This window comes from Gelidimonas diazotrophica (assembly GCF_055694025.1).
In genome coordinates, this window is sequence record NZ_CM146349.1 from 1495986 (window position 1) to 1553656 (window position 57671).

At 53.3% G+C, this 57671-nt stretch carries 48 protein-coding genes, 2 tRNA genes and 3 pseudogenes (2 of these 53 cut by a window edge); 29 read left to right on the forward strand and 24 right to left on the reverse strand.

Features of this window, described 5'->3' with window-relative positions; translation table 11 throughout:
* The 3 genes in view from KGFNPO_RS06920 to KGFNPO_RS06930 are tightly spaced (at most 26 nt apart) and all read right to left on the reverse strand, a layout consistent with a single transcriptional unit that may run on beyond the window.
* Positions 1–282: the start of an Hsp70 family protein gene (locus KGFNPO_RS06920; RefSeq protein ID WP_472633865.1), read on the reverse strand. 2664 nt of this gene lie to the left of the window's left edge; the window shows 282 of its 2946 coding nt (coding positions 1–282); the start codon lies at positions 280–282; the stop codon falls past the left edge of the window.
* A 26-nt stretch (positions 283–308) separates the two neighbouring features.
* Positions 309–2183: an Hsp70 family protein gene (locus tag KGFNPO_RS06925; protein WP_472633867.1), complete on the reverse strand. Its 1875-nt coding sequence runs from the start codon at positions 2181–2183 to the stop codon at positions 309–311.
* Entirely contained in the window at positions 2180–2779 is a 600-nt protein-coding gene (locus tag KGFNPO_RS06930) for a DUF2760 domain-containing protein (RefSeq protein ID WP_472633869.1), read from the reverse strand. The genes KGFNPO_RS06925 and KGFNPO_RS06930 overlap by 4 nt, the downstream gene beginning before the upstream one ends.
* 1044 nt (positions 2780–3823) lie before the next feature.
* Here KGFNPO_RS06930 and KGFNPO_RS06935 point away from each other — a divergent pair.
* From KGFNPO_RS06935 to KGFNPO_RS06955, 5 genes are all read left to right on the forward strand, one after another.
* Positions 3824–5164 (forward strand): protoporphyrinogen/coproporphyrinogen oxidase, encoded by a 1341-nt coding sequence (locus tag KGFNPO_RS06935; RefSeq protein WP_472633871.1) that lies wholly within the window; start codon positions 3824–3826, stop codon positions 5162–5164.
* A 150-nt stretch (positions 5165–5314) separates the two neighbouring features.
* Positions 5315–5617, forward strand: a complete 303-nt coding sequence (locus tag KGFNPO_RS06940; RefSeq protein WP_472633873.1) for a hypothetical protein — start codon at positions 5315–5317, stop codon at positions 5615–5617.
* 25 nt (positions 5618–5642) lie between these two features.
* Positions 5643–7028, forward strand: coding sequence for a replicative DNA helicase (locus KGFNPO_RS06945; protein WP_472612683.1), 1386 nt, complete (start codon positions 5643–5645; stop codon positions 7026–7028).
* Positions 7029–7119: 91 nt separating this feature from the next.
* Positions 7120–7746, forward strand: coding sequence for a DUF47 domain-containing protein (locus KGFNPO_RS06950; RefSeq protein ID WP_472633875.1), 627 nt, complete (start codon positions 7120–7122; stop codon positions 7744–7746).
* A 151-nt stretch (positions 7747–7897) separates the two neighbouring features.
* Positions 7898–8905, forward strand: coding sequence for an inorganic phosphate transporter (locus tag KGFNPO_RS06955; RefSeq protein WP_472633877.1), 1008 nt, complete (start codon positions 7898–7900; stop codon positions 8903–8905).
* A gap of 64 nt (positions 8906–8969) precedes the next feature.
* Here the strand turns inward: KGFNPO_RS06955 and KGFNPO_RS06960 are convergent, their stop codons facing one another.
* Positions 8970–10721: a PhoH family protein gene (locus KGFNPO_RS06960; RefSeq protein ID WP_472633879.1), complete on the reverse strand. Its 1752-nt coding sequence runs from the start codon at positions 10719–10721 to the stop codon at positions 8970–8972.
* Between the two features lie 18 nt (positions 10722–10739).
* Between KGFNPO_RS06960 and KGFNPO_RS06965 the strand changes: the two genes are divergently transcribed.
* Entirely contained in the window at positions 10740–10919 is a 180-nt protein-coding gene (locus KGFNPO_RS06965; protein ID WP_472633881.1) for a hypothetical protein, read from the forward strand.
* On the opposite strand, the gene KGFNPO_RS06970 is transcribed toward KGFNPO_RS06965, so the two are convergent.
* The 10 genes from KGFNPO_RS06970 to KGFNPO_RS07015 all read right to left on the reverse strand — a co-directional run bounded on the left by KGFNPO_RS06970 (position 10900) and on the right by KGFNPO_RS07015 (position 19476).
* Entirely contained in the window at positions 10900–11355 is a 456-nt protein-coding gene (locus KGFNPO_RS06970; protein WP_472634409.1) for a peroxiredoxin, read from the reverse strand. The two genes, KGFNPO_RS06965 and KGFNPO_RS06970, sit on opposite strands and share 20 nt — an antisense overlap.
* Positions 11356–11503: 148 nt before the next feature.
* Positions 11504–12445, reverse strand: a complete 942-nt coding sequence (locus KGFNPO_RS06975; RefSeq protein ID WP_472633883.1) for a polysaccharide deacetylase family protein — start codon at positions 12443–12445, stop codon at positions 11504–11506.
* Between the two features lie 16 nt (positions 12446–12461).
* A complete protein-coding gene (locus KGFNPO_RS06980) occupies positions 12462–13514 on the reverse strand; it encodes a bifunctional UDP-4-keto-pentose/UDP-xylose synthase (RefSeq protein ID WP_472633885.1) in 1053 nt (350 codons plus the stop codon).
* Positions 13515–13530: 16 nt separating this feature from the next.
* Entirely contained in the window at positions 13531–14433 is a 903-nt protein-coding gene (locus KGFNPO_RS06985; protein ID WP_472633887.1) for a formyltransferase, read from the reverse strand.
* Positions 14430–15419 (reverse strand): glycosyltransferase, encoded by a 990-nt coding sequence (locus KGFNPO_RS06990; RefSeq protein ID WP_472633889.1) that lies wholly within the window; start codon positions 15417–15419, stop codon positions 14430–14432. The genes KGFNPO_RS06985 and KGFNPO_RS06990 overlap by 4 nt, the downstream gene beginning before the upstream one ends.
* A gap of 85 nt (positions 15420–15504) precedes the next feature.
* Positions 15505–16641, reverse strand: coding sequence for a DegT/DnrJ/EryC1/StrS family aminotransferase (locus KGFNPO_RS06995; RefSeq protein ID WP_472633891.1), 1137 nt, complete (start codon positions 16639–16641; stop codon positions 15505–15507).
* A gap of 172 nt (positions 16642–16813) precedes the next feature.
* Positions 16814–17185 carry an EamA family transporter gene (locus KGFNPO_RS07000; protein ID WP_472633893.1) on the reverse strand — a complete coding sequence of 124 codons (372 nt, stop codon included), beginning with the start codon at positions 17183–17185 and terminating at the stop codon, positions 16814–16816.
* Positions 17186–17195: 10 nt separating this feature from the next.
* Positions 17196–18851, reverse strand: coding sequence for a glycosyltransferase family 39 protein (locus KGFNPO_RS07005; protein WP_472634410.1), 1656 nt, complete (start codon positions 18849–18851; stop codon positions 17196–17198).
* Positions 18852–18865: 14 nt separating this feature from the next.
* Positions 18866–19282: an Mth938-like domain-containing protein gene (locus KGFNPO_RS07010; RefSeq protein WP_472633895.1), complete on the reverse strand. Its 417-nt coding sequence runs from the start codon at positions 19280–19282 to the stop codon at positions 18866–18868.
* Between the two features lie 41 nt (positions 19283–19323).
* Positions 19324–19476 (reverse strand): hypothetical protein, encoded by a 153-nt coding sequence (locus KGFNPO_RS07015; RefSeq protein WP_472633897.1) that lies wholly within the window; start codon positions 19474–19476, stop codon positions 19324–19326.
* Between the two features lie 42 nt (positions 19477–19518).
* On the opposite strand from KGFNPO_RS07015, the gene KGFNPO_RS07020 reads away from it, so the two are divergent.
* Positions 19519–20748: a pyridoxal phosphate-dependent aminotransferase gene (locus KGFNPO_RS07020; RefSeq protein WP_472633899.1), complete on the forward strand. Its 1230-nt coding sequence runs from the start codon at positions 19519–19521 to the stop codon at positions 20746–20748.
* A gap of 297 nt (positions 20749–21045) precedes the next feature.
* Complete coding sequence (locus KGFNPO_RS07025; protein WP_472633901.1) at positions 21046–22356, forward strand: homoserine dehydrogenase; 1311 nt, start codon at positions 21046–21048, stop codon at positions 22354–22356.
* Positions 22357–22643: 287 nt separating this feature from the next.
* Here KGFNPO_RS07025 and KGFNPO_RS07030 read toward each other — a convergent pair whose 3' ends face one another.
* The 4 genes and pseudogenes from KGFNPO_RS07030 to KGFNPO_RS07045 form a co-directional block, all read right to left on the reverse strand.
* On the reverse strand, positions 22644–23516 hold the full coding sequence (locus tag KGFNPO_RS07030) for a 3-oxoadipate:acetyl-CoA acetyltransferase (protein ID WP_472633903.1): 873 nt from the start codon (positions 23514–23516) through the stop codon (positions 22644–22646).
* 26 nt (positions 23517–23542) lie between these two features.
* Positions 23543–26371, reverse strand: a complete 2829-nt coding sequence (locus KGFNPO_RS07035; protein ID WP_472633905.1) for an AMP-binding protein — start codon at positions 26369–26371, stop codon at positions 23543–23545.
* A 213-nt stretch (positions 26372–26584) separates the two neighbouring features.
* Positions 26585–26764: pseudogene (locus KGFNPO_RS07040) on the reverse strand (IS5/IS1182 family transposase); the annotation flags it as partial.
* Positions 26765–27165: 401 nt separating this feature from the next.
* A complete protein-coding gene (locus KGFNPO_RS07045; protein ID WP_472633907.1) occupies positions 27166–27480 on the reverse strand; it encodes a cupin domain-containing protein in 315 nt (104 codons plus the stop codon).
* Positions 27481–27583: 103 nt separating this feature from the next.
* On the opposite strand from KGFNPO_RS07045, the gene KGFNPO_RS07050 reads away from it, so the two are divergent.
* Both KGFNPO_RS07050 and rraA read left to right on the forward strand, forming a co-directional pair.
* A complete protein-coding gene (locus KGFNPO_RS07050) occupies positions 27584–28840 on the forward strand; it encodes an MFS transporter (RefSeq protein ID WP_472633909.1) in 1257 nt (418 codons plus the stop codon).
* 70 nt (positions 28841–28910) lie between these two features.
* Positions 28911–29405 carry a ribonuclease E activity regulator RraA gene (gene rraA / locus KGFNPO_RS07055; RefSeq protein ID WP_472633911.1) on the forward strand — a complete coding sequence of 165 codons (495 nt, stop codon included), beginning with the start codon at positions 28911–28913 and terminating at the stop codon, positions 29403–29405.
* Between the two features lie 95 nt (positions 29406–29500).
* Here the strand turns inward: rraA and KGFNPO_RS07060 are convergent, their stop codons facing one another.
* Complete coding sequence (locus KGFNPO_RS07060; protein ID WP_472633913.1) at positions 29501–30112, reverse strand: FMN-dependent NADH-azoreductase; 612 nt, start codon at positions 30110–30112, stop codon at positions 29501–29503.
* Positions 30113–30246: 134 nt separating this feature from the next.
* Between KGFNPO_RS07060 and KGFNPO_RS07065 the strand changes: the two genes are divergently transcribed.
* From KGFNPO_RS07065 to KGFNPO_RS07095, 7 genes and pseudogenes are all read left to right on the forward strand, one after another.
* Positions 30247–31161, forward strand: coding sequence for a LysR substrate-binding domain-containing protein (locus KGFNPO_RS07065; protein WP_472633915.1), 915 nt, complete (start codon positions 30247–30249; stop codon positions 31159–31161).
* A 162-nt stretch (positions 31162–31323) separates the two neighbouring features.
* Complete coding sequence (locus KGFNPO_RS07070) at positions 31324–31689, forward strand: hypothetical protein (RefSeq protein WP_472633917.1); 366 nt, start codon at positions 31324–31326, stop codon at positions 31687–31689.
* Positions 31690–31691: 2 nt separating this feature from the next.
* A complete protein-coding gene (locus tag KGFNPO_RS07075) occupies positions 31692–32123 on the forward strand; it encodes a hypothetical protein (RefSeq protein ID WP_472633919.1) in 432 nt (143 codons plus the stop codon).
* Positions 32123–33094, forward strand: coding sequence for a CapA family protein (locus KGFNPO_RS07080; protein WP_472634411.1), 972 nt, complete (start codon positions 32123–32125; stop codon positions 33092–33094). The genes KGFNPO_RS07075 and KGFNPO_RS07080 overlap by 1 nt, the downstream gene beginning before the upstream one ends.
* 248 nt (positions 33095–33342) lie before the next feature.
* The gene (locus KGFNPO_RS07085; protein WP_472633921.1) at positions 33343–35013 is read left to right on the forward strand and encodes a methyl-accepting chemotaxis protein; all 1671 of its coding nucleotides are present in this window, start codon (positions 33343–33345) and stop codon (positions 35011–35013) included.
* Between the two features lie 268 nt (positions 35014–35281).
* Positions 35282–35560, forward strand: a pseudogene (locus KGFNPO_RS07090) (chemotaxis protein CheW); the annotation flags it as partial.
* 162 nt (positions 35561–35722) lie between these two features.
* A complete protein-coding gene (locus KGFNPO_RS07095) occupies positions 35723–37411 on the forward strand; it encodes a methyl-accepting chemotaxis protein (protein ID WP_472633923.1) in 1689 nt (562 codons plus the stop codon).
* Between the two features lie 156 nt (positions 37412–37567).
* On the opposite strand, the gene KGFNPO_RS07100 is transcribed toward KGFNPO_RS07095, so the two are convergent.
* Positions 37568–38308, reverse strand: coding sequence for a glutathione S-transferase (locus KGFNPO_RS07100; protein WP_472633925.1), 741 nt, complete (start codon positions 38306–38308; stop codon positions 37568–37570).
* A 423-nt stretch (positions 38309–38731) separates the two neighbouring features.
* Between KGFNPO_RS07100 and KGFNPO_RS07105 the strand changes: the two are divergent.
* Both KGFNPO_RS07105 and aroC read left to right on the forward strand, forming a co-directional pair.
* A pseudogene (locus KGFNPO_RS07105) lies at positions 38732–40054 on the forward strand (MFS transporter); the annotation flags it as partial.
* Positions 40055–40157: 103 nt separating this feature from the next.
* A complete protein-coding gene (gene aroC / locus KGFNPO_RS07110) occupies positions 40158–41261 on the forward strand; it encodes a chorismate synthase (RefSeq protein ID WP_472633927.1) in 1104 nt (367 codons plus the stop codon).
* A gap of 106 nt (positions 41262–41367) precedes the next feature.
* On the opposite strand, the gene KGFNPO_RS07115 is transcribed toward aroC, so the two are convergent.
* Positions 41368–41444 (reverse strand) — tRNA-Asp (locus KGFNPO_RS07115).
* A gap of 44 nt (positions 41445–41488) precedes the next feature.
* Positions 41489–41564: transfer RNA gene (locus KGFNPO_RS07120), tRNA-Val, on the reverse strand.
* A gap of 253 nt (positions 41565–41817) precedes the next feature.
* On the opposite strand from KGFNPO_RS07120, the gene KGFNPO_RS07125 reads away from it, so the two are divergent.
* The 3 genes from KGFNPO_RS07125 to KGFNPO_RS07135 all read left to right on the forward strand — a co-directional run bounded on the left by KGFNPO_RS07125 (position 41818) and on the right by KGFNPO_RS07135 (position 45414).
* Positions 41818–42846: a bile acid:sodium symporter family protein gene (locus tag KGFNPO_RS07125; RefSeq protein ID WP_472633929.1), complete on the forward strand. Its 1029-nt coding sequence runs from the start codon at positions 41818–41820 to the stop codon at positions 42844–42846.
* Positions 42847–43003: 157 nt separating this feature from the next.
* Entirely contained in the window at positions 43004–44200 is a 1197-nt protein-coding gene (locus KGFNPO_RS07130) for an acyl-CoA dehydrogenase family protein (RefSeq protein ID WP_472633931.1), read from the forward strand.
* Positions 44201–44265: 65 nt separating this feature from the next.
* Positions 44266–45414: an acyl-CoA dehydrogenase family protein gene (locus KGFNPO_RS07135; RefSeq protein WP_472633933.1), complete on the forward strand. Its 1149-nt coding sequence runs from the start codon at positions 44266–44268 to the stop codon at positions 45412–45414.
* A gap of 299 nt (positions 45415–45713) precedes the next feature.
* Here KGFNPO_RS07135 and fumC read toward each other — a convergent pair whose 3' ends face one another.
* Together fumC and KGFNPO_RS07145 are read right to left on the reverse strand one after the other, a co-directional pair.
* The gene (fumC, locus tag KGFNPO_RS07140; RefSeq protein WP_472633935.1) at positions 45714–47108 is read right to left on the reverse strand and encodes a class II fumarate hydratase; all 1395 of its coding nucleotides are present in this window, start codon (positions 47106–47108) and stop codon (positions 45714–45716) included.
* 112 nt (positions 47109–47220) lie between these two features.
* Positions 47221–47646, reverse strand: coding sequence for a thioredoxin family protein (locus tag KGFNPO_RS07145; protein WP_472633937.1), 426 nt, complete (start codon positions 47644–47646; stop codon positions 47221–47223).
* Between the two features lie 73 nt (positions 47647–47719).
* On the opposite strand from KGFNPO_RS07145, the gene KGFNPO_RS07150 reads away from it, so the two are divergent.
* The 7 genes from KGFNPO_RS07150 to KGFNPO_RS07180 all read left to right on the forward strand — a co-directional run.
* Positions 47720–49033, forward strand: a complete 1314-nt coding sequence (locus KGFNPO_RS07150) for a polysaccharide biosynthesis/export family protein (protein ID WP_472633939.1) — start codon at positions 47720–47722, stop codon at positions 49031–49033.
* On the forward strand, positions 49030–49512 hold the full coding sequence (locus tag KGFNPO_RS07155) for a low molecular weight protein-tyrosine-phosphatase (protein ID WP_472633941.1): 483 nt from the start codon (positions 49030–49032) through the stop codon (positions 49510–49512). The genes KGFNPO_RS07150 and KGFNPO_RS07155 overlap by 4 nt, the downstream gene beginning before the upstream one ends.
* A gap of 185 nt (positions 49513–49697) precedes the next feature.
* A complete protein-coding gene (locus KGFNPO_RS07160) occupies positions 49698–51986 on the forward strand; it encodes a polysaccharide biosynthesis tyrosine autokinase (protein ID WP_472633943.1) in 2289 nt (762 codons plus the stop codon).
* 193 nt (positions 51987–52179) lie between these two features.
* A complete protein-coding gene (locus KGFNPO_RS07165; protein ID WP_472633945.1) occupies positions 52180–53250 on the forward strand; it encodes a GNAT family N-acetyltransferase in 1071 nt (356 codons plus the stop codon).
* Between the two features lie 157 nt (positions 53251–53407).
* Positions 53408–54196 carry a polysaccharide deacetylase family protein gene (locus KGFNPO_RS07170; RefSeq protein WP_472633947.1) on the forward strand — a complete coding sequence of 263 codons (789 nt, stop codon included), beginning with the start codon at positions 53408–53410 and terminating at the stop codon, positions 54194–54196.
* A 513-nt stretch (positions 54197–54709) separates the two neighbouring features.
* Entirely contained in the window at positions 54710–56467 is a 1758-nt protein-coding gene (locus KGFNPO_RS07175; RefSeq protein WP_472633949.1) for an FAD-dependent oxidoreductase, read from the forward strand.
* A gap of 99 nt (positions 56468–56566) precedes the next feature.
* Positions 56567–57671, forward strand: partial view of a hypothetical protein gene (locus tag KGFNPO_RS07180; protein WP_472633951.1) — the 5' portion only. 92 nt of this gene lie beyond the right edge of the window; the window shows 1105 of its 1197 coding nt (coding positions 1–1105); it begins with the start codon at positions 56567–56569; its stop codon lies off the right edge, out of view.

Consider the following 57671-nt stretch of genomic DNA (forward strand, 5'->3'; position numbering starts at 1 on the left):
GATGGGCTGCGTGTGCTGCGTATCAGCCGCATCGCTCGCTGCCGCTTTGGCCCAGGGCAGTTGCAGTTCGCCCGCAGCCAGTTCGCCGGGCGCAGGATGGTAGCGCACCGATGGCAGCATCGCGCATGCCTTGCGTTCACCGGGGGCCACCAGTTGCTCAATCTCAAACAGCCGGATTTTCTCAGAATCAGGTTTAGCGCCCAACTCCGCGTAGGCTACGACCGTATTGGTGGTGCCAAGGTCGATGCCGACGAGGTATTTTTGCGCGACCGATTGCTGCATTAGTTACACACCATCATTACGCGCCATCAGGATGGGTTGTTGCCGCGCACATCGAACTCCATGTTCCAACGCTGGCCGCCGCTAGTGGAAACTGCCGTCAGTTCGAGGGTGCCAGCTTCGGTGGCTTTGGCGTGCAGTATCACTTGGACGATTTCGCCGGGTTGCCGGCCTTCTGTCGGCAGCGTGGCACGGATTTCATCGAGTTCTTGCAGTTCGCCTGGCTGCCAGAAGTCGAGCATGGCGCCGATCTGATCCTGACGCCGTACCGACGAGCCGAAGAACCGTAGAAACACCGGTTCGCCGACCACCAAGCCGAATTCCTGCGTCGACAGTTCTGCTTCCGTTCCTTCTTCCATGCCGAACTGCGCCACGCACAGCGCATGCACCGGTGGCGCCATGCCGGGTACCGCGGGCATGGCCGATTCCACCGCGACATAGTAGGCGCGAGCAGTGCCGCCGCGGATGCGTACGCCGGCTCCGCGCCGGACATAGCCGTAATAAGCCGCGCCAAGCGCCACCGCCAGATCGAGGTCGGCACCTGCCAACATGCGCGCTGCTGGTGCGCCTTCTGCGGCGAGCCAGTCATTAATCGTATTGAGCGTGCGCTCGGCCAGCAAGCTGGATTTGAATACGCCGCCGTTGAACAGCACGGCGGTCGGATGCAGGAAGCTGACGCTGGCATCGTCCGCATCGCCTGTATCTTCGTGGTCGGCAAAGCCTTCCAGATCGGCGGTCGCGGCCACTTGGCGTCCGAGAAATGCTGCCAGATGGGACGTGATGGCAGCATCCTGGGCATACGGCAGGCCGAGGCGGGTGAGGGCGGCACGGGCCCGAACGGTCGGGCGCGCTGCGGCGTCCACTTGCGGGAAAAAGCCTTCCAGAATGGTCGCGGTGACTTCTTGTCTTGTCAGTTCAGAGCGGATTGCGCCTTTGATCAGCTTCGCGCCGCGGCTGGGGACGACTAACGGCAGCGCCTCAAGCTCTGGATCGCTCAACAACGCTTCCTTGGCGGAGCGGCAGGCATAAGTCAGCGCACGCAATTGCCACGGATCAAGGCTGGTGCCATCGTCAGCCAGCTTTCTTGCCACGACATGGGCCAGCGCCAGATCCATATTGTCGCCGCCTAACAGGATATGGTCGCCCACGGCAACCCGGTTCAGCTCCAGATTTCCCTCTTGCGAGGTAACGGCAATCAAGGACAAGTCGCTGGTGCCGCCGCCGACGTCGATGACCAAAATGATATCGCCTGTCTTGACATCTTGGCGCCACTGTCCGGCGCTGGTTTGTATCCAGTTATACAGCGCGGCCTGCGGTTCTTCGAGCAAGGTCATTGCGCCATAACCGGCCGCTTTGGCCGCTTCGGCGGTCAGTTCCCGCGCTGCCGGATCGAATGAAGCGGGAATCGTGACGGTAATATCCTGCTGCTCGAACGGCGCTTCGGGATGGGCCTGATCCCATGCTGCGCGCAAATGCGACAAATAGCGGATGGAGGCTTCGAGCGGCGACACGCGTGCCACTTCCGGCGGCGCATCGTTGGGCAGAATCGCGGCCCGGCGATCCACTCCAGAATGACAAAGCCAGCTTTTTGCGCTCGACACCAGACGTATCGGCGTGGTTGCTCCCCGGCTGCGCGCCATTTCGCCCACCGCGTAGTCGACATCATTATCCGTGTTGCTCCAGGGCAGGCTCAGGTCGCCTGGGGCAAGTTCATCGGCGTGCGGCAAGTAGAGGAAAGAAGGGAGCAAGGACGGCTCTTCGACCGCGCCCGGTGCCGTGAGTTGCGGAATTGCGAGAACGCCGTGGCTGGTTTCTTCGCCGTCACAAGCGGCGATATCGACGAAAGCCAGCGCGCAGTGGGTCGTGCCGAGGTCGATGCCAATGGCAAAACGCGGTTCGCTCATAGTTCCACCTCCGCTTGCGCACAAATGCCTGCGTCGTGACTGTCAGCCAATTTCGGCAGCCGCACGTCGGTGGCGCGCCAGCCTCGATGGCTGATACTGCCGTGAAATGGCGGTTTGCCGACCACATTGCCGGTGAGCCGGATGGCGCGCGCGTCAAACCCTTCGTTCAGAGTGATGCGGCTGCCTTCCGCTTCTGGGCGCACCGGCTCGATGGTGAAATGCTCGCGCAGCACTTTGCGGCAACCTTCATGCACCACGCGGGCGGCGGCACCGATGTCGGCGTCGGAATAGTCGGTCAGGTTTTCTTCGGTGAAATCGATCAGACGCGCATCCCGCTGCAACAACCCTAGCAACTGTAGCGCTGCATCGGTGGGCGCTTCCCGCATTGGACGCGGCGCAGGTTTCGGCGCTTCATGGACTGGGGCCGAAGTTGGCGTGGTAGCCGGAGGCTGCACGCCATTCTGGCGCAAGCCATCGACCCGTGCGGCAAACTTGGCATCGGAAAGAATGGAGAAAAAGGCCCCGAATGCAATAGGAATTCTGCGGAAAAAGGATGGCGTCGGATTCTGCTGCGGTGATGTATTCGAGTTGCTCATTCGTTGCTCCTGAGTGCTTCGGCATTAAGGCCGAATAAAAGGGTGTTTGCCTGTAGCGCAAGCGTTATTTTGGGCTTGATACCAGTTTGGTCTTGCCTGAAGATAAAAACGGGCCGCAAATGCGGCCCGTTAAATCCTACCTTGACATCACTTTCGCTACGGCTTTGCTGGAGGTATTTTTTCTATAGCCTGCGATAACTGGTTCGTGTCTTTGACGGCATGAAATACGATTTGTGCAATGGCGTACTTGGTGCTAATTCATAGTGGTTTGTAACCGGCATTTACATGGCCGATGGCAGATGATCGGTTTCAGCATTGCAACACCTGAATGCGGAATTCTTCCGTACGCCCTATAAATGGTGCGTCGCAATAATTACTATTGTAGCCGAAGATTTAAACAGAATATTTTCTGGGGAAGAGAAACAGGAGTCCTATTGATTTATCTCTATAAGTTGGCTGGATTGGTCATGGCGTGCGGATAAAGCCGCTGCCGGCACTTGATTGACCTGGATGCAGCGTAAATCCCCTTCGTTCAGAGCGCCTCGGATAAATTTTCAACTGCAAATTTTGTCGCGTTGCAACCTTGTGGCTATAAGCTTCAAATTGATAACCGATGTTACGCATCGTCTATGAAAGATCCGAAAACACGAAAAAGGCGCGTACCGCGGATAATATTTTAAAAAATAGGGTGTATTACTATTTTCATGGCACTTTGCGCATATTTATATTGACTATATAAAATATACTCCAATAAATATGCGAAAAATAGATGAATCTGCCAGGACAATTCGCGAACAAACTGTCCGAGTTTTTTAGGTAAATTAGCCAGCAGCCGGGCCAAGACCGCCACGCGATTTTCGAACTGGCTGAACGCGCCAAAGCTGCAGATACCGATATTCGCCTGTCAACAATCAGGCGCAATTGTGATGTGTCCCGCAACAAGTCCGACGCCTTGTCTTCCTGTGTGTTTGGGTACAGCAAGATGGCGTGCTGTGGGCTGTGTAATATTGCAAGCAATTCCTAAACTCTATTCATTAGATTCTTATGTCAAACACGCATTCACCACTGGTAATAGTCATCGGCGCCGGAATTGCCGGTCTTACTGCCGCGCATTATCTTGCTAATGCCGGAATGCGCGTCAAAGTTCTGGAGGCATCCGAACGCGTGGGCGGCCGGATGACGACGGATGCGGTGAACGGTTTTTTGGTAGATCGCGGGGCTCAGTTCCTGTCGAGCGAATACAAGCTTTTGCTGGCTCTCGCTGCTGAATTTGGATTGGAAAACAACATCCGCGAGACTTCGCCCTGGAGCGCGATTGTGCGCAATGGAAAAATACGCCGAATGCGCGCCGACAACCCGTTTCATGCGTTGACAAGTGGCCTATTAGGTATGTCGGCGTGGCTCAAGCTGGGCTGGCGTAGCTGGCAATTGCGCCATTCTCTGAACTCTTTAGCGCTCAACGACTACAGCCAATGGTCATCTTTCGATACTGAATCCGTATCGTCCTGGACTAATCGGGAGATCGCCCAATCTGTAACAGAATATTTGTTCGAGCCAATGTTGCACGGGTTCTACTTCCAGGAGCCAGAAGAAGCTTCCCTGTCCTTGTCGTTAGCGCTGTTGGCGTTTGGGTTCAGGCGTGGACGCACCCTCGCGCTTTCCGGTGGAATCGGGACGTTGCCGGAGGCGATTGCATCGCGATTGGATGTAGTTCTTGACTCTCCCGTCATCTCGATAGAAAGCGGCACCGATTCGGTAACTATCACGACAGGCACTTCACGGATGAAAGCTGATTATGTGATTCTGGCAATCCCCGCTACAGATGCGCAGCGCCTTTATTCCAGTGGCGACCAGATTACCCGTCGTCTTATGGCAACCCGCTACAGCTCGAACATCAATGTTGCGGTCATGACGAATGATCGTTTTCGTTTGCCTGACGGCTTAAGGGCTGTTTATGGTTTGCTTATTCCGCGCATCGAACGCCGGAACATCGTCGCCATTGGCATTGAATCGAACAAGAACCGAGATTGCGTCCCGCAGGGGCAATTATTGAACATCATGCTGTCCGACACAGCATCCAAGTCCATGATGTCAATGACAGATGATGTCATCGCCAACGTCGTGATGCTGGAAGCGGAGAAATTTTTTCCCGGACTATCTACGCAAATTGCCATGACCCGGATATACCGTTGGAAACAGGCTGAACCTTATTCGCACGTAGGCAGAGCAAAGGATTTATTGCACTACAGGAAGAATTGCCATCCGTTCGATCAGCGTGTGCTGTTGGCGGGTGACTATATGAGCATGCCTTTTACCGAAGGCGCAGCTGAATCGGGAAAATGGGCCGCTGAACAAATTGGCAAGGCTGTAAGCCGCACACCGTAAGGCGTCAATAAGCGCAGCGCATTGCGCCCGAATGTTGTGTGCCAAATTCCTAAAATAACGACGGCCAGTTAAGCAATCTTCTGCTGGGCTGGATGACGCAACGCCAGCGAACTGACAGGATAATTTTTTCCGGATTATGACGGAGTTGGCTTGCTAAATTACGTACGCCTTGTTGAAAAATCTCAGTCGGCAATTGAGTTCTGGTTAATGCCAGGTTGGTCAGAACTATTGCAGAAATATGGAAGTAACGGCGTATGGCAAAAAACCAGGAAAGATTTCAATGCCGCGCTTGCACACCTCGAAAAGAGTGGTATACCTTTAGAATTAACTAGGCAATGTCAGGCTTTATCAACGCATGGTTTGGCATTGGAGTGGAGCATGAGGCGGTTTGGCTTCAAGCGTGAGGCAATGAGGATTGCTGCTAAGATCGATAACGACTCAAATCGAACCTGAATGCGAGAGCGGTATAATGCGCGCCATGAATAATCGTTCCGATCCTCAACTAGAATCTCTTCGCGTACCGCCGCACTCCATTGAAGCAGAACAATCAGTATTGGGTGGTTTGCTGCTTGATAATGCGGCCTGGGACAGGATTGCCGACTTTTTACATAATGACGATTTTTACCGCTTTGACCATCGCGTCATTTTTCAGCATATCGTTAAACTGATTAACGGCTCCAGACCAGCCGACGTGATTACCGTTTTTGAAGCCTTGACCAGTGTGGGTAAGGCTGAAGAAGTCGGCGGCTTGTCCTACCTGAATGCGCTGGCCCAAAACACACCGTCTGCCGCCAATATTCGCCGTTATGCAGAAATCGTGCGCGATCGGGGAGTGTTGCGCAAGTTGATTACGGTATCTGATGAAATTTCCGGCCAAGCCTTTAATCCGCAGGGCAAGGAAGTCAAGCAGATGCTGGATGAGGCTGAATCTAAAATCTTCGCAATCGCCGAAGAAGGCTCCCGTGGTGCGCAAGGCTTCCAGGAAATCCAGCCCCTGCTAACCCAGGTGGTCGAGCGTATCGATGAGCTTTACAACCGCGACAACCAGAACGACATCACAGGTGTTCCGACTGGATTTACCGATCTGGATCGAATGACGTCCGGCTTGCAGCCAGGCGACTTGGTTATCGTGGCTGGGCGACCATCCATGGGTAAAACCGCTTTTTCAATCAATATCGGAGAGCATGTCGCCATTGAAAGCGGTCTACCGGTAGCAGTGTTCTCGATGGAAATGGGGGGTACGCAACTGGCCATGCGGATGTTGGGCTCGGTCGGTCGTCTGGATCAGCACCGGTTACGCACCGGACGACTGGCCGATGAGGATTGGCCGCGCCTGACCCACGCGATCCAGAAGATGAATGATGCGCAGCTTTATATCGACGAGACGCCGGCGCTGAATTCGATCGAGCTGCGCGCTCGTTCCCGTCGCTTGTCGCGTCAGTGCGGCAAACTCGGCCTGATCATCGTCGATTACCTGCAATTGATGTCGGCCAATAGTTCAGGTGAAAATCGCGCTACCGAGATTTCAGAAATTTCGCGCAGTCTGAAGGGTTTAGCCAAGGAATTGAATTGCCCTGTGATCGCTTTGTCTCAGCTGAATCGTTCGCTTGAGCAGCGCCCCAACAAGCGGCCGGTGATGTCGGATTTACGGGAGTCCGGCGCGATTGAGCAAGATGCCGACGTAATCCTTTTCATTTATCGCGATGAAGTATACAACCCCGATTCGCCCGACAAAGGGACCGCTGAAATCATCATAGGCAAGCAGCGTAACGGACCGATTGGCAGCGTGCGGCTGACCTTTATGGGGCAATACACCAAATTTGATAACTATACCGGTGGGCAAAATTTCCAGGGCGGCGATTGAGCGACGTTTTATTTTTGAGTTTGTATCGGTAGTAGTGCCGATTTCCCAGTAAATTTTCATTTAGCGCTGCAGAACAAAAGAAAGAATAAATATGTTCGGACGTTTTATGCCTACCGAAGGCAAGTTTTTTGATTTGTTTTGCCAGCATGCCGATCTGTGCGTGCAGGGCGCGCAAGAAATGGTCGCGTTGATGACAAATTTCGATGACATTGATAAGCGTGCACATGCTATCGAGGTCCTTGAAAAACAGGCAGACAAGGTGACCCATGAAACTATTGATCTGCTTCATAAAACTTTCATTACGCCGCTTGATCGTGACGATATTCATCAATTGATCACGCGTATGGACGATATCCTCGACCTGCTCGAGGATGCAGCGCAGACAGTTTCACTGTATGACATCAAGGCCATTACGCCCGAGGCGAAACGGTTGGCAGAGCTATGCCTGGAGTGCACCGAGAAAGTTAAAGTTGCAGTTTCCCTGTTGCATAACATGGATAACTCGGAAAAAATGCTATCAATCTGCGAGGAAATCGATCGTCTGGAATCGGATGCGGATCATGTGATGCGTGCCGCCATGTCGAAACTGTTTCGTGATGAACCTGACGTGCGCAATCTGATCAAGTTAAAAGCTATTTACGAAATTCTCGAAACAGTCACAGACCGTTGTGAGGATGTTGCCAATATTATTGAGGGCATCATTGTAGAGAATGCGTAGCGTTCTTAAGCTAATTCCAAGTATGACAAGTCGGGTTTGGCATCTAGCCTGATTTTGGCGCTTGAGGGCCGCGCGGTGTCACAAATCCCCAACAATTATTTGCTCTCCCGATGCACTCTTTGTGCGTGCATCAAAATGTTAAACGGATTCCATGCATACACTTCAAATCAGCATGTATGTGCTCGCCTTACTGATCGCGCTGGCGTTGTTGTTCGACTTCATGAATGGTTTTCATGATGCTGCAAACGCCATTGCAACGGTCGTATCAACAGGAGTCCTGAAGCCGCAAACTGCGGTGGCAATGGCAGCCTTGTTCAACTTTGTCGCAATTCTCATCTTTCAGCTGAAAGTGGCGTCGACGGTTGGCAAGGGCACCATTGACCCGCAGGTGATTGATCATTATGTGGTTTTCGGCGCCCTGATCGGAGCAATTTGCTGGAATTTTCTGACCTGGTATTACGGCATTCCTTCATCATCGTCCCATGCCTTAATTGGCGGCCTGATTGGTGCCGCAGTGGCAAAATCGGGAACAGACTCGCTGATGATGGCCGGTTTGCTGAAAATCATAGCTTTCATCGTATTGTCACCCTTGCTGGGCTTCATTTTTGGTTCAATCATGATGCTACTGGTTTCATGGTTATTCGTACGATCGACGCCGCGCCGGGTGGATAAATGGTTTCGTCGCATGCAATTGTTTTCGGCATCGATGTACAGCCTAGGGCACGGTGGCAATGATGCGCAAAAAACCATGGGGGTCATCTGGATGCTGCTGATTGCTTCCGGATCTCTTGGAGCGCATGACCCTTTGCCGCTTTGGGTCATCATCTCCTGCTATAGCGCAATTAGTTTCGGTACCCTGTTCGGCGGCTGGCGCATCGTCAAAACGATGGGGCAGCGCATCACGAAACTCAAACCGGTTGGCGGTTTTTGCGCTGAAACCGGCGGCGCGATGACACTGTTCTTGGCAACGGCGCTGGGAGTTCCCGTCTCGACCACACATACCATTACCGGTGCGATTGTCGGGGTTGGTTCGGTGCAAAAAATGTCAGCCGTGCGCTGGGGCGTGGCCGGTAATATTGTGTGGGCATGGATTTTCACGATTCCCGCATCTGCTTTCGTTGCTGCCATTGCCTGGTGGATAGGCACGAAGATTCTATAAATTATTGCGCAAAAAAAACCACCGAATTAATTCGGTGGTTTTTTTTAGTATCCAAAAACGAATGCTATAACACCTCGCTTGCGTGATCTGCCAAACGTGAACGTTCGCCACGCGCCAGCGTTACATGACCGCTGTGGTCCCACCCCTTGAATCGATCAACAACATAGGTCAGACCGCTGGAGCCTTCAGTCAGGTAAGGGGTATCGATTTGCGCGATATTGCCCAGGCAGATGATCTTGGTGCCGGGGCCGGCGCGCGTAATCAGTGTTTTCAATTGCTTGGGCGTCAGATTTTGTGCTTCGTCGATGATCAGAAACTTGTTGACGAAAGTGCGGCCGCGCATGAAATTGAGCGATTTGATCTTGATGCGCGAGCGTATCAAATCCTGCGTCGCTGCCCGGCCCCAGTCGCCGGCATCGGTATCTGATTTGTTCAGGACTTCAAGATTGTCGTCGAATGCGCCCATCCATGGCGACATTTTTTCCTCTTCGGTACCCGGCAAGAATCCTATGTCTTCGCCTACCGGCACGGTCACCCGGGTCACGATGATTTCGTTGTAGAGCTTGGTTTCGAGTACTTGTGCCAATCCGGATGCAAGTGCTAGCAAGGTTTTCCCGGTGCCAGCCTGACCCAGCAGGGTGACGAAATCACATTCCGGGTCCATTAACAGATTGAGTGCAAAGTTCTGCTCGCGATTGCGTGATGTAATTCCCCATACGCTGTTTTTAACGTGCCCATAGTCGCGCAGAGTTTGCAGAACGGCTGTTTTTCCATTGATTTGCCGAACATGGGCATACAAAGGCGTTTCACCGTTTTGGGGTTCCAGATAAACAAATTGATTGAGAAGAAATGACGGCACTATTGGCCCGGTGATGCGGTAGAAAGTGGTGCCTGTGCCGTTCTTGTTCTCTTGCCATGACTCCATGTTCTTGCTGTGCTTGTCCCAAAAATCGTCGGGCAGCTGCAATATCCCTGAGTAGAGCAGGTCGGTATCTTCCATGACATGGTCATTGAAGTAGTCTTCTGCCGGCAACCCCATCGCACGCGCCTTGATACGCATGTTGATGTCTTTCGAGACCAGCACAATGGCGCGGCCAGGCTGTTGCGCTTCCAGCGCACGCACCACAGCGAGAATCTGGTTATCCGCCTTGCCGACCGGCAGTCCTTCCGGCAAGGTTGCGATTTGCAGTTTGGTCTGGAAGAACAGGCGACCTTTAGCTTCCTTGTTGCCAAGTTTGGCCAGTGGAATGCCATCTTCAATCGCATTGTCAGGAGTGTTCGCTACCAGCGCATCGAGTGAACGTGACACTTGGCGCGCGTTGCGGGCGACTTCTGACATGCCCTTTTTATGATCGTCCAGTTCTTCCAGCGTCATCATCGGCAGATAGACGTCATGTTCCTCGAAACGGAACAACGATGCCGGATCATGCATCAGGACATTGGTGTCCAGCACAAAGAGTTTATGCACGCCAGCTTTGTCGGCAGCACGGCTGGTACTCGATTTCAGGTGACGCTCGATCGGTTTTGCTTGCAACAAGGCTGCTTTTGCTGCGGGTGTGGTCTTGCTACGGAGGGTGCGTGCTTGCGGTGTTGCCGTCGCAGCTGCAGTTACAGTTGCCGTTTCAACTTTAGACCGGGCCTGCTTTGTCTGCTCTGGCGCAGCTTCAACCGGCGCCAGTATCACTTGCTTTATCAGTTGCGGCGCAGCTTCAACAGGTGCCAGTATCGGCTTGATGAATTTGCCTTTGGCCGCTTTCGGGTAGTCTGTCGGTGACAGTATTGTGGCGGGCTTGTTTGGCATTTTTGGCAGTGGCATCAGAACCTCAAATTAAAAATGTTTGAAAAGAATCCATACACCAGCTTGCAAGCGGTTGCGGGAAAAATGGTAGATTTGATGCTAAATCGTGAAGCAAAAAAGCCGTCTGGGATGGCGGCATGTCCGATCCACAAACGGCTTCCTGTAAAAATATATTGTGATTCAATGGTTGTTCTAATCAAGAAAGATTTTTCGTGAATTCCAGTACTTCATCAACGTGTCCAGCGACTTTTACTCCACGCCATTCTTTCACTAATTGACCGGTTGCGTCAATCAGGAAGGTACTGCGTTCGATGCCGCGGACGGTTTTGCCGTACATGCTTTTCATTTTCATTACACCGAAAAGCGTGCAAATCGCTTCATCCGGATCGGAGAGGAGTTCGAATGGCATATCCAGTTTAGCCTTGAAACCTTCATGCGAGCGAATGCTGTCTCTGCTCAGGCCGAAAATTTCGGTATTGGTTTGCTGGAATTCTGTGAAAAGATCGCGAAAGGCGATGCTTTCGGTGGTGCAACCCGGCGTGTTGTCTTTGGGATAAAAGAACAATACGACGTTCTTGCCTTTGTATTCGGAGAGTCTGAATGTTTTTTCACTGGTCATCGCTGCGGTAAGTTCCGGCAACTTCTGACCCATTTCGACGCAACTGTCTGCCAAGGTATGCTCCTGTATTGTTGTGTGATTATTGCCATTGCGCAAACCTGCTCATGTCTTCGCTTATTTGCGCTATGGCATGGCGCGCAACGGCCGGGGCGCATGTATCAAATAAATCTTACCGCCTGAATTAAATGCCTGGAACGATTAATTGGCCTGAGCGTCCTGGCAACTCAGCCCAGTTGAGCGGATGCGTTGGTAACCTCATGCCTTTAATTTTTCGATGCAATTGCGCCATCGATATGCATTTATAACCTTGCTTCTGCCAGCCCAGTAGCAATTGTTCCAAAATGGGGGCAAATTTCTGACCTTCAAGTTCGGCGTGCAAAGTGTAGACATGGTCACGCGGCGATTGCGTCAATTTGAGTAGTGTATCGGCAATATTTGACAGTGTAATGACTTCACCGTTTATGGTTCGCCCCAGCATTTCATCCAGCGTCGGCAGCGTGGTCGGCATCTGGATGCAGGACAGCGTTTTGCCAGAGACTTGCAGCTTGTATGGCCCTGCATTCGGGTCAATGAGCGCGCCGGATTCGCTCAACATGGCCCGAGTGTCAGACGCATAAGCGATGCCGAATGCATCGAGTTGCGCGAACGCACATTCGTTCATCTGCCAACCGGCTGCACCGTGAGTTTGCGGTTTCTGGCCGAAAATGGTCCTGAAGCGCTCGCATGACTGCAGCATCTGGCGTTGTGTCCAGGCGACATTTGCAGCGCGCACATTATCTTGCCAGAGCACATGATCCCAGGTGTGAATACCGCATTCGAAGCCGGCATCCTGCACTGCACGCATTTCTGCAGCGCACTCCAGACCAATGTCGGGTGCGGGCAGCAATACGCCGTACATCAGGGTTTTCAACCCGTAATGTTCGACCACTGAAGTGCGCGATACCTTCTTGAAGAAACCGGGCCGAAACGCCCGGCGCAACGCCCAACCGGTATGATCCGGGCCGAGCGAGAACAGGAAGGTTGCATTGGCATTGTGCTTTTTCAGCAGGCGCACCAAATGTGGTACGCCTTCCCGGGTGCCGCGGTAAGTGTCAACGTCGATTTTTAAGGTGATGGAAGGCAAGGCGGTCTGCAATCGATTAATCCATCAACGCGCGGGCTTGTGCGACCTGGCCGCGATATGCATCAAAGATGCTCCGCAGCGCATCGGCCATGGTGGTGGTCGGCTGCCAGTCCAGTTCTTCACAGGTATTGGTAATTTTCGGCACCCGGTTCTGTACGTCCTGGTAGCCTGCACCGTAATAGGCTCCGGCGGTGGTTTCGAGCAATTGCACCTGTTTGACGGATTCTGCGTATTCCGGATATTCGGTCGCCAGCGCCAACATCATGTTGGCCAGATCGCGAATTGAATAATTGTTCAGCGGATTGCCGATATTGTAAATTTTGCCGCTGGCGACGCCATTTTCATTGGCGATGATTTTCATCAGGGCATCGATACCGTCACCCACGTGCGTGAACGCGCGTTTCTGTGATCCGCCGTCTACCAGTGAAATATTTTCACCGCGCACGATGTGGCCAAAGAACTGGGTTACCACGCGCGACGAGCCTTCTTTCGGCGTATGAATCGAATCGAGGCCGGCGCCGATCCAGTTGAACGGACGAAACAGCGTGAAATTCAAGCCTTCCATGCCGTAGCCCCAGATCACGCGGTCCATCAATTGCTTGGAGCAGGAGTAAATCCAGCGCGGCTTGTTGATCGGGCCGCAAATTAGCTCTGAGTTTTCCGGATCGAATTCTTCGTCGTGGCACATTCCATACACTTCGGAAGTGGATGGAAACACCAGATGTTTGCCGTATTTTGCGGCAGATCGCACGATCGGCAGGTTTGCTTCGAAATCGAGTTCGAATACGCGCAGAGGTTGCTTGACGTAAGTCGCTGGCGTGGCGATGGCGACCAAAGGCAGGATCACATCGCATTTCTTGACGTGGTATTCGACCCATTCCTTGTTGATCGTGATATCGCCTTCAAAAAAATGCATGCGCGACTTGTATTCCGGATTTTCGATCAGATCCGCGATGCGGTCCGTCATCATATCCATGCCGTAGACGTGCCAGTCGGTGGTTTCCAGAATGCGCTTGGACAGATGGTGGCCAATAAAGCCGTTGACGCCGAGAATGAGAACTTTTTTCATTGTTTACTCTAATTTTTTATTGATTTACAAGGAATGCCTGGAGCTCTTGTGGTGAGATGGCTTTGCCTTCGCACAATAGCGCGTGGATGTTTAGCGTGCGGCCATCGCCGCAAACGCCCAGAATGGCATTATCCTCCACCGCCAAGCCTGGCGGCAAATCCGCTCGGGCCAGGGTGCCCAAGCGGGCGCTGCCGATAACAAAATTCTTGCCTTGGATTTCAGTGAAGGCGCCCGGGTAGGGCGGTGCGACTGCCCGGTGCAGGTTGTAGACCGCCTGTGCCGGTTGTGACCAGTCAATGCGGCCGTCTTCCGGTTTGCGTCCGCCGAAGTAGCTGCCTTGCGACAGGTCGTTTTGCAATTGTGGTGCATTGCCTGCCAAAAGCGCCGGCAATGCATTCCAAAGCGTTTGCTCGGCAGCGACCGTTAGCTTGCCGAACACGTCATACGCGGTGTCGTCCGGCAGAATGGGTACCGCAGTTTGCGCGATGATGCCGCCGGCATCCGGTTTTGCGGCCATTTGGTGCAAAGTGGCGCCGGTTTCGGTTTCGCCGTGCAGCACGGCCCAGTTGACTGGTACGCGACCGCGATATTTGGGCAGCAGCGAGCCGTGCATATTGTAGGCACCGTATCTGGCGAGTGCCAGCAGGGCGACCGGCAGCATATGGCGGTAATAAAAGCTGAAAATGAAATCGGGCTGCAGCGCCTGTATCCGTGCGAATAATGCAGGCGAATTCGGGTCGTCCGGCTTCACGCAGGCAATCCCATGTTCGCGGCAGAGCGCGGCGACCGATTCGAACCAAATGGTTTCAGCCGGATTATCTTCATGGCTGACTACCAGTGCTACATCCACTCCGCGCGCCAGCAATACTTTCAGGCAGCGCACGCCGACATTGTGATAGGCGAAAACCACCGCTTTCATGCTTGCTCCGGGATGCTGGCCGATTCTTTTTTCCCCTGGCGCCGCTCGATGAAAGGCGGTTCCTGCAGCACGGTTTTAACCACATATTGCGGTCTGCCGCGCACTTGCTGGAAGATGCGCCCGACATATTCGCCGAGCAAGCCGATGCCAAACAAGACCACCCCCAACATGAAAAATACGATGGCAAACAGGGTGAAGACACCTTCGGCTTCCGCGCCCAGCAAGAAGCGGCGCACCAGCAACAGCAGCACCAGCAGCCCCGAGGCGACGGACAGGATCATGCCGACCATCGAGAACAATTGCAAAGGCACCAGCGAAAATCCGGTCATCAGGTCAAAATTCAGACGGATCAGGCTGTACAGCGAATACTTTGATTCGCCGGCCACGCGCTCTTCGTGTTCGACTACGATTTCGGTCGGTTTGCGGGCAAAAGTGTAGGCCAGCGCCGGCACGAAGGTATTGACTTCGCTGCACTGGTTGATCAGGTCGATGACATTGCGGCCGTAGGCGCGCAGCATATTGCCCTGGTCGGTGATCTTGATATGGGTAATTTTTTCGCGCAGGCGGTTCATGGCCTTGGAGGCGTAGGTGCGCCACGCAGCGTCTTGCCGGATGCGGCGAATCGAACCGACGTAGTCATAGCCTTCGCGCATCTTGGCGACCAGGTTGCCGATTTCTTCCGGCGGATTTTGCAGGTCGGCGTCGAGCGTAACGGTGATTTCACCGCGGGATGCTTCGAAGCCGGCCAGAATCGCCATGTGCTGACCATAATTCCCGTTCAGCAGCACGACCCTGGTGACGTCGGGGCGCAGGCGGAACTGGTCGGCCAGCAGCGCCGGCGAATTGTCGCGGCTGCCATCGTTGACGAAAATGATTTCATAGCACAGACCCAGCGCATCCAGCGCCGGGTAAAGCCGCGCGTACAGCTTGGACAAGCCTGCTTCTTCGTTGTATATCGGGATGACGACGGAAAGTTCTGGTTTCATTTTTTTGCCTGCGCCCCAGCAGCCACAGGAAGCAAAAAGGAGTTGTGCCGTTTCCTTTGTGCCCTTTTGCGGCTGGTTATTATTTTTAGTGAATGAGTACGGATTTGACCGCTGCGACAGAGCGATCAACATCCGCTTCCGTTAGCGCGTAAAACATCGGCAACGATACAGTCTGGCGGCCGATCCGCTCTGCTACCGGGAACATGCCGGGGCCGAAGCCGCGTTCGCGGTAAAGCGTAAACAGATGGATCGGCGCGTAATGAAAGCCAATGCCGATATTGTGCAGCTTCATTTTTGCCATGAATTCGGCCCGGTTAACATGGTCGGGCAAGATGATCTGGAACAGGTGCCAGTTGGTATTGCTAAAGTCGGCCAGCGGCAATTGAGCGCCGGTTTTGGCTTCAAAATCGGGGCCGAAACTGGCGAAATACCGTTTCGCCAGCGTGTGGCGATGCGCGGTGATGGCATCCAACTGGGCAAACTGGCCCAGTCCAATGGCCGCCGCGATATCGGTCATATTGTATTTGCCGCCCAGCACATCGACATCGATGCCGTCCATGCCGCTGCGGGTGACGCCTTGCAATCGGTATTTTTCAGCCAACTGCGCTTCTTCGACATTGTTCAGCACCAGGCAGCCGCCTTCGGCGGTGGTGATGTTCTTGTTCGCCTGAAAACTGAACGACACCAAGTCGCCGAAGGAGCCAATCGGCTGACCTTTCCAGCGCGAACCGAGGGCTTGCGCGGCGTCTTCCACCACCCGTAAATTATATTTTTTGGCAATCGCGTACAAACGATCCATATCGACCGGCAAGCCGGACAGAAAGACCGGAATAATCGCTTTGGTACGAGGCGTGATGGCGGCTTCGAGTTTATCCAGATCGATGTTGCGGGTAATCGGATCGATATCGGCAAAGACCGGCGTGGCGCCGACTTCGATGATGACATTGGCGGTGGCGACCCAGGAAATCGGCGTCGTGATGACTTCGTCGCCAGGCCCTATACCGGCGACGCGCAGCGCGATTTCCATGGTGCAGGTGCCGGAGTTGAAAGTGCGCACCGGGCGGCCGCCAAAATAGGCCGACAGCGCGGCTTCGAACGCCTGGACTTTGGGTCCGCTAGTCAGCCAGCCGGAACGCAGCACGTCGCCGACCGCGGCAATCGTCGCTTCATCAATGCTGGGCCTGGAAAAAGGCAGGAAGGGCAGGGCAGTGTTATCGGTCATGTTGTCGGTATCTGAAAAGGGTGGCTCGCTCGTTTTACTTGGCTATTTACTTACCTACATTACGTGGAGGTAGGCTGGCGATATTAAAATACTACATTATGTATGATTTAGTGCCGCAATTAATATATGCGGAATACACGGTATTTTTTAGCATACTCCCATTATTTATCTATCAGCTGCGGGTCAGTAATATCACGCCGACGATGATGACGCCAATTGCCAGGATGCGCTGTGCCGATACCATTTCGCCCAGGAAATACCATGCACCGATGGCATTGATGATATAGCCCAGCGATAACAATGGATAGGCGATGGTGACATCCACCCGCGACAGGCCGATGATCCAGACCACCACCGAAATCACATAGCAGGTCAGTCCGGCAATGATGGGCAGTTGTGTGGCCAGCTTGATTGCGGTGGCAAACCAGTTTTCCGCCGTCAGGTGAATCGCGCCGACCGCATTGGTGCCCGCCTTGAGCAGCAGTTGCGCCACGGCGTTGAGGCAAATGCCGACGAAGATAAAACCGAAGGTAGGTAGATTCATAGTGGTAAGTTTATTTTTTTACGTCGCTTGCGATGACAATCCGGCGTCCATCCCGAGCGATGATGCGCATCGGCACCCCGCGCTTTTGCAGTTCGGCATAGGTCGTCGGTGAAGTAACGGCAATGGCTTTCGGGCCATTTGTCCATTGTTGGATAAATGCTGCGCGGGTGGGCAACCACAGCTGCGGCTGCTGCGCCAGCCCGAACTCCAGCTCGTCCGGATTTTCCACCATGACCATGGTGCGGCGCAGATAAAACAGCAGCGAATGGTCCAGTCGTCCGACCGTATACAGCGTCGTGGCAGGCGTACTTTCCGCGTTGATGGCAGCCACCAGCGGCCGCCCGGATGCGTAATTGCCGAACGGATCATGGCCGAGCATCAGTATTTGCCCACCGGCAAAGCCGCACATGGCCAGGATGGTTGCAGCCAATTCCCCACGTCCGCGCTGTGCCAGAAAGAATGCGCCGATGCCGCCGATCAGGGCCGCGATGGCAGCAGCAGTCACCCATGGCTGGTAAGCCAGATACAACGGGATTTCAAGCGGCGCATCCGACATTTTTCCAATGCGCTGCACAAAAAACAGGCCGGCCGCACCAATGCTTGCCATCAAACCGGCCGCCAGCATCCAGTGTCTGCGGCCGGCGGTATCCCAGTAAGCGGCAATCAGCAAAGCCAGTGCCGGAAAAATCGGCAGGATGTAGGACGGCAGTTTCGAGCCCGAAACACTGAAAAAGAAAAAGATGAAAGCGGCCCATATCAGCAGCAGTCGCTTCGGTTTGAAGGTTGTGCCTGCTGCAGTATGCCAACTACGGAATAAGCTTTGCAACAGAATTCCCAGCCATGGCACGATGCCGAGCAGCAGCAAGGGGATGAAGTAATACCAGCGGCCGGCGCGATGATGCACTTCACTGGTAAAACGCTGGAAGTGTTCATGGATGAAGAAAAACTGCGGAAACTCCGGATTCCGAATCGACACCAGTACAAACCAGGGCGTAGTAATGGCGAAAAATAGCAGCAGTCCCTTGCCAATATGAATACGTTTCCATATCCCGAGGTCATTTGCCACCAGCGAATAAATTACCAGCGCCGCGCCAGGCAAAACCAGCCCGATCAAACCTTTCGAGAGTACCGCCAGCGCCATGCCGGCCCAGCAGGCCAGCATCCAGTTGCGCCGTTCGCGCTCGCCGGCGCTGTCGCGTTGCGCGATCAACAAGCCGCACAGCGCAAGTGTCATCATGCCGGACAAGCCCATATCCAGCGTATTGATATGCCCCAGCGCCGCCCACAAAAAGCTCGATCCCAGCACTAGCGCCGCCAAATAGCCGACGCGTGGATTGAAAACGCTGCGCCCGGCCTGATACGTCAGCAGGATGCCGAGGAAGCCGCACAAGCCGGTCCAGAAACGCGCCTGCCATTCGCCCATGCCGAACAGCGTGAAAGTCAGCGCGTTCATCCAGGTTTGCAGCGGTGGTTTTTCAAAGTATTTGATGCCGTTCAAGCGGGTGGTGATCCAGTCGCCGCTAGCCACCATCTCGCGCGCCATCTCGGCATAGCGGCCTTCGTCGGTGGGCACCAGCGTGCGCAAGTCCAGTGCATAAAACCAGCACAGGGTGAAAATAAAAAATAGCGCCCAGACGAAAGGCTGGGATTTGTACAAATCGCGCATGTCACTCATGTCATTCAGTCAGGTTGGGCTGGAATGGTATTGTTGGTGTTGGTTGCGGCAGGCTCGATGATCAGCGCCAGCGCGACTTTGCGACCTTCTGACATCAGGATGTTGTAGGTGCGACAGGCCGCCTGGTTATCCATGCATTCGACCCCGGTGCGGTGCGCGGTCAGCACCGCTGTCAGCTTCGGATGCACGAAGCGTTGCCGCTGGCCAGTGCCCAGGATCACCACATCGGGATTCTGGGCGTCGATCTGCATGAAATGTTCGGCGGTAAGTGCCTCAAAACAATCGACCGGCCATGCAACCGGGGCGATTTCCGGCATCACTAACAGACTGTGCGTAAAGTACTTGGCGTTGATTTCTATGCCAGCGTCGTCGTACGCGGTGACGGTCTGGTATTGTTGCGTGGAAGTAATTTGGAGCTTCATGGTGTGATTGTCAGGTCAGTCAAATCAATGAGGACAGTGCGTCAGAGCAGGATATTTGTGCGCTTTGCAGGCGATGGGAGCGCAACAAAGTTGGCATTGTAGCTTTTTTCTTTACCAATCTCGGCTGCAATGGGTGTTTTTGATTGATAAAACACGATCCATTCGGCAGAATAGGCTTTTCGGCGCTGCAACAAAATGCGCCCTATCGTGTATCAAAACAACAAGGAAGTGTAGCTGTGCGACCGATTCAGAAATCGAAAAAATTAGCAGACGTCTGTTATGACATCCGCGGGCCCGTGCTGGAAAAAGCGCGCCAGATGGAAGACGAAGGCCACCGGATCATCAAGCTCAATATCGGCAATCTGGCCGTATTCGGCTTCGACCCGCCGGACGAGATCGTCCAGGACATGATTCGCAATCTGCATCAAGCCGCCGGCTATACCGACTCCAAAGGCATGTTTGCACCGCGCAAATCGATCATGCATTACACCCAGGAGAAAGAAATCGCCGGCGTCGCCATCGATGACATCTATCTCGGCAACGGTGCCTCCGAACTGATCGTGATGAGCATGAACGCCTTGCTCGATAGCGGCGACGAAGTGCTGGTGCCAGCGCCCGATTACCCGCTCTGGACTGCCGCGGTGAGCCTGTCCGGCGGCCGGCCGGTGCATTATATTTGCGATGAAGCTTCCGGTTGGCTGCCCGACATCGAAGACATCAAGAAAAAAATTACGCCGCACACCAAGGCGATTGTCGTCATCAATCCGAATAATCCGACCGGAGCGCTGTATCCGGTTGAAATATTGCAACAGCTGGTCGAAGTTGCTCGGCAGAATCAATTGATCGTGTTCGCTGACGAAATTTACGACAAGACCTTGTACGACGGCGAAACCCATATTTCCATTGCCTCGCTGGCCGACGATGTCTTGTTCATCACTTTCAACGGCTTGTCGAAAAATTATCGCTCCTGCGGCTACCGTGCCGGCTGGATGGCGGTGTCGGGCGAGAAGCGTCATGCCAGGGATTACATCGTAGGCCTGGACATGCTGGCTTCGATGCGACTGTGCTCGAATACGCCGGGCCAGTTTGCGATTCAGACCGCGCTGGGTGGTTATCAGAGCATCAACGATTTGGTCGCGCCCAATGGGCGTTTGACCAAACAGCGCGATCTGGCGCACCGTTTGTTGACTGACATTCCCGGCGTCACCTGCGTCAAGCCCAAGGCAGCGTTATATATGTTCCCGCGACTGGACCCGAAGATGTATCCGATTGCCGATGATCAAAACTTCGCCCAGGAATTGCTGGTCGAAGAGAAAGTCCTGATCGTGCAGGGCACCGGCTTCAATTGGATCGCGCCGGACCATTTCCGGGTTGTGTTCCTGCCCAATGCAGATGATCTGACCGATGCAATGGGCCGGATCGCCCGTTTTCTCGACGGTTATCGCAAGCGGCACGTTACGGCATAATCCCGTCAGTAATGCAGGCCTGCGTGCCTGCATTACTGACAAACTGACGTTACGCACGTTGCATGCAAGACAAGAAAAGCATTGTCCACGAAAGACACGAAAAGCACGAAAGAATGCACAACTACTCCTTTCGACTGCGGCAGAGAAGTTTTTTTCGTGTCTTTCGTGTCTTTCGTGCTTTTCGTGGACTGAATTTTTTGTGCATAACATCAGTGACAAAGTCTTAATACACAGCGGGCCAATCTAGATAATCTCGATTTTTTCTCCGCTTTTAGTCACACAATCACCAGTGAAATTATGAAACCAATCAAAGTAGGTTTATTGGGCATCGGCACCGTGGGTGCCGGCACATTCAACGTCTTGAAGCGCAACCAGGAAGAGATCATGCGCCGCGCCGGTCGCGCCATCGAGATCACGATGGTGGCTGACCTGAACACCGAACGCGCCAAAGAACTGACCGGCGGCGCATGTGAAGTGGTGAACGACGCCAACCTGGTCATCAATAACCCGGACATCGATATCGTCATCGAATTGATCGGCGGCTGCGGCATCGCCAAAGATTTGGTGTTGAAGGCAATTGCCAACGGCAAGCATGTGGTGACTGCCAACAAAGCCTTGCTGGCGCTGCATGGCGATGCAATTTTCCAGGCCGCGCAAGAGAAGGGCGTGATGGTCGCCTTCGAGGCTGCAGTGGCCGGCGGCATTCCGATTATCAAAGCGTTGCGCGAAGGCTTGACCGCCAACCGGATCGAATGGCTGGCCGGCATCATCAACGGCACCACCAACTTCATCCTGTCGGAGATGCGCGACAAAGGGCTGGACTTCGATGTGGCGCTGAAAGACGCACAGCGGCTGGGCTATGCGGAAGCCGATCCGACCTTCGATATCGAAGGCGTGGACGCGGCCCACAAGGTCACGCTGATGGCGTCGATTGCATTCGGCATCCCAGTCCAGTTCACCAAAGCGCATGTCGAAGGCATCACCACACTGCAAGGTATCGATATCCAGTACGCCGAACAACTCGGCTACCGCATCAAGTTGCTGGGGATTGCCAAGCGCATGCCGAACGGGATCGAATTGCGCGTGCACCCGACCCTGATCCCGGCCAAGTGCCTGATCGCCAACGTCGAAGGTGCGATGAACGCGGTAATGGTGCAGGGCGACGCGGTTGGCCCAACGCTGTATTACGGCAAGGGCGCCGGCGCCGAGCCGACTGCTTCTGCGGTGATTGCCGATCTGGTCGATATCACCCGTCTGGCTACTGCCGACCCTGGGCATCGGGTGCCGCATCTGGCGTTCCAGCCGGATGCGGTACACAACACGCCGATCCTGCCGGTGAGCGAAATCACGACTTCGTATTATTTGCGCATCCACGTCGCCGATGAAGCCGGCGTGCTGGCCAGCGTCACCAGCATCCTGGCACACTCCAGAATTTCTGTGGAAGCGATGCTGCAGAAGGAACCGGAGGAAGGCACAACGGAGACTGACATCATCATCCTGACGCACCAGACGCAAGAGAAGTATATCGACGCCGTCATCGCCAGCATCGAAGCCTTGTCGACAGTGCGCGGCAAAGTGGTCAGAATCCGTTCGGAAGAGTTGGCGTAATTATACTGGCAGTGGTATGTGTTAAAGCATACCATTTCCCGCATTGTTTTACTGCGGTAATAAAAATACCCCCGTTTTTTATCCAATGCAGAGCGTGGGAGCGTTTTTTCAACCTGCTGGCGCCATTGGCCGAAAGTCATGCCCCAGAGTCATGCCCATATCCCGCTCGGAAGCGTCGATGTGTTGCCGAGCGAAATCCTGACCGGAACCGCCGAAAACATCATCAGAATCTCCATGCTTCGGCTGGTGCTTGATAATTTCAGGCGAAATTATTGCAAGACAGCCTCTCAATTTAACGTCATGTTATGGGCTGGGATTGGTATTGCATCTGCAGCTTGCCGCAGGTTGAGAATTTTCCTTGCTTCGATCGGTGATGCCGGCCGCCTATTGTATTTGCTGCAGTCATCAATGATTTTTTTGACCAGTTCCGCATTGCTTGCGGCCAGCCGGGTCCGGTCAAAGCGCGTATTGTCTTCGAGCCCGGTGCGGCAATGGCCTCCTTCCTGCAAGCACCACTGGTTCACCTCCCATTGATGCCGTCCTATTCCAGCCGCGACCCAGGTCGCTTCAGGCAGCAGCGTCGCGAGTTCGGCCCGCAGGAAATCGAAAATCGAGCGGCGTGCCGGCATCGCATTCTCGATTCCCATGACGAACTGGACATGGGGCGCCGCTGACAGCAATCCTTTCCTGACGAGGTTTACAGCGTTATAAAGCATGGCAAGATCAAAGACTTCAACTTCCGCCTTGACTGCATTATCCAGCATCGTTTGCGCCAGGTTTTCGACAAAATCCGGCGGATTTTCGTATATGTTAGTCGGAAAATTAACGGACCCCGTGGCCAGCGAAGCCATGTCCGGCTTGAGAAAAAGCATCGCACCGCGCTCCGCTTGATCGCGCCCGCGCCCGCCGGTTGAAAATTGTATGATCATTCCCGGACAGTATTTTTGTACGCCCTCCTGTACCTGGGCAAACAGCGCGGGGTCCGAACCCGGCGATTCGTCGGGATTGCGCACGTGAATATGCACCAGCGACGCCCCAGCTTCATAGCACTCTTGCGTTGATTCGATTTGTTCGGATGGCGTCACCGGGACCGCAGGATTGTCCTTCTTGCGTGGTACCGAACCGGTGATCGCGACCGTGATGATGACTGGCGTTTCCATGTGAGTTCCCCTTTTATCGAATATCGCTATCCCAGCAATTCTTTCGACATCTGTTGATCCGAGGATGGCAGCAGCTCGATCCGGCGATCAGATCGCGACTCTGCTGCCTGCAGTGCTTCGAAAAGACTTGCGCAGAGCAACTCTAGTCGCGGAAATTCCATCATCGTAAAGTGGGTGCCGCCGATATGCACCATCGTGAGCGACTTGCATAGATCGCCCCAACCATAATCAGCCGGCATGTCCGGCAAACATTCATCCGATAGAAATAGCGTCGCCGGCACGTCACACCGCGTCGGACGCCACTTCTCTAGCGCATCCAGCCGTAGTTTCTCGATGAGGTGTTTATGGTAATTAAAGGCGAGTGTCGTTGGCCGCGACATGACTAGCTGAGTTATGGCGCGCAACGGCGTGAACCAGCGTCTGCGCATGAGCATTGCCAGGGTCGACCGCACCAAGGCGCCCGGCATCCGGCTCGGCTCGGCAAGCAGCGCCCTATAGCGTTGACTCGATGATCGCACCATGTCTCTGCGACGGCTGTCTAACAAACCGAGAAAACTGACACGCCGCCCGGACGCCATCAGGCGACGTGCCGTCTCATGGGCGATGAATCCGCCAAATGAGTGGCCAACGAAGCAATAGAATTCACAAGCAGGCTCGGCGCAAATTTGCGTATAGGTCGCATTGACAATAGCCTCGAAGCTGGCGCCGTCTTTCATCGTTTGACGCCAATCCGGATAGTCGATCATCTTGAAACGTACGCTCTTGCCGAAGGTGGCCCGGAACTGTACGAGCAAGGGCTCGTCACCCCCGATTCCAGGCATCAGAAAGACCACGGGCGCTTCATCAGTATCCGCAACTTCCACACGACGGCCAGCGAGTAGGTCGAGATGACGCGCAATGGCTGTGATCAGACTGCTCGGCGTCGCGCTGCTACCGAGAGAATCCATGGATATTTTCTGACCGAGCTTCTGTTCGATATGGAACCACAGATCCATCGCCTTGAGCGAGTCGCCTCCGGTATGATCCCAGCGCTGGTTTGCCTGAAATGACCGGGCACCCAGCACAGTCGTCCAGCCATGCTTCACGGCATCTCGGATGTGGGCATCTACGTAAAGGCCGTGCTCCTCTTTTACATCCGTATCAGCCATGTTTTCATCACCGGATTGCAACGTCGGGGTTCGCAGCGCCAACCCGATCCGGTCGAGCCTTGCCAGTGCGCCAATGTCGGGCTTGAAACCGGGCAACTGCGGGATCGCGTCGAGCAGGCGAATATCCTCCGGATGCATGTGTCGCGGTACGCGCGCTGCCAGCACGTTTTTGAGTGCCTCGGCGAGTCCGACATCGGCCGATGCGCTCGGCACGACATACGCCACCAGTGCAACGATCTCTTCGCCGCTGCGGCGCGCAATCACCGCTGCATCGCTGACATCGGCACAACTGCGCAACGCCGCCTCGACCTCGCCCGGATCAATGCGCTGGCCCCTAATTTTGATCTGGCGATCCTTGCGCCCAATCAATTCCCATAATCCGTCCGCGCGCAGTTTGATCATATCGCCGGTACGCAGAATGCGCATCGACGGATCGTTCGGGTCGCACAGGAACGAACCCGGTTGCAAACCGCCGTCCTGCCATTGGCCACTGGCGAGATAGCGGCTGCGCACGATAAGTTCTCCAGCCTCTCCGGGCACCACCGGCATGCCGTCTTCGTCCGCCACCATGAAACTGATGCCGGGCCGCGCATATCCTACCGGCACGCGAAGGCCGTCAGCTTGCCAGTCTGGCGGCACGAACCATTGAAAAGCTGCCGGCATTTCCGTCGAACTGAAGCTGACGAAAAAGTGACAGGAGGCAGGAACGATACTGCGGTACAGTGCAAAATCGCTTTCGAGCGTGATATCGCCCCCGACGCGCATGATCCTCATGTACGCAAACGATTCGTTGGCGCCTGGCGCACGCAACAACGTGCGCAGTAGCGCCGGAACCGTATAGCAAATAGTGATGCGTCCTTCCAGCAACGTTTTCAGCACGTCACGCACGCCACGCTCGTGAGGATCGGTAGCATAAAGCGTGGCCCCGTTAAGCAGCGCCGCAAACGTTTCTCGGACGCCGGCGATGGTGCCGGGCGAACTCAAGAGAATGATCCGGTCGCCAGCATGCACATGGCAGGAATTGGTGGACTCGGCCACGCGCTGCAAAATTGCGCGCTGGCTATTGCAAATGCCCTTGGGTTTGCCAGTGCTGCCAGAGGTATATAGGATGACGGCAGGAGCGTCCACCGACACGGCTGGCGCCACAACCGGCATCGCCGGTTCGTCATTGGTCGTCAATGCAGCGCCGATGTCGATCTGCAGCAAGGCAGCAGGAACGATCCGTGCAGTATCCGCATTTGCGTCCAGAATCACCGCAGCGGCGCCCGCCTCGCGCAGGACATCATGGATACGAGCAACAGGATATTTCAAATCGATCGGCACATAGGGCCGTCCTGCCGCCAGACAAGCCAGCGCGGCAAGCGAAAAAAACGCGTTGTGCGGCAGCAGAATGCCTACCGGGCGACCGGGCGGCACCAGGGCCGCGACATGCTGTGCGAGATAATGTACCGCGCGAAGCAATGCACGATAGGTCAGCCGCGTCGTGCCGTCATCGACAGCTATCCGATCGGCATGGCGCAGTGCGATCTGTTCGAAGCGCTCAATGATGGTGCGTTCGATCCAGGTATCTTCGAAGCGGTCGAAAATGATATCAACCGGGCCGGCGAAATCAAGCGGTATCGCGTCGCTGGCGCTGGACCATGGCCCCAACGCAGGCGCTCCGCAAAAAGCTTTCAGCTTCTCAGAATTTTTCAGCATAGCTGCCATATGAATTCCAATCTGCAAAAAAAATTGCATTATTGGTCAAACAAAGTGTTAGAACTACGCTGAACCAGCCACTTTTTTAAAAAGTCCAATTCGCGAAATATGCGTAATTATGCGTAATGCCGGAAAAGACAATTTCAACGCGTTTACTCTTGCTATTTCGGGGCTATTTTTTGGGCTTTTGGGCCGCCATTTGCCCACTATGGGCGCACCTGTGCCAATCGGCAGGCGACCATTTCCTCGCTTCGGGTAGTGCGGCCCGAGCACTGCACACTGTCTTACCCATGGCACGATGCGGTTCATTGTGTCCGGAAATTCAGCGCATCGTGTCGGTCTGCGGTGTTGTTCAAACCCCGCTCCTTGATCCGCCGCCATTGCCAGAGTCTGCTGTTTCATTCCCGCCTGCCGTATTTGTTTTCTATAACTTTTATAACGTATGCACTGTGGAATTGGTGGACTTAATCAGCTTTGCCTTAAACCCTTTTTTCAAGCTTTGATACGACTATGAACAGTTCAACAGACACCAATTTGTCAAAGCGCAATGAACATACAGAATCGTTGATAAAAAACTAAAAGTTGTCTTGCAATAGTCGTTGTGTAGAAATCAAGTTTTTAGATTTTTAGCATAACAAATGAACCAAAGCGACTTGAAGTCAGACGAGATGTCGAAATCCTGCCTGGGGCCACCGAAAACATCATCAGAATCTCCATCTTTCGGCTGGTGCTTGATAATTTCAGGTGAAATTATTGCAAGATAGCTTCTCCGTTCGCGCAGCAAGGCCGGGACTGCCAGCGCTTCACAATCGGCGTCCTTGAATGGGCGGGATCGGGATCGACGTAGAGTTGCGCAAGCGCACTTTCTCCAGCACCTGAATACCGTGCAACTTGCCAGGCGGAATCCAGATGGCCCGAAACGGCGGCACAATCCAGGTACTGTTGCCGACCGTGACCCGAATCACTCCTTCGATTGCATGCGTGACCTGACCCCGGGCGTGGCTATGCGGGATCAGCGATTCCGAGGTATTCTGGCGGGCTACCATGCGCAACGGGTACATCGTCGGCGTGGTGGTCGGCAATGGCGGTAGGGTGTGGTTCAGGATTTGTGGAATCATCGGCCGTTCTTTGTCATTAATTCGATAAAATCATGTCAATTTATCTGAAAATAGACTGGCTTTTTTTGTATGCACTAAGCAATTATTTAGCTGTGAGAGTGCCATGAATCAAGAACAGACTTTGCGACAAGATGCCCGGGTGATCGGCCTGGTCGGCACCGCCCATGCGGTGTCGCACTTTTCCCATTTATTGCTGGCTTCGCTGTTTCCCTGGCTGAAAGTGGCTTTCGATCTATCGTATGCGGAGCTGGGTTTTTTGATGACGGTGTTTTTCATCGTCTCCGGCGTTGGGCAGGCGCTGGCGGGTTTTGTGGTCGACAAGGTCGGCGCCCGCACGGTGCTGTTTGCCGGGATTGGCTGCATGGGTGGTGCCGCGCTGGTGATGTCGATAGCACCGAATTATGCGATTTTGCTGGCGGGTTCGATGCTGGCCGGGCTGGGCAATTGCGTATTCCATCCGGCTGACTTGACCATCCTCAATCAGCGGGTTTCGACGTCGCGCCTGGGACATGCTTTTTCGGTACATGGCATTTCCGGCAATCTCGGCTGGGCCGCAGCGCCGGTCTTCATGATCGCCATCGCCGGCATGAGCGGCTGGCGCATGGCCCTGCTTTTCGCTGCACTTGTTACTTTCGCGGTGCTGGCGCTGTTATGGATCAATCGGGCGGTGCTGGCGACACCGGTTGCAGTTGCTACATCTGCGGCATCTACCCAAGCGGCCCAAGCCCATCACGCAGATGCTAAAGAGGAAGAGGGTTCTCTTTTAGATTTTATGCGCGGGCCTTCGGTCTGGTTGTGTTTCGGATTTTTCTTCATGACTGCGATGGCCTTGAGCGGCATCCAGGGTTTTTCTTCTTCCAGCTTGCGTGCCTTGTATGGAATGTCGTTGCCGTTGGCGACGACCGCGTTCACCGCGTATATGCTGGCCTCGGCAGCGGGCATGTTGTGGGGCGGGTTTCTGACTACCAAAACCACGCACCATGACCGCACCATCGCGCTGGCATTTACCGCTGCCGGCGCGATGGCCTTGATTATTGCGCTCGGTGTGGTGCCGGCATGGATGGCCGTGGTGCTGATGGGGGCAGTGGGCTTTGGTGCCGGAATTGCCGGACCGTCGCGCGATTTGCTGATCCGTGCTTCTGCACCGAAGAATGCCACCGGACGCGTATATGGCGTCGTGTATTCCGGGCTGGATGCGGGTTCATCGGTGGCGCCGCTGCTATTTGGCGCACTGATGGACGCCGACCATCCGGCCTGGGTTTTCATCAGTATTGGCTTGTTTCAGATACTGTCGATTGTCACGGCCATCAGTGTCGGCAGCGATACCAGTAAACGCAGCACCAAGGTACAGACGGCGTAGTTTTCTGGTGCAATTCTGTAGCGCTGTAATGCTGCAACCCCATATTTTATAAACCTTGCTGGAGAATCGAATGACTTTTGCCACCTGCGATATGTGTGACGCGCACGAAGACCAACTCGCCAGCGGCGCGCTGGCGGTGTTGCCGCCGGTGTTCAAGGCTTACGGCCAGAATCTGATTTTTTCCGGCCCTGCCTATACGTTGAAAGTGTTTGAAGACAACGCGCTGGTGCGTACCGCGCTGGAGCAGCCGGGCAACGGCCAAGTGCTGGTAATCGACGGCGGCGGCAGTCTGCGCTGCGCGCTGGTCGGCGGCAATCTGGCCATGCTGGCAGTGAATAACGGCTGGAGTGGCATCGTCGTCAACGGCTGCATTCGCGATTCAGTCGAGATCAATGCCTGCGCCATCGGTGTGCGCGCGCTGGCAACGCATCCGCAAAAAAGCATCAAGAAAGGCGTGGGAGAAATACAGTTGCGCGTCATGATCAATGGCGTCGCAGTGCGGCCCGGCAACTGGATTTATGCCGATCAAGACGGCGTGCTGGTGGCGCAGGAAAAGCTGGTTTGATGTAGTAGCACAATGTGCTGAACATAAAAAATGTCGCGCCGCTCAATACAAAAGGGGTGCGACATTTTTACATTCAGGTCAGCCAAACAGAGGCGTCAGGCACATTCTTTGGTCTGATTCAGTGCCTTGTCCAAAGCCAGTGCGCGTGCATCCGGGCCCATCGCGATACCTTCGGCGCGGATCACCGCGATGTCGGTAATGCCGAAGAAGCCCAGCACGGCGCGCAGGAATGCTTCCTGATGATCCATTGCACCTTCATAAGCGGTGCCGGCATACATGCCGCCGCGCGACGATACGATCACGACTTTCTTGCCGCCGGCCAATCCTTCCGGGCCTTGTGCGGTGTAGCGGAAAGTACGGCCTGCTTGCGCAATGCGATCTATCCATGCCTTGAGCTGGGTCGGCACCGAGAAGTTGTACATCGGCGCGCCGATCACCACCACGTCGGCTGCCAGAAATTCTGTCAGCATGGTTTCCGTCAATGCCAATTCTGCGTGCAAACTCTCCGGCGCAACATAACCTTCTTGCGGACGCAATGCCGCCAGCAACTCGCCACCCAAGTGCGCTGGCGGTGTTGCGGCCAGGTCGCGGTAAGTGACGGTTGCATTCGGATTGGTTTCTTGCAGTTGATAGACGGTAGCGGCTGTCACTTCTCGTGAAACCGACATGGCACCGAGTGCGCTTGAATCAATATGCAGAATTTTCATACTGGAACTCCATTTAATAATTAAGAATTGGGTTATAAATCTTTTTCAATGACTAAGTTTAAAATAGAAATAATATTAGTTAAATAGCTAAATTCGATAATGATTATCCTGTATATAGAATAATTGGATCTGCAATGTACGATTTGAATGATATGTATTTGTTCGCCAAAGTGGTCGAGCAGGGCGGTTATAGCGCTGCTGCGCGGCACTTGGGGATGCAGGTTTCCAGACTCAGCCGGCGTATCAGCGATCTTGAATCCAGCCTGGGGGTGCGTCTTCTCAACCGGACCACCCGCAAAATTTCGATGACCGACGTTGGCAATACGTTTTATCAGCACTGTATTGCGCTCGTCGCCGAAGCGCAGGCGGCACGCGATACGATTGATCGTACCCGCGCCGAGCCGCAAGGATTGGTGCGCTTAAGTTGTCCGGTCGGATTGCTGCATAGCAATGTTGCCGCCATAGTGACGCGCTTTTTGCTGGCAAAACCGCTGGTGCGGGTTCATGTGGAAGCCACCAACCGCCGTGTGGATGTGGTGGAAGAAGGTTTCGATATTGCATTGCGGGTCAGGAGCCTGCCGTTGGAAGACTCCAATCTGGCCGTTCGCCTGCTGGCTAATACCGAACTCATTTTGCTCGGCAGCCCCGGCTTGTTTGCCCTGCACGGCAAACCGCAGCAAATTGCCGATTTGAGCCGCTTTCCCACCTTGAGCATGACGCGTCCTGGCGACAAATATCTGTGGCAGTTCACCAAGCCAGACGGCAGCGTCGAAGCCGTTTCACACTTGCCGCGTCTGGCTACCGACGATTTCGTTACCTTGCATCGCGCTGCACTGAACGGCGTCGGCATCACGTATTTGCCCAAATTCATGGCGCAAGAGGATCTCGCCAGCGGTGCGCTGGAACATGTGCTGCCGGAATTGACGATTCCGCAGGGCGTCGTGCATGCGCTCTTTCCATCGCGTCGCGGTTTGGTGCCGGCGGTACGGGATTTCATCGACGCGCTGGTGGAAGGCTTCGCCGCCGGAGAGCAAAGCTTGCTTGATTGAATTTTGGGTTTTTATAAATAAAGGGAGTATGCACATAAATGCTGTATCTTCCGCACGTATATATTGCGGAGCTATAAAATACATCAGTTAGTATAATTATGGTTGAAAAACCATGTGTAAATGTAAGTTCTATCGTTACCAGTCACCATCAAGAGAAAAAACATGATCAAAAGTGAAGCCATCAAGCGCGTTAATGGGGCTCTTGGCAGCCCGTTGCTCAATGAGAGCAATACGCATTGGGCAACCGTCGTCGCACATGCCGGCGATGAAGGTTGGTGGATTCATATCCCATTGCTGCAATTCAAAAAGGAAATTCACATCCTGCTCTGCAGTGAAAAGGCCAAGGTTTTCCGCCATCTGAAAATCAAGGCCAGCGAAATACTCAGCCCGGCAATGAAGTTCCGTTGCAAGGATCAGGTCGCCGACATTTTTATTTCCGCTGCCAGCCCCCGAAAGCTGGCTGATTTAGTGCCCGGCGGCACCAAGCACAATTTCAGCAAACATATCGTGTCCGAATACCGCTTCTGACTATGTCCATCCCATTTCAACACTCCAGCATCAGGATGCGCGTCGTCGCACTATGGGCGACTTTGCTACTTGCCACCGCTACCGCAGTTGCCCACGCCGCGCCATTGTTGCGCTGCCAGGTTACGTATGCCGGCACCACGCATATTGTGGTAGCTGTGCCCGGCTCGGACCCCTACAGCGTTCCATCGGTCGACATCGGCGGGCGATTTCGCTTCAAGGCCGTGGTGCTGGGTACGCAAGAACGGATCGACGTAATCAATCTGTACGCTTACCTTGATGCAAAACGCCAGCCGATACTTATCCATCAAGCCAAATATTTGCCGCCTTTCAAGGCGTCCGTGACGCCCATCGCACTGACTGGCAACAATTTTCTTTATGCCTCCAATGTGGAGCGCGAGCTTCAGTACAGTTGCACCTTGCAGGGAGTGCAGTGATGATCCATCTTGCCAAACAGATTAAGTACATTAAGCACGCGATCACTAGAGCGGTTTGTCTGGCGCTGTGCATATCCAGCGCCAGTGCCATCGCAGCAGAAGCGGAGCCAACGGTCAGCTTGTTATTTGCCGGCGACATCGTGCTGGACGGCAAGCCCGGCAAAGCCATTGAACAGGGCCGCGATCCATTCGCCCCGTTTGCTGCAATACTGCAAGCGGCCGACATTCGCATCGGCAACCTCGAATGCGTGGTTGCCACCAGCGGCGATCCGGCCGACAAGAACTTCACCTTTCGCGCCCACCCGCGCACGCTGGCTGTACTCAAGCGCCACTTCGATGCGGTCGCGCTGGCCAACAACCACTCGGGCGATTTTGGCCGCGTTGCCTTTGCTGAAATGCTCGGTTTACTTGATCAGGAGGGCATCCTGAAATTCGGCGGCGGCCACAATCTGCGCGAAGCGCACGCCCCGCTCATCATTGAGCGCAAAGGTATCCGCATTGCGCTGCTCAGTTATAACGAATTCATGCCGCGCAGTTTCGAAGCCGATTACAACGCTCCCGGTGTAGCGTGGAGCGAGGACGAACAAGTGGTGGCCGACATCAAGGCTGCGCGCAGCGTGCATAAAGCAGATTTGGTGATTCCGATCATGCACTGGGGCTGGGAAAACGAAACCCACTCCGGCGCGCGCCAGCGCCAGTTGGCACACTTGATGATCGACGCCGGGGCCGACGTCATCATCGGCGGCCACCCGCACGTCACGCAAGAAATCGAGCACTACAAGGGCAAGCTCATTGTCTATAGCGTGGGTAACTTCGTGATGGAAGAACTCGACAATGCCAATCAAGCCGTCGGCTGGGTATTGCGGCTGCAACTCGACCGCAACGGCGTGCAGCGTTTCAAGACCAGCGTCGCCCATATCGACCGCGAAGGTATTCCACATCCGGCGTCGGTGGCAAAAAGAGTGCGGTAAGCATCACCAGGACAGTACGAAAACAATCGCATCAAAGCGTCCCGGCCCTATTGGCCTGGGCGCTTTTTTTTGTGCCACGGTCAATTAATTTTTAGTCAAGTGTCATTTAATTGACGAGAGTCAAGATAAGCCGATAGTGCGTAGTTATCATAAAAAAATTGTATTTAGGAAACATGTTGACAGCCAATATTGGTGCCAATACTGCAATATTTAATGTGCAAGCAATCAGACGCAACCGGGAAAATAATATGCTCAAAAACCTCACCATCAAATCTCGGCTGATTTTTGTAATCAGCCTCATCTCGGCCATCATGGTGCTAATCGGTGTGATGGGATTAATCAGTTTAGGTAGTGTCAACGCGTCGCTCAAGACGGTTTATGAAGATCGCCTGATTGCGGTAGGGCAGCTTGATCAGGTGGTCAGATTGTTTGCTCGCAATCAACTGACGATCTACAAAGCCATTACTGGCGACCCGGCAAAAATCGGTATGCGCATGGATATAGTGGAAAAAGATGAGGTAGAAAGACACAATGTATGGACTCAATACCAGTCCACTTACTTGTTGTCGGAGGAAAAAACGCTTTCCGACAAGTTGAACAAAGCAAGCAAGGCATTCGAAGATGTAGTGCTAAAACCTGCAATCGTTGCGTTGCGCGCCAACGACATCAAACTGGCGACCGAACTTGTGGATAGCAAAATGGAGCTGTATTTCTTGCAAGCGCGTGACCCGATTGATGCGCTCATCCGGTTACAGCTGGATACCGGTGAGCGTGAATTTCAACAGTCGCAAGACGCCTACAGCACTTTCCGTATTTTGGCTATTTCTTTCATGACATTGGGTTTGCTAATGGGTTTTGGCATTGGCATTTGGCTAGTGCGTAGCATTTCACATCCCCTGAACTATGCCGTGAGGATTGCGCAAAACGTTGCCGCCGGTGATTTGAGCCAGAAAATAGAAGTCACCTCGACGAATGAGACCGGCAAGCTGCTGCAAGCGCTGAAAGACATGCGCGACAGCCTGATCGGGATAGTGGGCGAAGTGCGCATCGGCACCGATACCATCGCCACTGCTTCAAGCCAAATCGCGGCCGGTAATATGGATCTGTCGTCGCGCACCGAACAGCAGGCCAGTTCGCTGGAAGAAACCGCATCGTCGATGGAAGAGCTGACCAGCACCGTCAAGCAGAACGCCGACAACGCACGCCAAGCCAACACCCTTGCGACTTCGGCCTCGGATGTGGCGAGCAAAGGCAGCGCGGTGGTGTCGCAAGTGGTCGAGACCATGGGCTCAATCCATGCCTCGGCGAAGAAAATTGTCGATATCATCAGCGTCATCGACAGCATCGCGTTCCAGACCAACATCCTGGCTCTCAATGCGGCAGTGGAAGCGGCCCGCGCCGGCGAGCAAGGGCGTGGCTTCGCGGTGGTCGCAACTGAAGTGCGCAATCTGGCGCAACGTTCGGCCGCTGCAGCAAAGGAAATCAAGATCCTGATTGGCGATTCAGTCGAAAAAGTCGATGCAGGCACCCAGCTCGTCGATCTGGCCGGGAGCACGATGAATGAAGTCGTAGCGAGCGTCAAGCGCGTAACCGACATCATCAGCGAGATCACGGCAGCCAGCCGAGAACAAGCCGCCGGCATCGAGCAGATCAACCAGGCCATTACGGAAATGGATAACGTGACGCAGCAGAACGCCGCATTGGTAGAAGAAGCCGCCGCCGCTGCCGCATCGCTGCAAGATCAAGCCGGCAACCTGGTGCAAGTGGTCAGCGTGTTCAAGATCGACGGCACGCACGCGGTGGTTGCACCCATCGCGGCCGCAACCCGCGATATCAGGAGCCCAGCGTTGCATGTGAAGTTGCGCGAACGCGTGGCGAATACACCTGCCGCCAAAGGCGGTGAATGGGTAGAGTTTTGATGTCGCCGACCATCTCGTCACCGGCGATGTGCCGGCGGCGGGGGTAGTCAAGAATGGGCACGATTTGTGCCCACATTTATTTAGTTGTCGAATTTTAATTAATTTCTCATCAAGGGTCGTTTAGTTGATGCAGGACAAAATGATATGAGGACACGTAGCTATAATCGAAAAATTTTTCCGGTGGAATATGATGACGCCCAGTATCAATACTGCATCGTTGAATGCACAAGGTAATTTGGCTCGGCATACGGCGTCCATCACAGACGGCATGTCCTCCATCTCTTCCCTGGAATTTCTAGCCGTCACCTTGGGTCATGAAAAATACGGCATCGATATCCGGAAAGTCCAGGAGCTGCGCGGTTTTGGCATCGTCACCCGCAGCGGCAATAGCCCCGACTACATCAAAAGCGTAGTCAATCTGCGCGGCGTGATCGTGCCGATCATTGACATGCGCATCAAATTCAATCTCGGTACGCCCACTTACGACCAGTTCACGGTCGTCATCATCCTCAACATCGCCGGCCGCATCATCGGCATGGTGGCCGATATCGACAAGCTGATGTCGAGCGATGGCATGAGCCTAATTGAGAAGGCTGTGGCATGCATCAAGGCCCAATAGCTTCACACTCGAAGTCAATTCATTACGTCTAAATCCAACAGCGTAACAGTCGATTAAATTTTGGATCAAAGGGAATTTGCAAACATGAATATGAAGTTAAAGACAAAGATCATTTTGAACATGGGCCTGGTATTCCTGTTGTTCAGCGTTGCGATCGGCGTGGCACTAACGGGGATGCAGAGCAGCAAGAGTCAGTTCGAGAGATTTCTGGAGCATGATCTTGCGTACTCGAAAGCCGCAACTGACTTGTATGCACAAGGATTGCTCATTGGGCAGGCATTGCGCAACACTGTTATTGATCCGGCCAACAAAACAGCCTTCAAAAATCTGGAGATGGCGGGCCTTGAGTTCAAGGATATCAATCAAAGTGCCTTGTCCCTGGCAAAAAATGATCCGGTAGATTTGAAAGTTCTGCAAGAAGTTGCTGCATTGCGAGACCAGCAAATTCCAATTCAGGCAAAAATTCTTGCCCTTACTAGGGAGAGTCAGGCCGCAGCCTTTGAGTCGATCCGCAAGGAAGAGACCCCGGTGTGGCGCAATATCCGGATATTGTTACAGGATTACATCAAGGCCAAGAACGCCGCAGTTGAAAATACCAAAACGGAGATGGCCGCATTTGGCCAGCGCATGTTAGTTATCGCGCTGGCGCTGATGCTGGCAGCGATGGTGGCGGGCGCGGGAATAGTTTTCTGGTTGATTCGTCACATCATGCAGCAACTGGGTGGCGAACCTGTTTATGCCGTCGAAGTTGCACACGCGATATCTGGCGGGAACTTATCAATGGAAATTGTCTTTGCTAAAGATGACAGTACCAGCCTGCTATTTGCCTTGAACGCGATGCGTGAACACCTGAATGCGGCCATCGGCGACATCAGGCAGTCAACCGACACCATCGCCACCGCCTCCAGCCAGATCGCGGCCGGCAATCTTGATTTATCTTCCCGCACCGAAGAACAAGCCAGTTCGCTGGAAGAAACCGCGTCGTCGATGGAAGAACTCACGGCTACAGTCAAGCAGAATGCCGACAATGCGCGGCAAGCCAATCAACTGGCGCAATCCGCATCCGATGTCGCGTTCAAGGGCGGCGCGGTAGTCTCGCAAGTGGTAGACACCATGGTATCTATCAATGATTCCTCGAAAAAAATCGCCGACATCATCGGCGTGATCGACGGCATCGCGTTCCAGACCAACATCCTGGCGCTGAATGCTGCGGTGGAAGCGGCGCGCGCCGGCGAACAGGGCAGGGGCTTTGCGGTGGTCGCCAGTGAAGTGCGCAACCTGGCGCAACGTTCGGCCGCTGCGGCACGGGAAATCAAGACCCTGATCGGCGACTCGGTCGACAAGGTCGCAACCGGCACCAAGCTGGTCGAGCAGGCTGGCGCGACCATGCAGGAAATCGTCGAGAGCGTCACGCGCGTGACCGACGTCATGAGCGAGATCACTTCGGCCAGCGCCGAGCAGACCTCAGGCATAGACCAGATCAACCAGGCGATCATGCAGATGGATCAGGTCACTCAGCAGAATGCTGCGTTGGTGGAAGAAGCCGCCGCCGCTGCTGCATCGCTGCAGGATCAGGCCGGCAACCTGGTGCAAGTAGTCAGCGTGTTCAAGACCGGTGGCACGCACGTCGCCACAAGTGCGCCGTCCAAGGTGGTGAACCGTCCGGCTCTGTTAGCGGCAGTCGCCCGCAACGTCAAGCGTGCGAAGCCGGAAGCGAAGTCGCTCAAACACGTGGCGAATGCGCCTGCCGCCGGTGGCGGTGACTGGGAAGAATTCTGAGGCCGCCTGAGGAGTCCGCAATGCTGTGCGCGGGGTGTCCATAGTTTCCGCGCAACCGTCCTAACCTGAAAGCCGCTCATGCCGCAATGTTGAGTGGCTTTTATATTTTCGACCAGATGTGTCACTTTATGCGCGTCTGCGCCGCCTCCCGTCCAACTATCCATCAAGCTCCGCGTAGTGCCGAAAAATACCTTGCTGATTGAACGGCAAGCGCCGGTTTGACGCCAGATAGGCGGCGATGTGCGGGCGTGCCGCGACGCTTTGATGCAACGCGATCAAGCGTGGGTACGCAGGTGCCAGCGCCTTCATCGTATGCGGGAACGCGTAGCGCAAACCGGCGATGATCTGGAACATCGACAAATCGACGTAAGACAGCGCATCGCCTAGCAAATAAACGTCGCCGTTATCGTCGTTACCGCTGTTACATTCAAGGATGCGCTCGAAATAGCCGAGGAATTTCGGTAGCCGTGCGCAGGTAAAGTCTTGCGCACGCCGCAACGCTTCCGGTTTTTGGTCTTTGTAATAGAGACCGCTGGCGATCGGGTGGTGGGTATCGTGTATCTCGGTCAACAGGTCAGCAATCGTGAGTTGCAGTTGGTGCGCCCAGTGCTGGCTCGTTTCATCTTCCGGTACCAACCCGAGCCGCGGGCCCAGGAATAGCAATATGTTGGCGGTCTGTCCGATGATCTGGTCGCCGGCTTTCAGGAACGGCGGCGCGAATGGCGGCTGGGCAAGATCGTTGCTTTCCAGCAGCCGCATCAGCGCCGGCATGCCCATGCCGCTACGCTCGGAACCACGAGCAATATCATCGTAATCGGCGCCCGCATCTTCCAGGGCAAGTCGTATGAATTCTCCCCGGCCCTGTATGGTGGGCCAGTAATACAGTTCGTAGCGCATGGGCAGACTCTCCGCAGTTAGTGACGCAATAGGGCAGGCAAGTTGGTATTTGACGCAATGCGATTATCGCGCCAGATTTCGTGTCACGATAGCATTTTGACCATTTTAATTATGTAGTTCGCGCTAACTTGCCGCGGGTTTGGAATCTCTCCGTACGGCCACTACGACGCCATCTCTTGCAAGGAAAAGAACGTTCATGACAGGCTGAATAATTCCATTAATCCATAATTTACCCGGAGTATGCCTAAAAACACTGCAATTCCCGCATAATTTAATTGCGGTAATTAAAAATACATAATTGAGTATATTTTATTTCAAAAAATGCATGAAACTGCTAGCAGCAAATTGCCGCTATCGATAAAATCGTCGTCCATCGCATTTTTTACGCGCACCCAACCAGTAACCTTTCAACAATCCTTATCCATGCGTCAATCCGGCCAATTTTCCCTGCTCGCCCAGCGGCGTTTCGGACCATTCTTCTGGACCCAGTTTTTTGGTGCGTTTAACGATAACGTGTTCAAGACCGCATTGCTGACCATCATCACTTACGATGCCTTGCGCTGGACCACGATGGATGTGGGCTTGTTGAATAACCTGGTTCCGGGACTGTTCATTTTGCCATTCGTGCTGTTTTCCGCGCTGTCGGGACAATTTGCCGACAAGTTCGACAAGGCGCGCATCGCGCGTTTTGTGAAGCTGCTTGAAATCGGCATCATGCTGGTCGCCGCGTATGGCTGGATGACGCACAGCTTGTGGATTCTGGTGGCTGCGGTGGTCGGCATGGGGCTGCACTCGACGCTGTTTGGCCCGGTGAAATACGCGTATCTGCCGCAGCATTTGAAGCTTGAAGAGCTGATCGGCGGCAATGGCATGGTGGAAATGGGCACTTTCATCGGCATCCTGCTGGGCGAAGTGCTGGGTGCGGTGCTGGTGGTGCAAAAGCCGTGGGGGCTGGAAATCATTGCCGGCAGCACGATTGCGTTCGCACTGATCGGCTGGATAGCCAGTCGCGCCATCCCGCCGACGCCAGCGCCGGCGCCGGAGTTGCAGATCAACTGGAACCCGTGGCGCGAGACGTTGCGCAATCTGCATTTTTCGCGCCAGAACCGCACCGTGTTCCTGGCCATGCTGGGCAATTCGTGGTTCTGGTTTTACGGCGCGATCGTGCTGGCGCAGTTTCCGGTGTATACGCGCGATTACCTGCACGGCGACCATAGCGTGTTCGTGCTGCTGCTGACGATGTTTTCGTTCGGCATCGGCGCTGGCTCTTTATTGTGCGAACGCTTGTCAAGGGGCAGGGTGGAGATCGGGCTGGTGCCGCTGGGCGCGATTGGCTTGACTGTATTCGGCTTCGATTTGTTTCTTGCCAGTATCGGTTATGCCGACGTCGCTAATGTCACAATGGCCGCAATGGTCGGCATCGGTGGTTTTGTGGCGCTGCAGGGCAGTCTGCGGATTCTGTTCGATTGCCTGCTGATCGGCGTTTTTGGCGGCTTGTATATCGTGCCGCTGTTCGCACTGATCCAGACCCGCTGCGATCCGCAGCACGTGTCGCGCACCATCGCCGGCATGAATATCCTGAATGCGCTGTTCATGGTCGGCGCCGCGCTGGTGGCAATGATCTTGCTGAAAATGGGATGCAGCATCCCGCAGATTTTCATGGTGACGGCGGTGCTGAATGCGCTGGTGGCGGCAGCGATTTTTTCAGCCGTGCCGGAATTCTGGACCCGATTTGTGGCATGGCTGCCCGGACGCTAGATTGCCCCTGATCCGTAGCATGATTGCATACGGATAGGCTGGTAAAATCAGGCCTTTCCAGCTCAATTAACCTTATTAATCGGCCCACACTATGTCCGGCAATACTTTCGGCACGCTCTTCACCGTTACCACCTTTGGCGAATCACACGGCCCGGCCATCGGCTGCGTCATCGATGGCTGCCCGCCAGGCATGGCTTTGTCGGAAGCCGACATCCAGCCTGATCTGGATCGCCGCAAACCCGGCACCTCGCGTCACGTCACGCAACGGCAGGAGTCCGACACGGTGGAAATCCTGTCCGGCGTGTATCAGGGCCAGACCACCGGCACCCCGATTGCGCTCTTGATCCGCAACGAAGACCAGCGCAGCAAGGATTACGGCAACATCGCTGAGACCTTCCGCCCCGGCCATGCCGACTATACCTACTGGCAGAAATACGGCATCCGCGACCCGCGCGGCGGCGGCCGCTCGTCGGCCCGTCTGACCGCGCCGGTGGTGGGCGCGGCTGCCATCGCCAAGAAATGGCTGCTGCAGCAATACGGCACCACCTTCACCGGCTGCATGAGCCAGTTGGGCGAGATCGCGATTCCGTTTGAATCCTGGGAACATGTGCGCAACAACCCGTTCTTTGCGGCGACCGGCAACCTCGGCATTATTTTGCAGCTGGAGGAATACATGGATGCCTTGCGCCGGGCCGGCGACTCGATCGGCGCTCGCATTGATGTGGTGGCGCAAAACGTGCCAGTCGGCCTGGGCGAGCCGATTTACGACAAGCTCGATGCCGAAATTGCTTACGCGATGATGGGCATCAACGCGGTCAAAGGCGTGGAGATCGGCGCCGGCTTCAAATCCGTGGTGCAAAAAGGCTCGGAACACGGCGATGAACTCACGCCCGAAGGCTTCGTCGGCAATAACTCCGGCGGCATGCTGGGCGGCATTTCGACCGGGCAGGACATCACGGTGTCGATTGCCATCAAGCCGACTTCGTCGATTCGTGTGCCGCGTCGCTCGATTGATAAAGAAGGCACGCCCAGCACGGTAGAAACCTTCGGCCGACACGATCCATGCGTGGGCATTCGCGCCACGCCGATTGCCGAAGCGATGCTGGCCCTGGTATTGATGGATCACGCGCTGCGGCATCGGGCCCAGTGTGGCGATGTACGGGTGAACACGCCGAAGATTGCTGCGCACGATTAATTGGGAACGAAATGGCGGTAGTAGTGCAGGCACAGAGGCCTGCACTACTGAAAATGCGCAGCGGAATAGAAAAAATGGTGAACCGAAGTTCACCCTTTTCAAATATTGGCGGAGCGGACGGGACTCGAACCCGCGACCCCCGGCGTGACAGGCCGGTATTCTAACCAACTGAACTACCACTCCTAATTAACACTATTTGCAACCTGTCACAATTGCTGTTTGACTGATGGTGGGTGCTGACGGGGTCGAACCGCCGACCTACGCCTTGTAAGGGCGCCGCTCTACCAACTGAGCTAAGCACCCATATTCTTTGCTTAGTCAGTCAAACTATCGATGTTTATGTTGCAGCACCGAAGAAGCGAAACTATACATGGGGTTTCTGATTTTGACTAGGTCTTGTGAGGAATATTTTGATTTTTTTGCTCCGGTAGCGGTTCTTCCAACGCGCCGATGCGTGATGGTTGGAGTTAAACTTGCGCCTTGCAGTTCTGTTTCCAGCAAGTAATGCTGATGCAATACAAATCCAAATTGTGTATTTATTTTCCATAGGCCCCCAATGACTCGCCCTCGTTTTTTGCCGGATGATTTCACCCTGGCGTTGATTTTTGTCGTTATCGTCGCCAGTATTTTTCCTTGCGAGGGGCAGGTCGCGGTAGCTTTTGACTGGGTCACCAGCTTTGCCATCGGTTTGCTGTTCTTTTTGCATGGCGCCAAGCTGCCGCGTGACGCAGTGGTTGCCGGCATGCGTCACTGGCGCTTGCACTTGACTGTGATGGCATGCACTTTTCTGATGTTCCCTGTACTGGGGATACTCCTCAAGCCGCTCTTGTTGCCGCTGGTGACGCCTGAGTTATATCTGGGTATTCTGTTTTTGTGCGTACTGCCGTCCACTGTTCAGTCGTCGATTGTATTTACCGCGGTGGCCCGGGGTAATGTGGCGGCTGCCGTTGTCAGCGCTTCCGCGTCCAACCTGATCGGCATGTTTCTGACGCCGCTGTTGGTGGGTTTGCTGGTGGTCGCAGACAGCACCAACCACTCTTCAGCCGATTCCGTTATCCGCATTGCATTGCAATTGCTGCTGCCTTTCATCGCCGGCCAAATTGCCAGAAAATGGATAGGGCGCTGGGTTGATCGTCATAAATCAGGTCTGAAATTTATCGATCAGGGTTCCATCCTGCTGGTGGTATATACGGCGTTCAGCGCATCGGTCGGACAGGGTTTGTGGCAACAGTTGCCGCTGCGGGCGTTGGGTGGCTTGTTCATCGTCAGTGCAATATTGCTGGCGCTGGCCATAGGAATCACTACATTTGCTGCACGCCGTTTGGGCTTCAACAAGGAGGATGAAATCGCTATCGTGTTTTGCGGTTCCAAAAAAAGTTTGGCCAGTGGCGTGCCGATGGCCAATGTGTTATTCGCCAGCCATGCGGTCGGCGCCATCGTGTTGCCATTGATGCTGTTTCATCAGATCCAGTTGATGGTATGTGCGGTGCTGGCGCAGCGTTATGCAGCGCGCTTGCAAATTGATGAAAAGAAGGAAAGCGCGCTGCCATCCACATCCACATCTTCTTCGCACGAATCAAAGTGAGGGTGATTTTCTGCATGTAATCGGAGCATCGATCAAATCCAGTATTCCTGAAAATTATTGTCTGTTTGAGCATAGATACAAAAATCCTGTTTATAAGTAATCCGCTGTACAATTAATTTTGAACGGTCGTGCTTTTAATATAAATGGGGGAGACAGCATGGATTTGAATTACACCGCGCAAGACCTGGCGTTTCGCCAACAGGTGCGCGTTTATCTGGAAGCAAACCTGCCGCAAGATTTGCAGTCAAAGGTACTGAATCATCAGCGCCTATCCAAAGAGGATTACGTCCGGTGGCACAAGACGCTGGCAAAACAGGGCTGGGCCGCGCCGGCCTGGCCGCTCGAATCCGGCGGCACCGGCTGGAATGCTGTGCAGCGCCATATTTGGGAAGATGAGTGCGCCCGCGCCGGCACCCCGCCTATCCTGCCGTTCGGCGTGAATATGGTGGCGCCTGTGATCATGGCCTTCGGCAACGAGGCGCAGAAGCGTCATTACCTGCCGCGCATTTTGAATTGCGACGACTGGTGGTGTCAGGGATATTCCGAACCGGGTTCGGGCTCCGATCTGGCTTCCTTGAAAACTCGCGCTGAACGCGTTGGCGATCACTACATCGTCAATGGCCAGAAAACCTGGACCACGCTCGGCCAGCATGCCGACATGATGTTTTGCCTGGTGCGTACCGATGCCAGCGGACGCAAGCAGGAGGGCATTTCCTTTTTGTTGATTGACATGCACACGCCCGGCATCACGGTGCGCCCGATCATCACGTTGGACGAAGAGCACGAAGTCAACGAAGTGTTCCTCGATAACGTCAAGGTGCCGCTGGAAAATCTGATCGGCGAAGAGAACAAGGGCTGGACGTATGCCAAATACTTGCTTGGACACGAACGTACCGGCATCGCCGCAGTCGGCCGCTCCAAGCGCGAATTGCTGTTCCTCAAGCGGATTGCACTAGCGCAGCATAAAAACGGCAAGCCATTGCTGGATGATCCGGTGTTTGCCAACAAGGTGGCGACGCTGGAAATCGAATTGATGGCGCTGGAAATAACGGTGCTGCGCGTGGTGTCGCAAGAGGGCAGCAAGCGCGGTCCGGGGCCGGAGGCATCCCTGCTCAAGGTCAAGGGAACCGAAGTGCAGCAAATGCTGACCGAACTGATGCTGGAAGCGGTCGGCCCGTATGGCATGCCATTCGACCCGGCATTCCTGGAAGGGCAGCATCCGCACAGCGTGGCGCAAGACGACGATGCCGCGCCGCTGGCGTCGTATTACTTTAACTTCCGCAAGACTTCGATTTACGGCGGCTCGAATGAAATCCAGAAAAACATCATTACCCAGATGATTTTGGGGCTGTAAAACGATCAAAAAGATCTGCGCCACGTGTACACCACGATGCGTGCAAAAACACCAAGGAGACCAGAATGGATTTCAGTTTTACACAAGAACAACAGCAATTCTCGGATGCCGTGCGGCGCTGGGTGGACAAGGATTACACCTTTGCGCAACGCCAGGCCATCGTCAATTCCGAGCCGGGCATATCCAGCGCTGCCTGGAGCGCCATGACCGAACTCGGTTTGACCGCATTGCCGATCCCGGAAGCGCAAGGCGGCTTTAACGGCAGCGCCATCGACATGCTGGTGGTGATGCAGGAACTGGGACGCGGCCTGGTTATCGAACCGTATCTGGCCACCGTGCTGGGCGCAGAATTTCTGAAACGCGCCGGCGGTCATGACGACTTGCTGCGGCAGGTCGCCGCTGGCGAGCTGAAGCTGGCCTGTGCGCTGGGCGAGAAGCAATCGCGCCACGACCAGTCTGACATCAGGGCCAGCGCCCAGGCGCAGGGCGATGGTTTTGTGCTCAATGGCGTCAAGACGGTGGTGCTGCACGGTGCCCAGGCCGGCGCATTGATCGTCTCGGCGCGCAGCCGTGGCGCACAGAATGATACCGACGGCATCTCGTTGTTTGTGGTGCCGGCTGACACGACCGGCGTGACCCGCACCGATTACCGCACCATCGACTGCCAGCGCGCGGCCGACATCACGTTCAACGATGTGCAGTTGCCTGCTTCCGCGCTGTTGGGCAAGCTTGGTGCGGGCTGGGATCTGCTGGATGCGGTTGCCGATTACGGCGCGGCTTTATTGTGCGCCGAAGCCATCGGCGCGCTGGACGCGATCAACGCCGCGACGCTGGAATATGTCAAAACCCGCCAGCAGTTTGGCGTCCCGATCGGCAAGTTCCAGTCGCTGCAACACCGGATGGCGGAGATGTTCATGCAACTGGAACAGGCCCGTTCGATGGCGATGCTGGCGGCGGTAAAGGTTGCTTCTGCCGATGTGGAAGAGCGCCGTCGTACGGTTTCGGCCGCCAAGGCGCGGGTCGGGCAGGCGCTGAAGTTCATCGGCCAGCAAGCGATACAACTGCATGGCGGCATGGGCGTCACCAACGAACTGCCGGCAGCCCACTACTTCAAACGGTTGACGATGATCGAACTGACTTTGGGCGATACCGACCACCATCTGGCGCGCTTCATTGCGCAACCGGGATTCAAGACGGTAACTGAGGTGGGCTGATTTCACCAGGCAAATTGGTGCGCATAAAAACATGGAGTATAGGCAAAAAAGATGGTACTACCGCATATATTATATGCGGTAGTAAAAAATACACTGGACCAGTATTGTATTATTGCAACTATTCAGCCCGCACCAAGAAACTTCCAAACCGAAGTGGTTTTTTGTAGGAGCGCACCCGTGCGCGAAAGCAGTCGCCAGACTGCAGCCGTTGATCGCGCCCGGGTGCGCTCCTACAACATCGCACCATTCCGCTCTTAATTGTCTTGCCGCTGCATAGTTACGTATTATTCAGATACCATCTAAATGGTATTGCGTGTCATCTGCGCCGGTTGCACCCAGCGGTCGAAATCTTCTTCCGTCACATGGCCCAAAGCCAGCGCAGCCAGCTTCAGCGTGCTGCCGTCCTGATGCGCTTTTTTGGCTATCTGGGCGGCGCGGTCGTAGCCGATATGGGGTGCCAGGGCAGTTACCAGCATCAGCGAGCGCTCCATCAGTTCCGCGATGCGCCCCCGGTTGGCTTCGATGCCGCACACGCAATAGCGATTAAAACTGCTGATGCCGTCGCTTAACAGGCGCAGGCTTTGCAGCAAGTTGTGGACAATCAGCGGCTTGAAGACATTTAGTTCGAAATTGCCGGAAGCGCCGCCAAAACCGATCGCAACATCATTGCCGAACACCTGGCAACACAGCATGGTCAGCGCTTCACATTGGGTCGGATTGACCTTGCCCGGCATGATGGAACTACCGGGCTCGTTTTCCGGAATGCTGATTTCTCCCAGGCCCGAGCGCGGCCCGGAAGCCAGCCAGCGGATATCGTTGGCGATTTTCATCAATGCCACGGCCAGCGTCTTGAACGCGCCGTGGGTGGACACCAGCGGGTCGTGGCTTGCCAGCGCAGCGAACTTGTTGGGTGCTGACGTGAACGGCAAGCCGGTAGTTCGCGCCAGTTTCTCCGCCACCCGCTGGCCGAATTCGGGGTGCGTGTTGAGTCCGGTGCCGACCGCCGTGCCGCCTACAGCCAGCGCATACAATGCCGGCAGCGTCGCGGTGATGCAGGATTCTGCATGTTCCAACTGGCTGCCATAGGCGGAAAATTCCTGGCCCAGCGTCAATGGCGTTGCATCCTGCAGATGGGTGCGGCCGATCTTGACGATGTCATCGAATGCCAGCGATTTTTCGATCAGCGTCATGCGTAATTTTCGTATTGCCGGCAGCAAGGTTTTTACAATCCCGACCGCAGCGGAGACATGCATTGCGGTCGGAAAAATATCGTTCGAAGACTGACCTAAATTGACTTCGTCATTGGGGTGTACCAGCCGTGCTTCGCCGCGCGTTCCACCCAGCAGTTCTGAGGCCGCATTTGCCAGCACTTCATTCATGTTCATGTTGGTTTGGGTACCGGACCCGGTCTGCCAGATCGCCAGTGGAAACTCAGCCTGATGCTGGCCGGTACTAACCGCTGCTGCCGCTTTGATGATGGCATCGGCCTTGGCCGCCGGCAGCAAGCCCAGATCCAGATTAACGCAGGCGCAGGCGCCTTTGATGGTCGCTAACGCTTTGACCAATGCATCCGGCATGCGCTCGCTGGAAATGGCGAAGTGCTCAAGCGCGCGCTGTGTTTGCGCCCCCCAAAGCCGATTGGCCGGGACTTCTATGGTGCCAAAGGTGTCGCGTTCCGTGCGGTTCTGCTTCATGCTGCTCTCCAATGGGTTAGCAAACGGGTTAGCAATAAAGCGCAAACCTATTCTGCGTTTTTTTATTAATCCATTGGATGCAGTAGTGATCAGGAAGTTCGGGTTTTCAACTTCATGATGCCGCTTCCAATAATTTGCGCAGATTGCAATCACACTGCCAGGCACGGTGCTCGGCGCTACTTTGCGCTTCTGCATGCAAGGCAGCATTGCTTTTCTCCAGTTGCGACCGGATCAACCGGTCGGCCAGACGCATATCCGGCAATATGGTGCCGAAAAAAGCCACCGTATCGCCGTGCTGGATCAATAGGGTAGGGAAATTGTCGATGTCGAGATCGCCGACAACTTCGGCCTGATCCTCGATATCGATCCAGACCAGTTGCTTGTCCGGATGGCGTGCAGCCAGTTCTTCAAAATTGCTCCGAAAATCATTGCAAGTGCCGCACCAGGCGGCACAAAGGCAGGCAATGAGCCAGCGGCCATCGTTCAGTGCAGCACAAACTTGGCTGCGATTATCGTTTTCTAGAGTCAGGCTGAGCATAGGCGTGTGTGGGGCTGCAAGCATGCGGTTATACGCAGAACATTGATAGTTTGATACTTATCAAATTTAATTTGTGCAACTTAATTATATTGAACTTCATCGCCGGCCTCAAAATTTATGCGGTGAGCAACATAAGGCTCGTGATGGTAATCAGGGATTACAGGTGGCGCTAAATACTTTAATTGCATCGCGAATAAATTATCACAGCGCATCAATCTTGAACAGTTTGCTAAATTTAATTGGATATTCCATGCGCACATTTTCAAAAGCATCACTCAAAAAAATGAGCTTGCTGGCATTAGTGCCATGGCTTGCTGCATGCACTACAGTTTATCCGGGCTTGCAAAGTAACGCCAAATCCAATGCCGAGGAAAATCCTGCTGGAACTGTACCCATTATCAAAACCATTACTGCGAAATTGCTAAAATTTGAGAAAGAGCAATACGAACAACAATCCAGTCAGAATATTAGCCAGCTTCAGGTTACTGATCTGACGCCCAAGCCTTATACCATTGGCGCCAGCGACATCCTGTCTATTGTTGTATGGGACCATCCTGAACTAGCCAGTGCAGTCATGGTGGGAAAAGCACCTGCGGGCATAGATGGAATCAGTGACGCGCTAAGGCCGTTACCTGCCGGTTTTGTCGTAGATCATGAAGGCATGGTGCAATTCCCATATGCCGGCAGCCTCAAGTTGGCTGGCTTGACAGAGGAACAGGCGCGCAGCCTCCTGAATTCCAAGCTTGCGCGCTATATCAAAGATCCCAAGATTACATTAAGTGTGCAGGCTTACCGCAGCAAGCGTGTGTACATTGATGGTGAAGTCAAAACCCCGGGCCTTCAAGCAATCAACGATGTTCCGATGACACTGGTCGAAGCGCTAAACCGCGCTGGTGGTTTATTGCCAACTGCAGACCAAAGTCGGATTGTTATCACCCGCACGGAAATAAGCTATCCCATCAACCTCTTGCAACTGGTTCAAAAGGGCGTCAACCCGGCTAGCATCATGCTCGCAAATGGCGATGTTGTTCGCGTGCTATCGCGTGATGAAAGCAAGGTTTTTGTATCGGGTGAAGTGGTCGTGCCGAGATCGCTCACCATGCACAATGGCCGTCTGACGCTCAATGAAGCCCTTGGCGAGTCTGGCGGCATCAATCCAATCACAGGCGATGGCCGACAAGTCTATGTAGTGCGCAAATCTGCCAAGGAGCCGATTGTGTACCAGCTGGATGCGAGTGTGCCTGGAGCAATGGCGATGGCGGAGGGTTTCGAGCTTTATCCCAGGGATGTCATCTATGTTGCTGCCTCGCCGCTTGCCAACTGGAATCGTGCGATCAGCCTGCTTATCCCAGGATCGTTAACGTCAGCTGTCGGGGTCAGCAAGTGATTAACAACATCTTATTTATTTGTATCGGCAACATCTGTCGCAGCCCAGTGGCAGAAGGTTTGTTCAAAAAGGCGCTACCTGAAAAACAAGTTTTTTCAGCAGGAATCAATGCACCTATAGGCGAACCTGCTGATCCTTTGTCCGTTCAGTTAATGGCAGAACGCGGTATCGATATCAGCGAGCATCGAGCACGTAAGCTCGCTTTCTGGATGGTGTATGAGGCCGATGTGATCGTGACAATGGATCGATACCAAAAGCATTTTCTTGAAATTAATTATCCAGGGTTTAAAAACAAGGTTTGCAGATTAGGCGAATTCGGCAATTACGATATTCCAGATCCTTACCTGCAAGGTTTGACTGCGTTCAGGCAGACATGCAATCTGATTGATGAAGGTGTCGGCGAACTAATAACGCGCATTAGTCACATTGGCAAAAAAAATAATCTAAATGATATGGCGATTATTCGTGATCTATCCTAAGCCCTTCCGCTACGCAGAGGGACATGGTGGGAATGCAGGAAAGTAATTGTGATGTTCAGGGAACACGCTAACTGTACGGCGCACGACAACAATGCATTGGCTTTTGCGGGCGCGGCAAAGGTGGCGGTTATATATTTAACTTGGCGTCATTTTTATGTGCGCCCTTAATTATTCAAATAATCATCATGATGAATCAACTTATTTCGCAGCCGGCCCTGATCCCTATTCAGCAGTCAGTTCCTAACAGTATGCAAGATGATGATAATGAAATCGGGATCGTAACCTATCTCAACATCCTTTTTGACCATCGCTGGCTGATTGTCAAAATTGCCCTGGCAGTCACGCTGCTGGGCATCGCCTATGCATTCATAGCAAAACCGCTCTACGAAGCAAATTTGCTGATTCATGTGGAAGAAGAGCGACGCAATGAATCGAAAAATATAATGGGCGAAATGGCTGCGATGGTCGATGTAAAAACGGCCGCGACGTCTGAAATGGAGCTTCTTCACTCACGCTTAGTGGTTTCCCGTGCAGTTGATAATTTGCGGCTCTACATTGATGCACATCCAAAATACTTTCCGATAATCGGCGAATTTTTTGCCAACCATAATAAGCATCTTTCCACTCCTGGATTATTTGATTATGGAGGTTATGTTTGGGGTTCTGAGAAAATTGATGTTTCTATCTTCAATGTACCGGACTCCATGTTGAATCGTGATTTCATAGTCACTGCAGAAAACAATGGTCAATTTCGGCTAAACGAAAGTGAACAAAATCTTGAGTGGAAAGGCAGGGTAGGGACCACGCTCAATATAGCAACGGATAAGGGCAACATAGAGTTACGGGTAGAGCAGCTCGCGGCCAAACCTGGCGCGCAATTCTTGCTGAGTCGCACTTCCAGACTGAGTACGATCGAGAATGTGCAAAAGGCTATGACGATCGCGGAACAGGGTAAGACATCAGGAATAATTAAAGTAACACTTCAAGGCAGTGATCCAAAAATTGTCAACCTCACTCTGAACGAGATTGGACGGGAATACATGCGTCAGAATCTCGCGCGTAAAACGGAAGAGGCAGAAAAATCGCAAAGTTTTCTGAGCAAGCAGTTGCCGGAACTTAAGCAGCAATTGCAACAAGCAGAAGCAAAATATAACCAGTTCCGTAACGTCCATGGCACGATCGATTTGAATGAAGAAGCCAAGATAAGTTTGCAACAATCCGCCGCTGCAAAAACCAAATTATTGGATCTGCAGCAAAGAAAAGCAGAATTACTGACACAGTTTACGGAACAACATCCTCTCGTAATGGGACTTAACAATCAGATCAGAGCGATGAGTAGTGAAATCAGTACAGTGGCTGCTCACATCAAACAGCTTCCCATGCTGGAACAGGAAGTGTTGAGTCTTAACCGTGATATCAAGGTCAATACTGACTTGTACACAGCATTGTTGAACACCTCGCAGCAATTACGCCTTATTACTGTTGGCACAGTGAGCAATGTGCGGCTGGTAGATGCTCCCATGATGCCGGAAAAACCGATAAGTCCTAATCGTCCCATGATCATCGCTCTGGCTGTGTTAATTGGGTTATTTCTTGGAGTGCTTAGCGCCTTTATCAAGAAGGTCTTTCGTGGCGCGATCGACGATCCGCAGGAAATCGAAAAAATGCTTGGAGTACCGGTCTATGCATCTATTCCGCACAGTGCGATGCAAAAAGAATTACAGGGAGACGCTACTGGGAAGACCAATAAATTACCACTGTTGGCAAGAGTTTCATCAACTGATATTGCAATTGAAGGTTTGCGAAATTTCCGTGCCGCCTTGCAGTTTTCGCTGTCACGGTCAAAGAACAACATCGTGGTAATTGCAGGACCAACCTCCGGCTTGGGCAAAACATTCGTATCGGTGAACCTGGCCGCAATCATGGCGGCGAGTGGCAAGAAAGTGTTGTTGATAGATGCAGATTTTCGTAATGGACATCTCCATCGGTACTTTGATCTGGGGCGGCAAAATGGTCTTTCGGATTATATTTCCGGAACCAATCGTCTGGACAGTGTCATCCATCGCGACGTGATCGAGAATATGGATTTCATTTCCACAGGCAATTTGCCACCTAATCCATCGGAACTGCTATTGCATCCAAGTTTCGGTAGCCTGCTGCAATCGTTGTCATCGATGTACGACATGGTCTTAATTGATGCGACGCCTATCCTTCCGGTCGCGGATACATTGATCATTGGCGCGCATGCCAACTCGATCTATCTCATCACACGTGCCGGCGTCACCACGCAGGGTGAAATATCGGAGTCTGTCAAGCGCCTGAACCAGGCGGGGCTGGCGCCAAAAGGTGTCGTGTTTAATGATATGGCGGTTAAGCCCGGTCGTTATGGTTACGGTTATACGTATGGTAAATATCGGCACACCCAATACCTGCTCGGAGAACATCCACTGATCGAGACTGCGAAGCAGGCTTGATGTCACTCGTGCATCGCCAAAGGGCCCTTCGTTAATTTTTTTCTGTGCTGGGAAGAGGGCTGTCAGCGACAGTTATATTTTTTAATAAATCATTAACGCAACGCTAAATTTTGGCATGCCCGAGGAGCGGTGGCAGACGCATCGGCGCGCTGTCATACCCAAAAATATTGCAGGCTTTGAGGAGGTCCATGATATGAAACGGATGGATGTAGCCGCAAGGTGTGTACTGATATGTGACCCGATTGGCGATCACATTACGAATCGGTCGACCGAACCCGAAGGTATCACGATTTCATGTTACGAAAATGACGTACCAGCCTTTATTGAAGCAGAAATGGATCGGATATATGGCAGCCTTTATTCATCGCTTGCCCAGTTTCGTGTCTACAGTGACGGCAGAGATACAAGCACCTATATCGTCCGCAAGGGAGGCAGGACCATCACGGTTTTTTTGTTTCAACATCATGACGGCGACGTACGGGTTATCAATGAAGTGATCAAAGTTAATGAAGAAGATATATCTCGCTTTGCGGTCTATATTTTTACCAACTTCATATCGGCTAGGGTCATCTCGTTTACGTCAATTCAGACGAATCTCCACACACTTCAATTCCCCTATCAGCGTGTCAAAAACCTGGCGGATATCGTACTGACTTTGCCTAAAACAGGTGAGGAATATCTGGCCATTTTAGGTAAGAGCATGGGCAGGAATATCCAGCGTTACACGAAAAATCTGCTTGAAACATTTCCGTCTTATCATTTTGAGGTTCTCTCAAAAGATGAAATAGACGATCAAACGATTCGAGCCATCATTGACCTCAATCGGAACAAGGTGGGGGACAAGCGCACGGCATTTGCCATGGATGAAGAAGAGATTGAAAAGATAATCCGTCTGGCAAAAAAATGTGGCTTGGTCGGAGTAGCAAGAATCGATGGCCGGGTGTGCGCTGGCAGCATCAGTTTTTGTGCTGGATCGAATTATTTTTTCAGAGTCATCGCCCATGATCCAATTTATGACGCTTACTGGCTCGGAGTTTTGTGCTGTTACCTCATTTTTTGCGAGTGCATTGCGCGCGAAGGCAAAGAGCTGCACTTTCTGTGGGGAGAATGCGAATACAAGCACACCTTGCTGGGAGAGAAGCGCGATCTCGACAAGGTCGCGGTATACCGTTCAATCTGGCAGATGTTGCGCAATGGTGATATGGCACTGAACATCGCATTCCGAGGCTACCTGCGTCAGCTGACGATGTGTTTGCAACGCTAAAAGCCGGAGCGGATTTGTGTCGCAATTGGTAACCATATCGCTAAAGCGCTTGGGAAATAAGAAGCAGTGTAGCTAGGATATTTGGGGGAAGCGCAAGTAAATATTTCCACTTTGCGCTAATCCAATTCTAAAATTTTTTCTAAAAAAGGCATTACAGATGAATCATCCTATTCCAGTACTTTTATATCATCGTATAGGCGGTCCAATCAGTAAGATGTCAACTTCTCCCGCAGTATTTCGGCAGCATATGAAAATGCTTAGCGAGCTTGGATGGAAGTCTCTTTCCGCCGATGAATTTACTTCCGCCTTAACCACTGGTCGGAGCATGCCGCACCGGTCATTTTTAATTACATTTGACGATGGTTTCGAATCTGTCCGAAGTATTGCGCTGGAAGTTTTACAGGAATTTAATTTCAAAGCCATTTGTTTTTTATCGACAGACTTCCTACTAAATTCGGAACAAAATAAAACTTTACAAGTAGCTGTAGCGGATCAGACATTTCTATCGTGGGACCAAGTCCGGGAGTTACAGTCTAGCGGCATCGTTGATTGCCAGTCGCACAGCCACACACATAATAGATTTGCAAATTTGTCTCTGACTGAAATTCAGCAGGATCTGGGAACTTCGGTGGATCTGCTCTCCCATGAATTGCACTTGCCAAGAAATCATTTTACGCATCTTGCCTGGCCTTGGGGCCTTGCATACCCAGAATGGAGATCGATGGCATCCCGTTCTGGTTTTAAGTACCAATACACTGTCGCACGTCAATCATTAAGGCCAGCTTCGCACTTAGATCAAATACCTCGAACTTGTTTTGATGCACATACATTGTCACAATTCAAAAGACTACTTTGGCTGCAAACCGGTCTGATTTCGCCTGTATGGGATTATGTATATCCACATCGAACAAAAGTACGCCGGATAATGAATTATTTAAATGGGTAAACATTTTCAATCAACGTAATCATTAAATATTATATGGATTTTGCCAGCATAACGGGCAGAAATATTACGAAAATAACTGCTCCGACGATTGTTGTGACCACATTTCGGTCGCCATGACAACTGCGACAAATGATTCGGATGAAGCTTTGTTTTAGATCGAATGTGGTTGGCCGAACTGCATTTATTATTTATTGATGCTGCGCACTTCACAAGAAAAACGAGTCGAAATCGGTAGGTTGGCGCTGAGCAAAGCGAAGCCCAACATTGTGCATGGAATGTTGGGCTACGATGGTGGCTAATAAGGCGTTAGCCCAACCTACCAAAGCCGCCCTGATATTCGTTCAGTTTTCTTGCGACAGGATAAGTGCGTATCAGTTATTTATATAAAAATAGGGCTGCAGTTAATTAATTGCCACACTTTACGACCTCAGGACCCGTGGTCGCTGTAAATTAATCCAGTCGATATCTAACTCGATTTTGGCGTGTGCCAGATGCGCTGTGGGAGTGATAATAATGTTTGTTGATACTCGACGAATTGAAAATGGCACCCTGGTCCAAACAGCGGTCTGTATTATTGGCGGTGGTGTTGCCGGCATCACGCTGGCGCTGGAACTGGAAAAGCAAGGCATTGATGCGTGCCTGCTGGAAAGTGGCGGATTCAAGGCGGACGACGAGACGCGGGATCTCTACCGTGGAGAGGATATTGGTTTGCCATACCATTTTTCTGACGGTTGCCGCGGCCGTTTTCTAGGCGGCAGCAGCAACTGCTGGGGGGGGTGGTGCCGGCCGCTGGATTCTTGGGATTTCGAGAAGCGGGATTGGATTGCCCACAGCGGCTGGCCCTTCGGCTTGAAGGAATTGGCACCCTATTATGAGCGCACTCACGCCTTGTTAAAGCTCGGTCCGAACAACTTTGAACCGGCGTTTTGGGAGGCTGCGATCGGTAGACGCGACGTGCGCAGAATACCCCTTGTAAGCGGCAAGGTCAGGGATACCATATCGCAATTCAGTCCTCCGGCGCGCTTCGGAACACTTTATAGAAATGATCTGGCGCGTTCGCAACGCATCCGTACTTTTCTTTACGCTAATGTGTTGAATATCGAGACTGCCGGATCGGCGCGAACCGTTTCCCGGGTCCAGGTAGTGACGCTCAGCGGCCGTACCATGTATGTGTCGGCAAAGCTGTTCGTGTTGGCAACGGGCGGGATCGAGAACGCGCGCTTGCTTCTTGCCTCGAACAAGGATCAGTCTGCCGGTCTTGGCAACGCGAACGATCTCGTAGGGCGCTTCTTCATGGATCATCCGCGATTACAGTCCGGCAGCATCCGCTTCACAAAAGAATGGGCGCGCAACAAGTTGTACGACGTTAAGTACCACTATATGAACGCGGCAGTGGCCGCGCATGGCACATGTATTGCATCGCAGTTTGCGCTTATGCCAGAGGTGCTCAAGCAAGAACGTCTGCTCAACGCCAGGGTGTGGTTCGCGTCAGTGTTCCCCGGTGAAGGCAGCGAAGGGGCGCAAGCGCTGTATAGATGCAAACAAGCGCTGTTACATAAAGAGCAGGCAGGGTGGAAACTTAGTCGTGACCTTTTCACGATGATCTCCGATCCTGCGAATACCGTAGGTTATGGGTACACCCGAATTTTCCAGCCTCGCTCGTTGGTACGGGACGTGAAATTTCAAGCCATCGTCGAACCGGAGCCAGATCCAGACAGCCGAGTCACGCTGTCTTCCTCGCAAAAGGATCGACTCGGCATGAATCGGGTAGAGATCGATTGGCGGCCCGGCAAACTGGCACAACGAACGTTCGACAGAACCTTCGCGATCCTTGCTGAGGAAATGCAGCGCACTGGTATTGCCCAAGTAGTGCTTGATCCCCCGATTGAGGGTGGGGAATGGCCATCGAGCTTGGAAAAAGAGGGAACGTGGCACCATATGGGAACGACCCGAATGCATGACTCACCAAAACATGGAGTGGTAGATCGGGATTGCAGAGTGCATGACATGACGAATCTGTATGTCGCCGGCAGTTCTGTTTTTCCGACGGCGGGAGCAAATTTTCCGACGATAACAATTGCTGCTCTTACGCTCAGGCTGTCGGAACATATCGCTGAGGAATTGAGAAGCGCAAGCGCCTGCTTTTCAAAGGGAACTCTGAGCGGTGCGGATTCCCAGCGCTCCACTGCGCCGGTTGATGAGCAACCCGTTTCTGCGAAGACACCAACTACCACGCGACCGAATTTTTTTGTTCGTGCCAACGGTAAATAATATGGTGCATTGGGCGCAATATCTCCATAGTTGCGCCACTAAATTGGTTTGCGCCACACCCATATTTGTTTCATAAAAAACCAACTTATCGTCAGAATCATGCTAGCCAAATCAAGTAATTATGAGATCGAAAGCCTATGGGGACTTATTGCCTGCGAGTCATTAAGCCGCGAATCTGGCTTACCCTACCTGATGTTGCCTTCAAGACGTAATCTAAAATGGCTCATACCTTTAGCGAATTCGGACGTGGCCTGGCATGGTCTGGACTTATATGCCCCCGCTAACATTTCCGGGAAGTTTTTCAAATTTTTTTTACGCTGTTTGACGCAAATTAGCCCCGTTCTCAATCATCAAATTATCTTTTTGGATAAAGACCATAAAACTAGCCTGTCAAGATACATTGATTCAATGGAGGGATGCTGCGACCAGAAATATATTGCCATCTCACGCGGTACGGTTTCAGCCAGGCAAAAATTCACATTGCAAATAATGGATGATGCAGGTAATCCCACTGCATATCTCAAGGTAGCGAAAAATCACCTGGCTCGTGGCGCCATTCAAAGGGAAGCAAATATTCTAAGCGAACTAGCGAAAAAATCTATTGTCGATGTCGTACCACGATTACTAGGAATATTTGAGACTGATAGTAATCTTGTACTTGCTCAAACAGCAGGGCCACCTTTTCTCTCTGGAAACAGCTTGGACAAGCAGCATTGGGATTTTTTTCGTGTCCTACTTGAAGAAGAAGAAATACTTTTTCCCCAGGACTTCATTATTCAGCGGAACTGGATAAGACGCGTGCAGGAAATTAAGGGAAACGTGCCTGCGGCGCAGTTTAATGTACTCCATGAAACGCTTGCCATTTTGATGGCATCTCCCATAAAACCTATTCATCAATGCACTGTGCATGGTGATTTTGTTCCATGGAATATTCGTCATTACACAAGAGATAGTAAAAACGGTTTATTCGTTTACGATTGGGAGAAAGGTTTTATCCATGGAATCCCTCTTTTCGATGCATGTCATTTTATTGTGCAACTCGCTATTCTGGTTTATGAGTGGGAGCCAACTAGAATTTTAAGTCAGCTTAAATTATTATGGAGCAGTAGATATAGTAAAGATTATTTAAGAATGGCACATGTCGATAATGATCAACTGCCATTGTTAACGTCCGCATATTTTTTAGAAGTGCTACTGGACGGAA

Bases quoted from the DNA above. Each gene is read 5' to 3' on its own strand.
- KGFNPO_RS06925 (WP_472633867.1), bottom strand. From the start codon at position 2,183: ATGAGCGAACCGCGTTTTGCCATTGGCATCGACCTCGGCACGACCCAC.
- KGFNPO_RS07165 (WP_472633945.1), top strand. From the start codon at position 52,180: ATGAAACGGATGGATGTAGCCGCAAGGTGTGTACTGATATGTGACCCG.
- KGFNPO_RS06955 (WP_472633877.1), top strand. From the start codon at position 7,898: ATGCATACACTTCAAATCAGCATGTATGTGCTCGCCTTACTGATCGCG.
- KGFNPO_RS07145 (WP_472633937.1), bottom strand. From the start codon at position 47,646: ATGCTCAGCCTGACTCTAGAAAACGATAATCGCAGCCAAGTTTGTGCT.
- KGFNPO_RS06985 (WP_472633887.1), bottom strand. From the start codon at position 14,433: ATGAAAGCGGTGGTTTTCGCCTATCACAATGTCGGCGTGCGCTGCCTG.
- KGFNPO_RS07080 (WP_472634411.1), top strand. From the start codon at position 32,123: ATGATCCATCTTGCCAAACAGATTAAGTACATTAAGCACGCGATCACT.
- KGFNPO_RS07010 (WP_472633895.1), bottom strand. From the start codon at position 19,282: ATGAAGCTCCAAATTACTTCCACGCAACAATACCAGACCGTCACCGCG.
- KGFNPO_RS07100 (WP_472633925.1), bottom strand. From the start codon at position 38,308: ATGCGCTACGAACTGTATTACTGGCCCACCATACAGGGCCGGGGAGAA.
- KGFNPO_RS06950 (WP_472633875.1), top strand. From the start codon at position 7,120: ATGTTCGGACGTTTTATGCCTACCGAAGGCAAGTTTTTTGATTTGTTT.
- KGFNPO_RS06980 (WP_472633885.1), bottom strand. From the start codon at position 13,514: ATGAAAAAAGTTCTCATTCTCGGCGTCAACGGCTTTATTGGCCACCAT.
- KGFNPO_RS07025 (WP_472633901.1), top strand. From the start codon at position 21,046: ATGAAACCAATCAAAGTAGGTTTATTGGGCATCGGCACCGTGGGTGCC.
- KGFNPO_RS06990 (WP_472633889.1), bottom strand. From the start codon at position 15,419: ATGAAACCAGAACTTTCCGTCGTCATCCCGATATACAACGAAGAAGCA.
- KGFNPO_RS07170 (WP_472633947.1), top strand. From the start codon at position 53,408: ATGAATCATCCTATTCCAGTACTTTTATATCATCGTATAGGCGGTCCA.
- KGFNPO_RS07070 (WP_472633917.1), top strand. From the start codon at position 31,324: ATGATCAAAAGTGAAGCCATCAAGCGCGTTAATGGGGCTCTTGGCAGC.
- KGFNPO_RS07130 (WP_472633931.1), top strand. From the start codon at position 43,004: ATGGATTTGAATTACACCGCGCAAGACCTGGCGTTTCGCCAACAGGTG.
- KGFNPO_RS07065 (WP_472633915.1), top strand. From the start codon at position 30,247: ATGTACGATTTGAATGATATGTATTTGTTCGCCAAAGTGGTCGAGCAG.
- KGFNPO_RS07135 (WP_472633933.1), top strand. From the start codon at position 44,266: ATGGATTTCAGTTTTACACAAGAACAACAGCAATTCTCGGATGCCGTG.
- KGFNPO_RS07000 (WP_472633893.1), bottom strand. From the start codon at position 17,185: ATGAATCTACCTACCTTCGGTTTTATCTTCGTCGGCATTTGCCTCAAC.
- KGFNPO_RS06945 (WP_472612683.1), top strand. From the start codon at position 5,643: ATGAATAATCGTTCCGATCCTCAACTAGAATCTCTTCGCGTACCGCCG.
- KGFNPO_RS07075 (WP_472633919.1), top strand. From the start codon at position 31,692: ATGTCCATCCCATTTCAACACTCCAGCATCAGGATGCGCGTCGTCGCA.
- KGFNPO_RS07160 (WP_472633943.1), top strand. From the start codon at position 49,698: ATGATGAATCAACTTATTTCGCAGCCGGCCCTGATCCCTATTCAGCAG.
- KGFNPO_RS07045 (WP_472633907.1), bottom strand. From the start codon at position 27,480: ATGATTCCACAAATCCTGAACCACACCCTACCGCCATTGCCGACCACC.
- KGFNPO_RS06995 (WP_472633891.1), bottom strand. From the start codon at position 16,641: ATGACCGATAACACTGCCCTGCCCTTCCTGCCTTTTTCCAGGCCCAGC.
- rraA (WP_472633911.1), top strand. From the start codon at position 28,911: ATGACTTTTGCCACCTGCGATATGTGTGACGCGCACGAAGACCAACTC.
- KGFNPO_RS07060 (WP_472633913.1), bottom strand. From the start codon at position 30,112: ATGAAAATTCTGCATATTGATTCAAGCGCACTCGGTGCCATGTCGGTT.
- KGFNPO_RS06965 (WP_472633881.1), top strand. From the start codon at position 10,740: ATGTTTGAAAAGAATCCATACACCAGCTTGCAAGCGGTTGCGGGAAAA.
- KGFNPO_RS06960 (WP_472633879.1), bottom strand. From the start codon at position 10,721: ATGCCACTGCCAAAAATGCCAAACAAGCCCGCCACAATACTGTCACCG.
- KGFNPO_RS07085 (WP_472633921.1), top strand. From the start codon at position 33,343: ATGCTCAAAAACCTCACCATCAAATCTCGGCTGATTTTTGTAATCAGC.
- KGFNPO_RS07005 (WP_472634410.1), bottom strand. From the start codon at position 18,851: ATGCGCGATTTGTACAAATCCCAGCCTTTCGTCTGGGCGCTATTTTTT.
- KGFNPO_RS07050 (WP_472633909.1), top strand. From the start codon at position 27,584: ATGAATCAAGAACAGACTTTGCGACAAGATGCCCGGGTGATCGGCCTG.
- aroC (WP_472633927.1), top strand. From the start codon at position 40,158: ATGTCCGGCAATACTTTCGGCACGCTCTTCACCGTTACCACCTTTGGC.
- KGFNPO_RS07030 (WP_472633903.1), bottom strand. From the start codon at position 23,516: ATGGAAACGCCAGTCATCATCACGGTCGCGATCACCGGTTCGGTACCA.
- KGFNPO_RS07125 (WP_472633929.1), top strand. From the start codon at position 41,818: ATGACTCGCCCTCGTTTTTTGCCGGATGATTTCACCCTGGCGTTGATT.
- KGFNPO_RS07035 (WP_472633905.1), bottom strand. From the start codon at position 26,371: ATGGCAGCTATGCTGAAAAATTCTGAGAAGCTGAAAGCTTTTTGCGGA.
- fumC (WP_472633935.1), bottom strand. From the start codon at position 47,108: ATGAAGCAGAACCGCACGGAACGCGACACCTTTGGCACCATAGAAGTC.
- KGFNPO_RS06970 (WP_472634409.1), bottom strand. From the start codon at position 11,355: ATGGGTCAGAAGTTGCCGGAACTTACCGCAGCGATGACCAGTGAAAAA.
- KGFNPO_RS06935 (WP_472633871.1), top strand. From the start codon at position 3,824: ATGTCAAACACGCATTCACCACTGGTAATAGTCATCGGCGCCGGAATT.
- KGFNPO_RS07095 (WP_472633923.1), top strand. From the start codon at position 35,723: ATGAAGTTAAAGACAAAGATCATTTTGAACATGGGCCTGGTATTCCTG.
- KGFNPO_RS06930 (WP_472633869.1), bottom strand. From the start codon at position 2,779: ATGAGCAACTCGAATACATCACCGCAGCAGAATCCGACGCCATCCTTT.
- KGFNPO_RS07175 (WP_472633949.1), top strand. From the start codon at position 54,710: ATGTTTGTTGATACTCGACGAATTGAAAATGGCACCCTGGTCCAAACA.